The sequence below is a fragment of the Pseudoalteromonas sp. CF6-2 genome (assembly GCF_021729425.1).
In the GTDB taxonomy this organism is placed as follows: Bacteria; Pseudomonadota; Gammaproteobacteria; order Enterobacterales; family Alteromonadaceae; genus Pseudoalteromonas; species Pseudoalteromonas arabiensis.
In genome coordinates this window covers 190,172-247,842 of record NZ_CP091442.1, presented here as the reverse complement: position 1 = coordinate 247,842, position 57,671 = coordinate 190,172, and the positions used below count along the sequence as shown (strand labels likewise).

General features: G+C 41.6%; 55 protein-coding genes and 1 riboswitch (2 of these 56 running past the window's edge). Of the genes, 22 read left to right on the top strand and 33 right to left on the bottom strand.

What is annotated here, in order from left to right:
• From mutL to cutA, 8 genes are all read right to left on the bottom strand, one after another.
• Positions 1–64: the beginning of a DNA mismatch repair endonuclease MutL gene (gene mutL, locus L3Q70_RS01220; protein ID WP_237114723.1), read on the bottom strand. Its footprint begins 1,775 nt before the window's first position; 64 of the gene's 1,839 nt are visible here — the first part of the coding sequence; its start codon is at positions 62–64; its stop codon lies beyond the left edge, outside the window.
• A 23-nt stretch (positions 65–87) separates the two neighbouring features.
• A complete protein-coding gene (locus tag L3Q70_RS01215; RefSeq protein ID WP_228074507.1) occupies positions 88–1,395 on the bottom strand; it encodes an N-acetylmuramoyl-L-alanine amidase in 1,308 nt (435 codons plus the stop codon).
• A gap of 69 nt (positions 1,396–1,464) precedes the next feature.
• Positions 1,465–1,935 (bottom strand): tRNA (adenosine(37)-N6)-threonylcarbamoyltransferase complex ATPase subunit type 1 TsaE, encoded by a 471-nt coding sequence (tsaE, locus tag L3Q70_RS01210; RefSeq protein WP_062567170.1) that lies wholly within the window; start codon positions 1,933–1,935, stop codon positions 1,465–1,467.
• A gap of 137 nt (positions 1,936–2,072) precedes the next feature.
• Complete coding sequence (gene accC / locus L3Q70_RS01205) at positions 2,073–3,413, bottom strand: acetyl-CoA carboxylase biotin carboxylase subunit (protein WP_062568261.1); 1,341 nt, start codon at positions 3,411–3,413, stop codon at positions 2,073–2,075.
• 23 nt (positions 3,414–3,436) lie between these two features.
• Positions 3,437–3,901, bottom strand: coding sequence for an acetyl-CoA carboxylase biotin carboxyl carrier protein (gene accB / locus L3Q70_RS01200; protein WP_237114722.1), 465 nt, complete (start codon positions 3,899–3,901; stop codon positions 3,437–3,439).
• 31 nt (positions 3,902–3,932) lie between these two features.
• Positions 3,933–4,385, bottom strand: a complete 453-nt coding sequence (aroQ, locus tag L3Q70_RS01195; RefSeq protein WP_062568259.1) for a type II 3-dehydroquinate dehydratase — start codon at positions 4,383–4,385, stop codon at positions 3,933–3,935.
• Between the two features lie 350 nt (positions 4,386–4,735).
• Complete coding sequence (locus L3Q70_RS01190; protein ID WP_237114721.1) at positions 4,736–6,565, bottom strand: protein-disulfide reductase DsbD; 1,830 nt, start codon at positions 6,563–6,565, stop codon at positions 4,736–4,738.
• Complete coding sequence (gene cutA, locus L3Q70_RS01185; RefSeq protein WP_237114720.1) at positions 6,565–6,885, bottom strand: divalent-cation tolerance protein CutA; 321 nt, start codon at positions 6,883–6,885, stop codon at positions 6,565–6,567. The genes L3Q70_RS01190 and cutA overlap by 1 nt, the downstream gene beginning before the upstream one ends.
• 159 nt (positions 6,886–7,044) lie before the next feature.
• Between cutA and L3Q70_RS01180 the strand changes: the two genes are divergently transcribed.
• The 5 genes from L3Q70_RS01180 to L3Q70_RS01160 all read left to right on the top strand — a co-directional run bounded on the left by L3Q70_RS01180 (position 7,045) and on the right by L3Q70_RS01160 (position 12,845).
• Positions 7,045–7,521: an FxsA family protein gene (locus tag L3Q70_RS01180; RefSeq protein WP_237114719.1), complete on the top strand. Its 477-nt coding sequence runs from the start codon at positions 7,045–7,047 to the stop codon at positions 7,519–7,521.
• A 141-nt stretch (positions 7,522–7,662) separates the two neighbouring features.
• Entirely contained in the window at positions 7,663–7,950 is a 288-nt protein-coding gene (locus tag L3Q70_RS01175; RefSeq protein WP_237114718.1) for a co-chaperone GroES, read from the top strand.
• Positions 7,951–8,001: 51 nt separating this feature from the next.
• Positions 8,002–9,648 carry a chaperonin GroEL gene (gene groL, locus L3Q70_RS01170; protein WP_062568254.1) on the top strand — a complete coding sequence of 549 codons (1,647 nt, stop codon included), beginning with the start codon at positions 8,002–8,004 and terminating at the stop codon, positions 9,646–9,648.
• A 225-nt stretch (positions 9,649–9,873) separates the two neighbouring features.
• Positions 9,874–10,506 (top strand): biliverdin-producing heme oxygenase, encoded by a 633-nt coding sequence (locus L3Q70_RS01165; protein ID WP_237114717.1) that lies wholly within the window; start codon positions 9,874–9,876, stop codon positions 10,504–10,506.
• The gene (locus tag L3Q70_RS01160) at positions 10,503–12,845 is read left to right on the top strand and encodes an ATP-binding protein (RefSeq protein WP_237114716.1); all 2,343 of its coding nucleotides are present in this window, start codon (positions 10,503–10,505) and stop codon (positions 12,843–12,845) included. The genes L3Q70_RS01165 and L3Q70_RS01160 overlap by 4 nt, the downstream gene beginning before the upstream one ends.
• A 10-nt stretch (positions 12,846–12,855) precedes the next feature.
• Here L3Q70_RS01160 and L3Q70_RS01155 read toward each other — a convergent pair whose 3' ends face one another.
• Positions 12,856–13,614, bottom strand: coding sequence for a LexA family transcriptional regulator (locus L3Q70_RS01155; protein WP_267145283.1), 759 nt, complete (start codon positions 13,612–13,614; stop codon positions 12,856–12,858).
• 171 nt (positions 13,615–13,785) lie between these two features.
• On the opposite strand from L3Q70_RS01155, the gene L3Q70_RS01150 reads away from it, so the two are divergent.
• The gene (locus tag L3Q70_RS01150; protein WP_062568251.1) at positions 13,786–14,235 is read left to right on the top strand and encodes a response regulator; all 450 of its coding nucleotides are present in this window, start codon (positions 13,786–13,788) and stop codon (positions 14,233–14,235) included.
• Positions 14,236–14,253: 18 nt separating this feature from the next.
• Here the strand turns inward: L3Q70_RS01150 and L3Q70_RS01145 are convergent, their stop codons facing one another.
• The 10 genes from L3Q70_RS01145 to L3Q70_RS01100 all read right to left on the bottom strand — a co-directional run bounded on the left by L3Q70_RS01145 (position 14,254) and on the right by L3Q70_RS01100 (position 24,204).
• Entirely contained in the window at positions 14,254–15,762 is a 1,509-nt protein-coding gene (locus tag L3Q70_RS01145) for a bifunctional ADP-dependent NAD(P)H-hydrate dehydratase/NAD(P)H-hydrate epimerase (protein WP_062568250.1), read from the bottom strand.
• A 131-nt stretch (positions 15,763–15,893) separates the two neighbouring features.
• The gene (gene speD / locus L3Q70_RS01140) at positions 15,894–16,706 is read right to left on the bottom strand and encodes an adenosylmethionine decarboxylase (protein ID WP_054552422.1); all 813 of its coding nucleotides are present in this window, start codon (positions 16,704–16,706) and stop codon (positions 15,894–15,896) included.
• A gap of 88 nt (positions 16,707–16,794) precedes the next feature.
• Positions 16,795–17,208 (bottom strand): OsmC family protein, encoded by a 414-nt coding sequence (locus L3Q70_RS01135; RefSeq protein ID WP_062568249.1) that lies wholly within the window; start codon positions 17,206–17,208, stop codon positions 16,795–16,797.
• A gap of 87 nt (positions 17,209–17,295) precedes the next feature.
• Positions 17,296–17,643, bottom strand: coding sequence for a DUF3802 family protein (locus L3Q70_RS01130; RefSeq protein ID WP_062568248.1), 348 nt, complete (start codon positions 17,641–17,643; stop codon positions 17,296–17,298).
• Between the two features lie 129 nt (positions 17,644–17,772).
• Positions 17,773–19,242, bottom strand: coding sequence for a succinylglutamate-semialdehyde dehydrogenase (gene astD / locus L3Q70_RS01125; protein ID WP_193988163.1), 1,470 nt, complete (start codon positions 19,240–19,242; stop codon positions 17,773–17,775).
• An 18-nt stretch (positions 19,243–19,260) separates the two neighbouring features.
• Positions 19,261–20,277, bottom strand: coding sequence for an arginine N-succinyltransferase (gene astA / locus L3Q70_RS01120; protein ID WP_237114714.1), 1,017 nt, complete (start codon positions 20,275–20,277; stop codon positions 19,261–19,263).
• Positions 20,278–20,359: 82 nt separating this feature from the next.
• Positions 20,360–21,565: an aspartate aminotransferase family protein gene (locus tag L3Q70_RS01115; protein WP_062568245.1), complete on the bottom strand. Its 1,206-nt coding sequence runs from the start codon at positions 21,563–21,565 to the stop codon at positions 20,360–20,362.
• 370 nt (positions 21,566–21,935) lie between these two features.
• On the bottom strand, positions 21,936–23,096 hold the full coding sequence (locus tag L3Q70_RS01110; protein ID WP_237115231.1) for an HDOD domain-containing protein: 1,161 nt from the start codon (positions 23,094–23,096) through the stop codon (positions 21,936–21,938).
• A 49-nt stretch (positions 23,097–23,145) separates the two neighbouring features.
• Positions 23,146–23,724 (bottom strand): aminodeoxychorismate/anthranilate synthase component II, encoded by a 579-nt coding sequence (locus L3Q70_RS01105; protein WP_237114713.1) that lies wholly within the window; start codon positions 23,722–23,724, stop codon positions 23,146–23,148.
• A gap of 81 nt (positions 23,725–23,805) precedes the next feature.
• On the bottom strand, positions 23,806–24,204 hold the full coding sequence (locus tag L3Q70_RS01100; protein WP_062568243.1) for a thioesterase family protein: 399 nt from the start codon (positions 24,202–24,204) through the stop codon (positions 23,806–23,808).
• A gap of 36 nt (positions 24,205–24,240) precedes the next feature.
• On the opposite strand from L3Q70_RS01100, the gene L3Q70_RS01095 reads away from it, so the two are divergent.
• Positions 24,241–24,945: a 2OG-Fe(II) oxygenase gene (locus L3Q70_RS01095; protein ID WP_237114712.1), complete on the top strand. Its 705-nt coding sequence runs from the start codon at positions 24,241–24,243 to the stop codon at positions 24,943–24,945.
• A gap of 54 nt (positions 24,946–24,999) precedes the next feature.
• Here L3Q70_RS01095 and L3Q70_RS01090 read toward each other — a convergent pair whose 3' ends face one another.
• The 6 genes from L3Q70_RS01090 to L3Q70_RS01065 form a co-directional block, all read right to left on the bottom strand.
• On the bottom strand, positions 25,000–26,238 hold the full coding sequence (locus L3Q70_RS01090) for a cysteine desulfurase-like protein (protein ID WP_062568241.1): 1,239 nt from the start codon (positions 26,236–26,238) through the stop codon (positions 25,000–25,002).
• A gap of 9 nt (positions 26,239–26,247) precedes the next feature.
• Positions 26,248–26,880, bottom strand: coding sequence for a 2OG-Fe dioxygenase family protein (locus tag L3Q70_RS01085; RefSeq protein WP_054563473.1), 633 nt, complete (start codon positions 26,878–26,880; stop codon positions 26,248–26,250).
• 199 nt (positions 26,881–27,079) lie between these two features.
• On the bottom strand, positions 27,080–29,677 hold the full coding sequence (acnB, locus tag L3Q70_RS01080; RefSeq protein ID WP_062568240.1) for a bifunctional aconitate hydratase 2/2-methylisocitrate dehydratase: 2,598 nt from the start codon (positions 29,675–29,677) through the stop codon (positions 27,080–27,082).
• Between the two features lie 282 nt (positions 29,678–29,959).
• A complete protein-coding gene (locus L3Q70_RS01075) occupies positions 29,960–31,009 on the bottom strand; it encodes an OmpA family protein (RefSeq protein ID WP_062568263.1) in 1,050 nt (349 codons plus the stop codon).
• A 382-nt stretch (positions 31,010–31,391) separates the two neighbouring features.
• The gene (locus tag L3Q70_RS01070) at positions 31,392–32,804 is read right to left on the bottom strand and encodes a protein adenylyltransferase SelO family protein (protein WP_237114711.1); all 1,413 of its coding nucleotides are present in this window, start codon (positions 32,802–32,804) and stop codon (positions 31,392–31,394) included.
• An 8-nt stretch (positions 32,805–32,812) separates the two neighbouring features.
• Positions 32,813–33,508 carry a DNA-3-methyladenine glycosylase I gene (locus L3Q70_RS01065; RefSeq protein ID WP_237115230.1) on the bottom strand — a complete coding sequence of 232 codons (696 nt, stop codon included), beginning with the start codon at positions 33,506–33,508 and terminating at the stop codon, positions 32,813–32,815.
• 182 nt (positions 33,509–33,690) lie between these two features.
• Positions 33,691–33,887, top strand: a riboswitch (Lysine riboswitch).
• 137 nt (positions 33,888–34,024) lie between these two features.
• Between L3Q70_RS01065 and dapA the strand changes: the two genes are divergently transcribed.
• The 5 genes from dapA to L3Q70_RS01040 all read left to right on the top strand — a co-directional run bounded on the left by dapA (position 34,025) and on the right by L3Q70_RS01040 (position 39,207).
• Positions 34,025–34,909, top strand: coding sequence for a 4-hydroxy-tetrahydrodipicolinate synthase (gene dapA / locus L3Q70_RS01060; protein ID WP_237114710.1), 885 nt, complete (start codon positions 34,025–34,027; stop codon positions 34,907–34,909).
• A gap of 14 nt (positions 34,910–34,923) precedes the next feature.
• Positions 34,924–35,664: a 2,3,4,5-tetrahydropyridine-2,6-dicarboxylate N-succinyltransferase gene (locus L3Q70_RS01055; RefSeq protein WP_062568236.1), complete on the top strand. Its 741-nt coding sequence runs from the start codon at positions 34,924–34,926 to the stop codon at positions 35,662–35,664.
• Positions 35,664–36,869: a PLP-dependent decarboxylase gene (locus L3Q70_RS01050; protein ID WP_237114709.1), complete on the top strand. Its 1,206-nt coding sequence runs from the start codon at positions 35,664–35,666 to the stop codon at positions 36,867–36,869. Before L3Q70_RS01055 ends, L3Q70_RS01050 begins: the two co-directional genes overlap by 1 nt.
• A gap of 5 nt (positions 36,870–36,874) precedes the next feature.
• Positions 36,875–37,993, top strand: coding sequence for a succinylglutamate desuccinylase/aspartoacylase family protein (locus L3Q70_RS01045; protein ID WP_237114708.1), 1,119 nt, complete (start codon positions 36,875–36,877; stop codon positions 37,991–37,993).
• 176 nt (positions 37,994–38,169) lie between these two features.
• Positions 38,170–39,207 (top strand): phospholipase A, encoded by a 1,038-nt coding sequence (locus L3Q70_RS01040; protein WP_193988153.1) that lies wholly within the window; start codon positions 38,170–38,172, stop codon positions 39,205–39,207.
• A gap of 51 nt (positions 39,208–39,258) precedes the next feature.
• Here the strand turns inward: L3Q70_RS01040 and L3Q70_RS01035 are convergent, their stop codons facing one another.
• Positions 39,259–40,152, bottom strand: coding sequence for a bifunctional GNAT family N-acetyltransferase/hotdog fold thioesterase (locus L3Q70_RS01035; protein ID WP_237114707.1), 894 nt, complete (start codon positions 40,150–40,152; stop codon positions 39,259–39,261).
• Between the two features lie 225 nt (positions 40,153–40,377).
• Here L3Q70_RS01035 and L3Q70_RS01030 point away from each other — a divergent pair, with 225 nt between their 5' ends.
• Positions 40,378–41,067: a fused MFS/spermidine synthase gene (locus L3Q70_RS01030; protein ID WP_062568230.1), complete on the top strand. Its 690-nt coding sequence runs from the start codon at positions 40,378–40,380 to the stop codon at positions 41,065–41,067.
• On the opposite strand, the gene dtd is transcribed toward L3Q70_RS01030, so the two are convergent.
• From dtd to L3Q70_RS01015, 3 genes are read right to left on the bottom strand one after another with little or no spacing between them, the layout of a single operon-like run.
• Positions 41,068–41,505 carry a D-aminoacyl-tRNA deacylase gene (dtd, locus tag L3Q70_RS01025; protein WP_062568229.1) on the bottom strand — a complete coding sequence of 146 codons (438 nt, stop codon included), beginning with the start codon at positions 41,503–41,505 and terminating at the stop codon, positions 41,068–41,070.
• Positions 41,493–42,446, bottom strand: coding sequence for an alpha/beta fold hydrolase (locus L3Q70_RS01020; RefSeq protein ID WP_237114706.1), 954 nt, complete (start codon positions 42,444–42,446; stop codon positions 41,493–41,495). The genes dtd and L3Q70_RS01020 overlap by 13 nt, the downstream gene beginning before the upstream one ends.
• A gap of 25 nt (positions 42,447–42,471) precedes the next feature.
• Positions 42,472–43,344: a virulence factor BrkB family protein gene (locus tag L3Q70_RS01015; RefSeq protein WP_062568227.1), complete on the bottom strand. Its 873-nt coding sequence runs from the start codon at positions 43,342–43,344 to the stop codon at positions 42,472–42,474.
• An 86-nt stretch (positions 43,345–43,430) separates the two neighbouring features.
• On the opposite strand from L3Q70_RS01015, the gene L3Q70_RS01010 reads away from it, so the two are divergent.
• Both L3Q70_RS01010 and L3Q70_RS01005 read left to right on the top strand, forming a co-directional pair.
• The gene (locus L3Q70_RS01010; RefSeq protein ID WP_062568226.1) at positions 43,431–44,087 is read left to right on the top strand and encodes a DUF2959 domain-containing protein; all 657 of its coding nucleotides are present in this window, start codon (positions 43,431–43,433) and stop codon (positions 44,085–44,087) included.
• 131 nt (positions 44,088–44,218) lie between these two features.
• Positions 44,219–45,310 (top strand): MBL fold metallo-hydrolase, encoded by a 1,092-nt coding sequence (locus L3Q70_RS01005; protein ID WP_062568225.1) that lies wholly within the window; start codon positions 44,219–44,221, stop codon positions 45,308–45,310.
• 38 nt (positions 45,311–45,348) lie between these two features.
• Here the strand turns inward: L3Q70_RS01005 and L3Q70_RS01000 are convergent, their stop codons facing one another.
• Together L3Q70_RS01000 and typA are read right to left on the bottom strand one after the other, a co-directional pair.
• Complete coding sequence (locus L3Q70_RS01000) at positions 45,349–45,648, bottom strand: hypothetical protein (RefSeq protein ID WP_062568224.1); 300 nt, start codon at positions 45,646–45,648, stop codon at positions 45,349–45,351.
• A 144-nt stretch (positions 45,649–45,792) separates the two neighbouring features.
• Positions 45,793–47,616: a translational GTPase TypA gene (typA, locus tag L3Q70_RS00995; protein WP_062568223.1), complete on the bottom strand. Its 1,824-nt coding sequence runs from the start codon at positions 47,614–47,616 to the stop codon at positions 45,793–45,795.
• A 508-nt stretch (positions 47,617–48,124) separates the two neighbouring features.
• On the opposite strand from typA, the gene glnA reads away from it, so the two are divergent.
• The 5 genes from glnA (at position 48,125) to L3Q70_RS00970 (ending at position 53,231) form a co-directional block, all read left to right on the top strand.
• Complete coding sequence (gene glnA, locus L3Q70_RS00990) at positions 48,125–49,531, top strand: glutamate--ammonia ligase (RefSeq protein WP_062568222.1); 1,407 nt, start codon at positions 48,125–48,127, stop codon at positions 49,529–49,531.
• Between the two features lie 134 nt (positions 49,532–49,665).
• Complete coding sequence (locus L3Q70_RS00985; RefSeq protein ID WP_228074387.1) at positions 49,666–50,190, top strand: DUF4124 domain-containing protein; 525 nt, start codon at positions 49,666–49,668, stop codon at positions 50,188–50,190.
• 80 nt (positions 50,191–50,270) lie between these two features.
• Positions 50,271–51,341 carry a nitrogen regulation protein NR(II) gene (gene glnL / locus L3Q70_RS00980; RefSeq protein ID WP_130151490.1) on the top strand — a complete coding sequence of 357 codons (1,071 nt, stop codon included), beginning with the start codon at positions 50,271–50,273 and terminating at the stop codon, positions 51,339–51,341.
• Positions 51,342–51,359: 18 nt separating this feature from the next.
• Positions 51,360–52,745: a nitrogen regulation protein NR(I) gene (gene ntrC / locus L3Q70_RS00975; RefSeq protein WP_062568219.1), complete on the top strand. Its 1,386-nt coding sequence runs from the start codon at positions 51,360–51,362 to the stop codon at positions 52,743–52,745.
• Positions 52,746–52,772: 27 nt separating this feature from the next.
• Entirely contained in the window at positions 52,773–53,231 is a 459-nt protein-coding gene (locus L3Q70_RS00970) for a cyclic nucleotide-binding domain-containing protein (protein ID WP_062568218.1), read from the top strand.
• Here L3Q70_RS00970 and L3Q70_RS00965 read toward each other — a convergent pair.
• On the bottom strand, positions 53,228–53,890 hold the full coding sequence (locus tag L3Q70_RS00965; protein WP_062568217.1) for a hypothetical protein: 663 nt from the start codon (positions 53,888–53,890) through the stop codon (positions 53,228–53,230). The two genes, L3Q70_RS00970 and L3Q70_RS00965, sit on opposite strands and share 4 nt — an antisense overlap.
• A gap of 56 nt (positions 53,891–53,946) precedes the next feature.
• On the bottom strand, positions 53,947–54,234 hold the full coding sequence (locus L3Q70_RS00960) for a hypothetical protein (protein WP_193988145.1): 288 nt from the start codon (positions 54,232–54,234) through the stop codon (positions 53,947–53,949).
• 235 nt (positions 54,235–54,469) lie between these two features.
• Here L3Q70_RS00960 and L3Q70_RS00955 point away from each other — a divergent pair, with 235 nt between their 5' ends.
• Both L3Q70_RS00955 and acnA read left to right on the top strand, forming a co-directional pair.
• The gene (locus tag L3Q70_RS00955; RefSeq protein ID WP_062568215.1) at positions 54,470–54,844 is read left to right on the top strand and encodes an RNA-binding S4 domain-containing protein; all 375 of its coding nucleotides are present in this window, start codon (positions 54,470–54,472) and stop codon (positions 54,842–54,844) included.
• A gap of 434 nt (positions 54,845–55,278) precedes the next feature.
• On the top strand, positions 55,279–57,671 hold the 5' portion of the coding sequence (acnA, locus tag L3Q70_RS00950) for an aconitate hydratase AcnA (RefSeq protein WP_237114705.1). 358 nt of this gene lie beyond the right edge of the window; only the first 2,393 of its 2,751 coding nucleotides appear in the window; it begins with the start codon at positions 55,279–55,281; its stop codon lies off the right edge, out of view.

Below are 57,671 nucleotides of genomic sequence, written 5' to 3'. Positions count from 1 at the left end.
GTTCAACCACTTCACCCGCAGCAATTTGGTTAGCCAATCGCGCGGGTAGTATTTCTATACTCATAGTGTTCCTAACGCAAAAATTGATTAGCTTTGCGGAATATCAAGCTCTTGACCAATAAACAGGGTATTCGATTTTAAGTTGTTGGCCGTTTTTAACTTACTAACGGAGGTATTGTATCTGCTTGCCAAAATACTTAATGATTCACCTGGACGTACTTTGTGTTTAGTCGGAAACTGCGCTTTTAACTTAGCAAATAACGAGTCGTCTGGCGGGTTTTGCATATAGTAATTTTTAATCGAGGTGAAAATTGCTTTTGCTAAGCGCTCTTGATGCTGTGCTGTTTTTAGCATTCGCTCTTCACGCGGGTTCGAAATAAACCCAGTTTCGACCAAAATAGACGGAATATCTGGAGATTTCAATACCGCAAGACTTGCCGCTTGAGGGTGCTTTTTGTGCATTTTAGCAACTTTTTTTAATTCACTAACAACTTCTTGTGCAACACTAAAGCCTGTTTTCATCGAGTGATCCATCGACATATCTAACAGTGCTTGCGCTAAATATTTTTCGCTCGCAGTATCTTTTAATACCCCAGCAGCACCACCTAAAAGCTCGGAATGTTTCTCTTTATCCTCAATCCATTTACCAATTTCTGAATTAGCACGGCGCAGTGAAAGCACCCATACTGACGCACCATTTGGTTGCGGGCTAGTAAAGGCATCGGCATGGATCGACACAAAAAAGTCGGCTTTTTTCTTACGAGCAATGCTGGTTCGGGTGTTTAAATTTACAAAGTAGTCACTGCGGCGCACCATACGCGAGATCATTCCTCGTTCAGCGTCTATCATGCGCTCTAAGCGCTTCGCTATTTGTAGCGTGATATCTTTTTCATAGGTACCTGAGGGGCCAATTGAACCTGGGTCTTCACCACCGTGACCCGCGTCAATAGCAATGACGATATCACGTTCTTGATGAAGCTCTCGTTTTTTCACACTCGTGTTAGTTGAAGCAATCGGTTCTGCATTCGGTGTTTTATCTACAAGGTCAACCACTAAGCGGTGTTTGTATGGTTCGGTAGGCAATAAAGCAAACACAACCGGTTTACTGGCGCGCGCGAGTTCAAAAACAAAACGGACACTTTTACTATCTTTTGGCTTTGAGTAACGCAGTTTTGAAACTATCTGATGCTTTTTAGGAATATTAGGCAAGCTATCTAGCTTATTGGTATTTTTTAAGTCAACCACTAAACGGGCTGGGTTTTTTAGCATAAAATAACTAAAATCAGGCTTCTCGTTCAAATCAAAGACCACACGAGTGCTGTCAGGAGAGGGCCAGACACGTACGCTATTAATTGTATTTTGTGCAAACGCAACTTGGCTTACAACCAAAAACATTAAGATAGTTAATAGTTTAAATGTACAACGACCCATTTTTGCTCATACACCTTTATTTTTATCTGTTTATTATTGCGTGCTCTTCAACTTCTCTACAATCGAATGACCACGCTCTGTTAAACTATTTATTAAAATAGCACGTGCTTCACCTTCATAACGTAATGTAACATCAAGATCTGGCGTGGGTATAAACTCCCCCCCTTTTTCAGGCCACTCTACTACGCAAATAGCGTGTGGGGAAAAATAGTCACGGATCCCCATATACTCAAGCTCTTCAGGGTCACCCAAGCGATATAGATCGAAGTGATAAATATCAGCTTTATCTAACTGGTATGGTTCAACCAGTGTATAAGTTGGACTCTTAACCTTACCTTGATGACCAAAACCTTGCACAATACCACGCGTTAAGGTGGTTTTACCGGCACCTAAGTCTCCATGTAAATAAATCACAGCTCCTTGCTCCATTAATTTTGCAAGTTGCTTGCCCATATTTACCGTTGCGGCTTCATCTGCCAATGCAAAGCCAACACTGTTGGTCATTATTACCTCATGAAATACTTGAAACACATTACTTTATTAATCATACCAGAATATTTTTTTAAGGCGAGAATCAGGCGAACCATGAGTCAGAAACAAAAAAAACCGGCAAGTTGCCGGCTTTTTCAATTTAAAACGATTTACAGACCTAATTTCTTCTCTAGATAGTGAATGTTTGTTCCACCATTTTGGAAGTTTTCATCTGCTAAAATTTTCTTGTGCAGTGGTGTATTCGTCTTAATACCATCAATGACTAATTCATTTAACGCATTACGTGAACGAGCAATTGCTACATCACGGTTTTCGCCATAACAAATAAGCTTACCAATCATTGAATCGTAATGAGGAGGTACTGTGTAATCTGCATAAATATGGCTGTCCCAACGAATACCTAAACCGCCTGCAGGGTGGAATCGCGTGATTTTACCTGGTGATGGAATAAAGGTTTCTGGGTCTTCTGCATTAATACGGCACTCAATTGCATGACCGCGAATAACCACATCTTCTTGTGTGAATGACAATGGCTGGCCAGCTGCAATCTTTAGTTGTTCTTTGATTAAGTCAACACCAGTCACCATTTCTGTTACTGGGTGCTCAACCTGAATACGTGTGTTCATTTCAATGAAATAGAACTCGCCGTTTTCATATAAGAACTCGAACGTACCTGCACCGCGATAACCAATTTCGATACATGCACGAGTACAGCGGTCGCCGATAAATTTACGCATTTCAGCAGTGATACCTGGCGCTGGCGCTTCTTCAACTACTTTTTGGTGACGACGCTGCATTGAACAATCACGCTCACCTAAATGAACCGCATTACCTTGACCATCGGCAAGTACTTGTACTTCGATATGACGTGGGTTTTCAAGGAATTTCTCCATGTAAACCATGCCATTACCAAAGAACTGTTTCGCTTCTTGCTGAGTAAGAGCAATTGAATCGATTAGTTCTTTTTCACTGCGAACAACACGCATACCACGACCGCCGCCGCCGCCTGCTGCTTTAATGATTACAGGGTAACCAATACGCTTAGCAATTTGGATATTACGTTCGCTGTCAGCCGTTAATGGACCATCAGAGCCTGGTACACAAGGCACGCCTGCTTTACGCATTGCTTCAATTGCCGACACTTTGTCGCCCATTAAGCGAATAGTGTCACCTTTAGGACCGATGAAAACAAAGCCGCTTTGTTCAACCTGATCTGCGAAATCCGCATTTTCAGATAAGAAACCGTAACCTGGGTGAATCGCAACCGCATCTGTTACTTCTGCCGCAGCAATGATACGTGGAATATCTAGGTAACTTTCAGACGCGGCTGGTTTACCAATACAAATTGTTTCGTCTGCCAGTAACACGTGCTTAAGATCACGGTCTGCCGTTGAGTGCACAGCAACAGTTTTGATCCCAAGCTCTTTGCAGGCGCGCAATACGCGAAGTGCAATTTCACCTCGGTTTGCAATGACTACTTTATCTAACATAGAGTTGGCCTTTTGTTGCGCTATTATTCAATGATGAATAAAGGTTGATCGAATTCTACCGGCTCGCCATTTTCAACTAAGATAGCTTTTACTGTGCCTGCTTTATCAGATTCGATTTGGTTCATCATCTTCATTGCTTCAACGATACATAACGTATCGCCAACATTTACTTTTGAGCCTACTTCTACATAAGGTGCTGCTTCAGGAGAAGCTGCTGAGTAGAATGAACCAACCATAGGTGATTTAACTTGGTGGCCAGTCGGTGCAGCTGGAGCAGCCGCTTCTGCTGCTGGTGCCTCTGCTACTGGAGCTGGTGCCGCTACAGGTGCTGGTGCAGCGTACTGTTGAGGTGCATAATGCATTGCAGGACCTGCACTCATATTATTACGGTTAATGCGTACTGACTCTTCACCTTCAGTAATTTCTAATTCAGCAATACCCGATTCTTCTACTAGTTCGATAAGTTTTTTAATCTTGCGAATATCCATTAAACGACCCGCCTGTTAGTTTATTTAAAAATTATTGTGTGTTTTGCAATCGGTTAACAGCAGCTTCCAACGCTACTTTATAACCCATTGCACCTAATCCAATTACAACGCCTTGTGCTACATCCGAAAAATACGAATGATGACGAAATGCCTCACGAGCATGTACATTACTTAAATGCACCTCGTAAAAGGGAACGTCTATACTCAATAATGCATCTCGCAATGCGACGCTGGTATGCGTATAGGCTGCAGGATTGATAATAATTGCATCAACCGCTTGCCAAGCTTGGTGAATACGCTCAATGAGCGCGGCTTCACTATTGCTTTGAAAATGCGCCAAATCAACATTGTGACCAACAGCGACCTTGCTAAGTTCAGCCATAATCTCGTCAAGAGACTGTGTGCCGTACTTTTCAGGCTCTCGCTTGCCAAGCATGTTTAAATTAGGCCCATTTATAACTAAAAGCTTTAATTTTGCAGCCATAATACGCGATATATCCTTTAAGTAACTAGTTTAACTATATTCACTCTAAACCCTTCCTTAACTTAAGGGCTCAAATGAAAAATAGCAACTATTTCTCACGTTAACCACCTATTATAGATATTTCGACGTAAATAGCAGCAAAATACTGGTCTAATCACTACCCAAATAAGTGAAGAGCAGGTATAGCAAGGCACACAACTTCGTTAGGAAAGTGCTTTGAGTCTAAACAAAACTAGTTACTCTCAAAAAAAACAATCCAAATATATTAGATTTGCAAATTGAAAGTGGTATAAAAAACGAAAACGCCACTCGAATGAGTGGCGTTTTAAAATTTCGCTGCAAAGTTACGCTTATTTTGCTGTTTTTCGTACTTTTGCTAAATGCTCAGCAAAATCTTTGGCATTTAAAAAACCTGTTACGCGTTGCTCAACTAACTCATTACCTTGTGTGTCGAAGAATAAAATACTTGGTAAACCAAATACGGTGTACTCTTCCATCAGCTCGATGGTTTTAGCGTCACTTTCAGTTAAATCAACTTGAATCAGTTCAAAATGTGCAAACTCGCTTTGTACAGCTGTATCTGGGAAAGTGTAATGTTCAAACTCTTTACACGCGACACACCAGTCGGCATATAAGTCGACCATCACTAAACGCCCTTCGCTACTTGCCTGAACAATCTCTTCTTTCAATTCAGTTAAATTAGCAACTTGTTTAAAGCCATGTGTTTGCGCTGATGCTCCGGCAACAGAAGCTTGGCTAGGCCAAAAATAATTTTTTGTTAAACTCGCACCAGTAACAACTAATAAAGTTGCAGCAAACCATAATGCAGTTTTTAACTTGCCCTGTGATTGCCCACTTTGCCAATGGTGTAAATACAACGCCGTTGCAAGTGCTAACAATCCTGCCATCAGCCAAATAATGTCAATATCGACAATACGCTCTAGCAGAATAAGCGGCACAACGAGCATGATAAAACCAAACAGGGTTTTTACTTGCTCCATCCAACCACCCGCTTTGGGTAATAGCTTACCGCCTGATGTACCTAACAATAACAAGGGTATGCCCATGCCTAAACTCAGCACATACAAGGTTAAACCACCCACTAGGTAGTCACCGCTTTGCGCTACATATAAAAGTGCTGCCGATAGCGGTGCTGTTGTACACGGTGAGGCTATCAAGCCAGATAAAACCCCCATCATAAAGACGCCAACATAATTACCGCCTTTTTGCTGGTTGCTTACCTGTGTGAGCTTATTCATCATGCCACTTGGCAGCTTAATTTCGTACCAACCAAACATCGACATTGCTAAAAGTACAAATAAAATACTAAAGCTAATAAGCACTGTCGGGTGTTGTAAATACCCTTGCACTTGGCCACCCAGTGACGCAACCACTAACCCTAATGCAGCATATGTGACGGCCATGCCTTGCACATAAACAAACGACAACGAAAACGCCTTTTTGGTTGATAGGTTTTGCTGACCCGCGATCAAGCTAGACAAAATAGGGAACATCGGAAATACACAAGGTGTAAACGCAAGGCCAATCCCCACTAAAAAGAAAATAACGAGATTGGTAAGTAGTCCTTGTGATGCCAATTTATCAGTATAAGATTGCTCTTGAGCTGGCTTGGCGCTCTCATCAATAGTCGTTTGGTTTACAGTCGGTGACTCAGCATTTACACCTAATGCAGCTAAGGCGTTACTTGTTGACGCATTGTCTGAAACTTGTTCACCAGCAATCACAGATAGGGGAATAGTACGCACTTCTGGTGGATAACAAAGCCCCGCTTCAGCGCAGCCCTGAAAACGTACTTTTACAACCGCTCCCTCAGTAACATTATTGACTTTATTGATAATACTGAGAGAATTAAAAAATACCTCAGTCTTTCCAAAGAACTCATCTTCGATGATGACTCCCTCACCCAGATCAGGCGTTTCAATGTCAGCGCCTTTTGCGATAATTTCAATTTTCTTTTTATACAAATAGTAATCTGGCGCAATATCCCAACCAATAAATAACGTTTTGCCTTGCTGATCAAAGTCAAAAACAAATGCTTGATCAACGGGTAAAAAGGTTTGCTCAGCGGGTTGCTGTAACAAGTTTCCGAGTAAGTTGCTATTACTTGCACTGGCTGGCATTAGCCATAGCGCACAGAGTAATAAAAAGAACGATCGCATTAACTGAGTACCTCATCCATCCAATTAAAATAGGCTAAATTGCCTGTAGCAACATCAACGACCTGAATTTCAGGTATCTCATAACTATGCAACTTCTTGATAGTTTGGATCACCTCATTCATTTTTTCTGACTTAGTTTTAATAAGTAACTTGCTTTCTGTTTCACTCGTTACCTCACCTTCCCACATGTAAATGGACTCAACAGTTGGCAAAATGCTCACACACGCAGCGAGTTTCTCTTTCACTAAATGTTGTGCTAACTGACGAGCCTCTGCTTCATTTGCGCAGGTCGTAAAAATAAGTCGAAAATGCGTTGTCATAAGGAACCTTTATTTGATTACTCGAGTCGCACCATAGTAGCCGATAGCGGATACAATGTGTAGCGGCGACAGTGATCCATGGTTCCACCTTGAAAAAAGACCTGTTCACCCTTATTTATATTTCATTGACTCGTAAGAGTGGCATTTTTAGAGAGTGTTATGTTTAGATTTTTGTTTTTATTATTTATTTTAGTGCCCATCGTGGAGATTGCTTTACTCATCCAAGTGAGTGAAGTGTTCGGCGGCTTTGCCACCATAGCACTTGTGATTGTGACCGCCCTAGTTGGCGCGAAATTAGTGAAGCAACAAGGTATAGGCGCCATTCAAAACGTTCAATTACAGATGGCACAAGGACAAATGCCAGCAAAAGAGTTATTTACTGGATTATGTGTGATTATTGCCGGTGTTTTACTCGTTACACCTGGCATCATGACTGATGTTTTTGGCTTTTTATTGCTAACACCTGCTATTCGTAACAAGCTTGCTGCAAGCCTTGCGAGTCAAGCAACGGTGCGTATGAGTTCACAAGCAAATCACAGCTCTGCTCACTTTCAATATCACAGCAAAACCCCACAACATGAAGAGCCAACTCACCAACCAACAACGATTGATGGTGAGTATGAAAGAAAAGATTAAAATTTTTTAATTTTTATACTTGGATTTTTTTAAGCCACCCCCATTATTGAAGGCAATGAAATGCATCGGGTGGCTCAACCTCCCCTGCAAAACACACGATTTTTTCTGTACTGTTCAGAAACTGTTAGGAGAACTAAATAAATGAACATTCGCCCTTTACATGATCGCGTCATCGTTAAGCGTCTAGAAGAAGAAACTAAGTCTGCTGGCGGTATTGTATTAACTGGCTCTGCAGCTGAAAAATCAACGCGCGGAGAAGTAATCGCTGTTGGTAATGGCCGTATTTTAGACAACGGTGAAGTAAGAGCTCTAGAAGTAAAAGCTGGTGACACAGTGCTATTCGGCTCATACGTTGAAAAAACTGAAAAGATCGAAGGTCAAGAGTACCTGATCATGCGTGAAGACAACATTCTATGCATTGTAGGTTAATCCTACTTTTCGTTTAGCAACCCGTTTATAGAATTTAAGAGGAATTTAATCATGGCAGCAAAAGAAGTACTTTTTGCAGGTGACGCACGTGGCAAAATGCTAACTGGCGTAAATATTTTAGCAAACGCAGTGAAAGTAACTTTAGGTCCTAAAGGCCGTAACGTTGTATTAGATAAATCATTCGGCGCGCCAGTCATCACCAAAGATGGTGTATCTGTCGCTAAAGAGATCGAGCTTGAAGACAAGTTCGAAAACATGGGCGCACAAATGGTTAAAGAAGTAGCGTCTAAAGCGAATGACGCAGCAGGTGACGGTACAACAACTGCAACAGTATTAGCGCAAGCTATCGTAAACGAAGGCTTAAAAGCGGTTGCAGCGGGTATGAACCCTATGGACCTTAAGCGCGGTATCGACAAAGCGGTCATTGCAGCAGTTGAAGAGCTTAAAGCGCTTTCTGTTCCATGTGCTGATACAAAAGCGATTGCACAAGTAGGTACTATTTCAGCTAACTCTGATAAAGAAATCGGTGACATCATTGCACAAGCAATGGAAAAAGTGGGCCGTGATTCAGGCGTTATCACTGTTGAAGAAGGTCAGTCGTTAGAAAACGAATTAGACGTAGTGGAAGGTATGCAGTTTGACCGTGGTTACCTATCTCCTTACTTCATCAACAACGCTGAAAAAGGTGCAGTAGAGCTAGACAACCCTTACATTCTACTTGTAGACAAAAAAGTATCTAACATTCGTGAGCTACTACCTACATTAGAAGCGGTTGCTAAAGCAAGTAAGCCATTACTTATCATTGCTGAAGACCTAGAAGGTGAAGCACTTGCAACACTTGTTGTAAATAACATGCGCGGTATCGTTAAAGTGTCTGCGGTTAAAGCACCAGGTTTTGGCGACCGTCGTAAAGCAATGCTACAAGACATCGCAGTATTAACCGGCGGTACTGTCATTTCTGAAGAAATCGGTTTAGAGCTTGAAAAAGCAACTATCGAAGACCTAGGTACAGCGAAGCGCGTTGTGATCACTAAAGATGACACAACGATCATCGACGGTGCAGGTGAAGAAGACGGCATCAATGGTCGTGTTGCACAAATCAAAGCACAAATCGAAGAAGCGACGTCTGACTACGATAAAGAGAAACTACAAGAGCGTATGGCTAAACTAGCTGGCGGTGTTGCAGTAATCAAAGTTGGCGCAGCGACTGAAATCGAAATGAAAGAGAAGAAAGACCGTGTTGAAGATGCACTACACGCAACTCGCGCAGCGGTTGAAGAAGGTGTAGTACCGGGTGGTGGTGTTGCATTAGTACGTGCAGCAAGCAAACTTGCTGAACTACTTGGTGACAATGAAGACCAAAGCCACGGTATTAAAGTTGCACTACGTGCGATGGAAGCACCACTTCGTCAAATCGTGACTAACGCAGGTGACGAAGCATCAGTTGTCGTTAACTCTGTAAAAGGTGGTGAAGGTAACTACGGTTACAATGCAGCATCTGGTGAGTACAACGACATGATTGAAATGGGTATCTTAGACCCAACTAAAGTAACGCGTTCTGCACTACAGTACGCAGCTTCAATCGCGGGTCTTATGATCACAACTGAAGCAATGGTTGCTGAGATCCCGAAAGATGAGCCAGCTGCTCCAGATATGGGCGGCATGGGCGGCATGGGTGGTATGGGCGGCATGATGTGATAAACATCCCTTCCTAAGCACTTTGCTTAAAAACCCAGCTTCGGCTGGGTTTTTGCTTTTTATTTTAAAACAATCACTTGCTAGCATGATAAGCGATTTAAAATAAGCGCAGCTTAGTTATCACTCACCTACTAAAGTCTTAAATTTCTATTTTACATACTTGTACCTAAGTATATACTGGTCAAAGTACGTCACACATGCACTAAAAAAGCCTTCAGGATAATAATGGATTCAGCTGTATTACACGCCACCGAAATAATTAGAGATAGCAGTCAACTTAACATTCATACTTTTATAAAAAAGAGTACCGACCCGCTTCACTCTCATGTAGAAAAACAACTCGGTGCGGTATTGTTCGATAAAAATATGACGCAGCAATCGTATTTAAACATTTTAATCGCGATGCGTAATAGCTATTCAATAATGGAGCACTCTGTATCAGCTTATGGTGCCACTCAGCAACTGCTTATTGGCCGCAGTAAGCTTGGTTGGTTAGATCAAGATATTGCTTATTTACTGGCATCCCAAAAAGCCTCATCTGCTAATTTAAACAAGCACGTTGATCTAAATAATATCCATAACGTATCACAAGCATTCGGAATGATGTATGTAATGGAGGGTGCCACTATGGGTGGGGGTCACATATTTAAAGCGCTTAAAAAGCACAGTTGGATAAATGAGCTTGAAGGGATCCGCTTTTTTTATAGTTATGGCGATCTCAGAGGTGAAAAGTGGGCTCAATATATACAAGCACTAAAACAGTATCATAACCATAATCCACATTCAGCTGATGATATTTTATTGGGAGCGAACACCGCATTTAGCGTAATCTCTCAATCACTTGGAGATATAAATTGAGCACTAAGTTTGAAGTCTCATTAGATAATTGCCATAAAGAACCCATTCATATTCCAGGCTCTATTCAACCGCATGGCTACTTGCTTGTTGTTGACCCTCAAACACTCAAAGTATGCTATTTCAGCGAAAATATTTTACTACTTTTAAACACACAAAAAGAGCGCTTATTAGGCTCGCATATCAGAGATATTTTTGAACCGAGTACATCCAACATCATCGAGAGAAATAAAGCTGAGCGAGACTTCCATACTATTAACCCCCTTACCATTGAAATAAAAGGCAAATCGGACGACACTTCGATTAAAGGGGCTATTTCTCGTAACGATGAATACCTACTAATTGAACTTGAGTTTAATAAAAAGAAAGAGCACTCAAGTTTCGACCCTATGAACTACTTGATGAAGCAGTCACTTCATTTGATTGCGGATTCAAAAGAGCTAAGCTCATCATACGACACGGCGGTAAAAGAGGTTCGCAACTTAACCGGCTTTGATCGCGTGATGCTCTATCAGTTTGATCATGAATATAATGGTCAGGTCGTGGCAGAAGCCAAAAAAGATGAGTTAAACTCATTTTTGCACCAACACTTTCCCGAGTCCGATATTCCAAAACAGGCGCGTGCTTTATACTTACGTAACCCTATTCGGTTACTTGCCGATGTAGATGCTGAGGTATCACCTATTTACCCACAAGATAAGCCGGTAGATTTAAGCACGTGTATAATAAGAAGTGTATCCCCTATCCATTGCCAATACTTGCGCAACATGGGGGTTAAAGCATCAATGTCCATCAGTATTATTATTGCTGGTAAATTATGGGGACTGATTGCTTGCCACCATTATTCAAGTCATGTTGTTCCATTTGAAGCACGCCAAGTTGCGCAATATATGGGCTTGATGCTGTCTTATATTATCTCACTGAAAACACAATCAGTTGAAGCAATTCAAGAGGCCAATGCCACTTCAATCAGTGCAGAAATAGCTGAGCACATGTCTGAAGAGGTCTTTTTTATTGATGGTTTACGCAAACAAGCCCCTGCTCTGCTTAGCATGCTAAACGCAGATGGCGTTGCATGGCGACTAGAAAAAGACATTGAAAGTTTTGGTGATGTGCCCGCAAACGATGATATTAATGATTTGTTTGAATGGATAAAAGAACACCATCTAGAAGATGAGTTACTTTATCATAATCATCATTTATCTAATGAGCATGCTGACTTTAATAAGTTTGCTAATGTGGCAAGTGGCGTGCTTGCTATGCCCATCTCTACGAATGAAAACCTATTTATTATGTGGTTTCGTAAAGAGGTCATTGAAACAAAGAACTGGGGAGGGAAACCCGAAAAAATAATTGAGTTTCTTGATGACGGTAGTCATCGCCTGATGCCTCGTAGCTCGTTCCGCTTATGGCAAGAAAATGTTCGCAATAAGTGCACTCCTTGGAAAGCCAACGAAATCTCTTGCGCGTTAAAGTTTCGCAATCATTTGATTAATCATGTAATCGAAAAGTCAGAGCGACTTAAAAAGCTAAACAACGTGTTAGAAACTAAAGTGAATGAGCGAACCGTCGCTTTAAAAGCGGAAATACTCACCCGACAACAAGCCGAGCTTGACCTTGAAATCGCGCTTAGAACCGCTGAAGAGTCTAACAAAGAGTTGGAACGTTTTGCTTTTGTTGCGTCTCATGATTTACAAGAGCCGTTACGTAAAATCCAAATGTTCGGTGATCGCCTGCAAAACTCTAAAGAACAGATTGGAGAAAGAAACGCTTCGTATATCTCACGTATGATGGACTCTGCTGAAAGAATGCAAAAACTCATCAAAGGGGTACTGAGCTTTTCTAGGATCAATCGAAAAGGTGAAGATTTTCGTCGCTTCTCAGCACAAGAGATTTTAGATGATATTCTTGATGACCTTGAGCTAATTATAGCTGACAAGTCAGCGGTGTTTCACATCGAAGAGGTTGGTGAGATTTATGGCGACAAACGACAAATCCAGCGTTTGTTTCAAAACTTAATTCTCAATGCACTTAAGTTTAGCCACCCAAATCAGCCACCCATTATAGAAATTAAGTTAGTTGAGCGAACAGATGAGCATATTGTTATCGCTGTTGTTGATAACGGAATTGGCTTCAATAGCGAGTTTAAAGACAGAATATTTAACCTTTTTGAACGGGTTCACTCTAAACATGCCTACGAAGGAACAGGCCTAGGCTTAGCAATTTGTAAGAAAATAGTTGAACGTCATTATGGTTCAATTACAGCACAAGCGAGTATCAATGAAGGCGCGCAATTTTACGTTACTTTGCCGCTAAAAGAAGTAGAGTTAACTCAACTTTAGTATTTTACCGCTACGTTTGTGGCGGTAAAACTCTACTAATATGCTCTTTTAGTTGTCTAATTTCATTTTCAATGGACTGAAAACGTTGATTCTGAATATAGGACTCCTGATCAGTTATAGAGCTTATCTTTGCCTTAACATGCCAGATCTCTAAAATATCATCTCCCTGAATAGAGTATGTTTTGTATTCAGGGTTATCACTCTTAAATAAGTAACTGATAGGGTTTGTGTCATGACGGAACAGGCGCTTAGCAATAATGCCATCCTTAGTGACAACAACGCAAACAGAACCGTTTTCTAACTGTGTAATGTCTTTAACTAGCTCAGTGATAACCGTTTCTCTCGGCCGAATAGTGGGTAACATGCTGTCGCCTTCTACTTCAAAGAGTCGATAGTTACCATTTTCAAATCCTGGAATTTTATAGACATCTAAGGTTTTGATGTAACCTTCATCATTGCATTGATCTATATAACCAGCATGAGCCTCTTCCTTTACAAGTGGAATGAATGAAGTCCCTAAGACTTTTTGATAGCTCTGAAAATGTGAATCATCATACCCCTCTATTCCCAAAATAAGCCAATTGCAGTCAACATTAAACACTTGGCTGATTTTAGTAATCGTACTGAGAGATAAGGTCGACTTGCCAGATTCTAATTGCGATAAAGCACCTTGAGTTATGCCTATTTTATCCGCAAACTCTTGTTGAGAAAGGTTCAATTTTTCGCGTAGAGCTGTCACTCTATTTGTACTAGTGTTATTTAATATCATCGTGTTATTAATAAACTTATGTTTGTATTATAGGTATAAGCAAGTTAATATAACACTTGCTTAGCTAAAGTATATACTACTCGAGTAACTAATTATTTAATTTGTTGTTTTTTATGAAAAAGTAGCTACATAACACAGATAAGCCACATTCTATAAATTCAGGGGTTGCCAATGTTTAACGACAAATTATTTACTAAAAAATTACGCTCTGTGAGCTATATTTTAGTTGCTGATGATGATCTTGATGATCAAGAGCTCATCCGTGATGCCCTTGTTGAAAACAATGTCGACGAAAATAAAATTCAATTTGTCGATGACGGCATGCAATTACTTGAGTCACTTGATAAAAATAAAATTTTACCAAGTCTTATTTTATTAGATTTAAACATGCCAAGAAAGGGCGGAAAAGAAGCATTAGTTGAGCTAAAAAAATCGGAGCGTTATCGTCATATTCCGATTATTATTTTTACAACCTCTGACTCAGAAATTGATATTAAGCAATGTTACAGCTTAGGTACGAATGCTTTTATGACCAAGCCATCCAGTTATTTTGATTTAGTTGAATCAATGAAAATGTTAACTCAATATTGGCTTGTTCAAGCTAGGATTGTGTTAGACTGAGCCGAAAGTTTTTTCGGCTTAGCAGTTAAAATCATCGTTACTCGCCAATTCCTTAATCAACTGCCTTACAACGCTAAATAAGTCACTGGGTAACATCCCACGCTCTCCTTCAGCCTTTGCTAAAATATCACCCGCTTTTGCGTGCAAGGTAACACCTAAAGTGGCCGCTTGCGTTGTATTAATCCCCTGTGCAAGCAGCCCAGCAATAATGCCGGTCAGAACATCACCACTGCCACCAACAGCAAGTGCAGGGTTACCATCTGTACACACCCATACTTGGTTTTTGTTAGCCATTAAGGTTCCTGCTCCTTTTAGAACACAGGTTGTTGTGTAGCTATGTGCAAGCTCACTTACCGCAGCAAAGCGATTTGCTTCAACATCACTTGCTTTACAGTTAAGCAAACGGGCGGCTTCACCAGGATGTGGGGTGATCACCGAATTGACAATTGGAAATGAAGAGGCGTGCTGAGCCAACAATGTAAGTGCATCTGCATCAATTACCAAAGGCTTGTTATGCGTAAAACAATACTGCATAACCGTTTCAAAGACCTCTTCTGACCAAGTATCCAAACCAAGTCCTGGGCCTATTGCAATACAACTTGCCCACTCAAGTGCAGCAGTTAAGTTTGCTGCACTCACCATCAGCTCTGGCCTGCCAATACTCACACTAAGCACAGATTCTGAATGCGTGAACACTTTGACCATACCCGCACCAGTACGCAGAGCTGCTTCTGCTGTTAAACGAATTGCTCCTGCAGTGCCCGTATTGCCACCGACACATAGTAATTTGCCATGACTTGTTTTATGACTGTTGTTATCTCTGGCAGGCAATGCATCAACTGTTTGATAGCTAATAAGCGCTGCCGTTGGCTCTGTAAGCTTTAAAAAGGCCTCACCAATACCTAAGTCGGTAAATTCACATACACCAGCTTGTGCTCTTCCTTGCCCCGTAACAAGACCTTGCTTAATCCCAACAAAGGTAACAGTAACAAGTGCCTTAATCGCAACACCTAATATTGAGCCAGTATCAGCATGAATACCTGAGGGCAGGTCTATCGCAATTATTGGGGCACGGCTACTATTCGCTAATTGAATAAGTTGGCTAAACGGCGTGCGAACTTCGTTTTGAATACCCGTACCAAGTAAACCATCAACGATGACATCGGCTTGATCGAATGCGCTTAAACTCTTCGTAATTGTACCACCAGCATCAAACCACGCTTGTTGAGCAGTGAGTGCATCGCCTTTTAATGGCTTGTCAGGCAAAGCGGCGATCACTGTCACCTGCTTACCCGCTTGTTTTGCTAATCGGGCAACCACATAGCCATCACCGGCGTTATTACCCACACCGACTAATACCACGTACCTGCTAGCATTAGGAAAATAAGCACACGTATGGTCAAAAACGGCCTTTCCTGCGCGTTCCATCAATTCATAAAGTGTTACTGCGCTTGTTGTAGCAGCAAGCCCTTCATTTTTGCGGACTTGCTCTGCAAGAAATACAGAATGAGAGAGATTAACTGTCATAGTTGTCCTTAACAGAGGCTTTTTATCAGCATATAAGTCCTTAAAAGCGCAGTCAATTCAGTGCTCTATTTGAAGCATAAAAAAACGGCGTATAAGCTAGCTTATACGCCGTTTTTAATTCTTCCTGTCACTTACTCTGTATCAGGTAAATTACGACCGTAGAAGATTTCTTGCATCTCACGGGTTAATTTAGAATAGATAACTTCTTCTTCTTCTTCAGAAAGATCGGCTGTAGAAACCCCGAATAGATAAGTATTCAAGTCAGTTTCTTTTAACATCATCTTGGTGTGGAACAAGTTCTCTTGATACACGTTTACGTCCATCATTTGGTACGCTTCTTTTGTATCTTCAGTCATGTAGTTCTGAATTGAGTTAATCGCGTGATCGATATAGTGCTTAACGCCATCTACGTCACGGGTAAAACCACGTACACGGTAGTCAATTGTTACAACATCAGACTCTAGGCTGTGGATTAAGAAGTTTAACGCTTTTAATGGCGAAATAATGCCACAGGTTGATACTTCGATATCGGCACGGAACGTACAAATACCGTCATCAGGGTGAGCTTCTGGGTATGTATGAACACAGATGTGGCTCTTATCTAAGTGTGCTACAACCGTTTCAGGAAGAGGCCCTGGCGCTTCATCAACGTCATACGTTGTTTGTTGCTCAATTGGCTCTTCAGAAATCAAAATTGTTACACTGGCACCTTGCGGATCATAATCTTGGCGAGAAACATTCAAAATATTTGCACCAATAATATCCACAACTTCACCTAAAATATCGGTAAGGCGATCAGCACTGTACTGTTCGTCGATATATTCAATGTATTCTTTACGTTGTTGTTCCGTCTTTGCGTAACAAATATCGTAAATACTAAAGCTTAAGCTCTTAGTTAAGTTATTAAAGCCATGAAGCTTAATTTTATCGAAGGGTTTATTCATGCTAAACCAACCTTAAAACGAGTGAAACCTGCACCAGCAGAAATAAAAGTTCGCGGATTTTATACGAATTTTCTGCTCGGAAAAAGCGTTATTTTACCTGTTCTTGCACAACTTCATGGCTGTGAGTGATTTCTACTGTTTTATCAAGCATTAAGGCTACCGAACAATACTTTTCAGCAGACAGTTGAACAGCACGGGCAAGGTGTTTTTCAGAGACATTATCGCCAGTAACCACAAAGTGTAGATTAATCTTAGTAAACACGCGAGGGGCTGACTCAGCACGCTCAGCAGTTAACTTTACGTGTACATCACTAAACGACTGTTTGGCTTTTTTAAGGATGCTTACTACATCAACAGATGAGCAACAACCCGCTGACATTAGCACCATTTCCATTGGACTTGGTGCAGCACTGTCACTACCCGCATCAAAAACTACATTGTGGCCTGAATTTGAAAGGCCGATAAACGTATCACCTTCTACCCATTTTACATTCGCTTGCATATGTTTTATCTCTTACAATTATTTTTGTTTGATTGTAAGCAAGTCACACTGATATGCAATCGAAAAACGATATTAGGCTTTGAAAGGTTATGCGCTCTCTATTACGGCATTGTCGAACAAGTTTTTCACAAGGCCGGCAAACTCATCGATAAACGCATGCTGCTCAACAGTGACGGGTTGATTAGTTACACTACTGAGTACTTCTTGTAAGTCATACACAATACCGTCAACTTCACGAACTATTTGACTTCGCTGTTCGGTGTTTAGCTCTGTATGTTGTTCACAAAGAAGCATCACATTCTCAGCAATAACATCTTCAATTAACTCTAAAACGGTAGGAGCTCCTGGTTTTATTTGACCAGGCTTCTCAAATAGCGCTAAATTTTGAGTGAGATACATGACGAGATCATCGTATCCTTGCCTATCTAAAACCATACCACTGTACACCTAATAAAATTTATAACTCTATTGATTTAAGCAGAAAGCGCTTTTAATTGCTACCTTTGCTATAAAGCTAATACAAAAAAAGCAGCCTAGGCTGCTTTTTTCAATTATAAGTACCGATTAATCAATTTTTAGACCTGGGCTTAAGGTAGCCGGCATCGCTACTTTTTCTAGCTCAACCGAAGCAACTGGATAAGCACAGTAATCGGCCGCATAGTAGGCACTCGCTCTATGATTACCCGACGCGCCAATACCACCAAATGGTGCAGCACTTGATGCGCCCGTGATTGGTCGGTTCCAGTTCACAATACCAGCACGAATACGACGTAAGAAGTGGTCGTAATCTGCTGCGCTGTCGCTTAATAAGCCCGCAGATAAGCCAAAGCTTGTGTCATTCGCTTTATCAATAGCAGCATCAAAATCAGTGAAACGGAATACTTTAAGTAGTGGTCCAAAGTGTTCTTCATCTGGGAAGTTAGCTACATTTGTACACTCTAAGATACCCGGTGTTACAAAGCCGGTATTTTCTTTGTGCGTTAGCTCAACTAGCACCTCAGCGCCAAGCTCAACAAGTTGTTGTTGCGCAGCAGCCATACCGGCAGCAGCCGCTGCTGAAATCATCGAGCCCATGAAAGGTTGGTCTTCAGCGTCGTAGTCACCCACTTTAATCGCTTTAGTCGCCTTAATAAGACCTGCAAGGATTGCATCACCCTGCTCACCTGTTGGTAAAAACAGCTTACGCGCACACGTACAACGCTGACCTGTAGAGATAAACGCTGATTGAATAATATCGTGAATAGCTGCTTTTGTATCTGCAACATCAGTAACGATTAGCGGGTTGTTACCGCCCATCTCTAACGCTAAGATTTTACCAGGTTGACCTGCAAACTGTTCATGTAAAATGTGACCTGTGCGTGAAGAGCCCGTAAAGAATAAGCCATCGATACCTTTATGAGACGCAAGTGCTTTACCGGTTTCAACTTCACCTTGCACAAGGTTAATTACGCCCGCAGGAAGACCCGCCTTTTGCCATAACTTTAAGGTTAACTCAGCAACTGCTGGTGTTAGCTCAGAGGGTTTAAATACCACGGTATTACCCGCTAAAAGCGCTGGCACAATATGCCCATTTGGTAAATGACCTGGGAAATTATAAGGGCCGAATACTGCCACAACACCATGAGGCTTGTGGCGGATCATCGCACGGCCCTGTGGCATTGGGTTTTCGACATCACCTGTACGCTCTAAAAATGCTTTTTCAGAGATAGCGATTTTACCCACCATAGCACCTGCTTCAGTGCGTGTTTCCCAAAGTGGTTTACCGGTTTCTTGTGCGATAGCAACCGCTAATTCTTCGCTGTGCTCTTTTAATGTTTCTGCGAATGTTTTTACAATTGCTAAACGCGCTGCAAATGATTTGTCAGCCCAGCTGTAGAATGCTTCACGCGCAGCACTAACTGCGCTGTCTACTTGTTCGGCAGTTGCTGTGTTTGCTTGCCAAATAACGTCGTTGTTTGCAGGGTTTACAGATTGAAATGCATGACCAAGGCCTGCTTGCCATTGACCATTAATAAATTGCGCTGCATGCGTCATGACTGTCTCTCCTAAATTCTAAAGTGCGGCAACTGATACACTGTCACCCACATTAAGGTGTAGTGCTTTTGCAAGTTCTGCTGATAATGTGATTGTATCTGCATCACATAGCAAATTAACTTGCGCTACAGTCGCTCTAAAATCGACAAGTTTATCGTTTGCTATCAGTGCGGTAGTTTCACCTTGGCATTCACCAATTTCCACGCTAAATGTTTTAGCATTACGAATGGTAGCGATATTATCTACTTTTGCTTCCACTGTCGGACCGGCATCAAAAATATCCACATAACCATTAAAGGTAAACCCTTCACTTTTAAGCAGTTCAATGGCTGGACGTGTGTTGTCGTGCACTTGTCCAATAACTGCTTGTGCGTCTTTGCTAAGTAAGTTGACGTAAATTGGATATTTAGGCATTAACTCAGCAATAAAGACTTTCTGACCAATACCTGTTAGGTAATCGGCAGTCGGAAAATCCATTGAAAAAAAGTGCTCTTCTAACCATTGCCAGAATGGGCTTTCACCATTTTCGTCTGAAACACCGCGCATCTCTGCAATAACAGTTTCTGCAAAACGTTGCTTATGTTGATTAATAAACATAAAACGCGCTTTTGAAAGCAGCTTACCGTTATTATTTTTACGGTAACCATCTTTTAAAAACAAAGTACAAAGCTCTGTCGCACCCGTGTAGTCATTACATAACGTAAGAATATCAACCGCTTTGTAAACATTAAGTGTGCGCGATGAATGAATTGCCTTGCTTAAATGATAGTGATAAAACGCATCATCCAAGCCAACCGCTGCTTCGATACCTGAGGTACCAACCACTTCACCGGTTTCGCTATCTTCAAGAACAAACAAGTAACCTTCATCACCTGGTTGCGATGCAGCTTTAGCAAACGAGCTTACAGAGTGATCAATTTTCTTTTGTAACAACTCTTCATTATTAGGCAAAGACGTAAAGCCATGGCCTGATTCATCAGCAATTTTTACTAATGCTGAAAAGTCGTTTTGCTGGATTGGGCGAAGGATCATCATGAGTCCGCTTGCTCCCTTATAAATAACGGTAAATAAGAAATGTGGGCAAGCAAATACTTGCCCTGAAATGACAGTTGGATAATTAGCCGTTTACGACTTTAGCCACTGCTTTTTCGAAACGAGCCATACCTTCGCGGATATCAGCTTCTGGAATAACAAGTGACGGTGTGAAACGAACAACATCTGCACCAGCAACTAAAGACATAACGCCTTCTTCTGTGCCTGCAACTAGGAATTCTTTTGCACGACCTTTAAATTGCTCAGTAACAACAGCACCAATTAAAAGGCCTTCGCCACGAATTTCAGTGAATACATTGTACTTGTCGTTAATATTCGTTAGTAGCTCACGGAATAATGCTGACTTTTCTTTAACGCCATTAAGTACTTCTGGTGTGTTTACTGTATCAAACGCTGCTTCTGCTACTGCACACGCAAGTGGGTTACCGCCATAAGTAGAACCATGTGTACCTACTTTTAAGTGCTTAGCGATATCAGTTGTCGTGATCATCGCACCGATTGGGAAACCACCACCTAACGCTTTTGCAGTCGTTAAGATATCTGGTGTTACATTAAGACCTTGGTACGCGTATAGCTCACCCGTACGGCCAACACCTGTTTGTACTTCATCAAAGATAAGTAGTGCATTATGCTTAGTACATAACTCACGAACACCTTCAACAAACTCCGCTGTTGGTGAAATAATACCGCCTTCACCTTGCAGAGGCTCCATCATTACAGCGCACGTTTTGTCTGAGATAAGCGCTTCAAATGCTGCTAAATCGTTGTAATCACAGTGAACAATATCACCCGGCTTTGGACCAAAACCATCAGAGTATGCGGCTTGACCGCCTACCGTTACTGTGAAGAAGGTACGGCCGTGGAAGCCTTTGTTGAATGAGATAATTTGTGACTTTTGCTCACCATAGTTATCAAGGGCAAAACGACGTGCTAATTTAAGCGCCGCTTCATTTGCTTCTGCACCCGAGTTAGCAAAATACACTTTTTCTGCAAACGTAGCGTCAGTCAGTTTTTTAGCAAGACGCAGTGCAGGCTCATTGGTCATTACATTTGATAGATGCCAAATTTTCTCGCCTTGCTCTTTTAATGCATTTACTAGAGCTGGGTGACAGTGGCCAAGACAGTTAACAGCAATACCACCTGCAAAGTCGATAAACTCACGACCTTCTTGGTCCCACACGCGAGAGCCTTCGCCTCGAACAGGAATAACACTTGATGGTGCGTAGTTTGGAACCATTACTTGATCAAATAATTCGCGATTGACTGTCATTTTATATCCTCATAATTGTAAGCACACACAGAGTAAGCTGGCACTAGCAAGTAAAAAACAAGCCCTTTTAATGAGCCGATTGAGCTTAGCGCAAAATCACCAAAATTACTCTTTGGTTCAATTTTCATTCATCCATTATTTCAGAAAATTATCCATCTGTCTCTTAGAAAACTTTCATGCAGCCCTTGAAAATAAAGGGCTTGAGATATTTTTTCATAGATAGTGAATAAGTATTTGAAAGTGATTTTATCAGTAAATTACAAGAATAAGGCGCGATACTAGGAGGGCAAGCTTATATAGATTAGCAAAACATTGTTGATGAATTGAGCTCAACTATGAATGAATAGTCGCAAAAAAAATGTTAATTTTTTTAATTGATTTTGATATTGAAATTCTCAAAATTGCATTTAGCCAGATGTTTGAGCTCTGTTTGAGTAAAACCAAAATACGTAAACCAAGACTGGATTTCGTCTTTTTCAACTAATTGATGTTCGTTCAAGCTCAAAAATTGTGCATAACATCGTGCTTTTAAAATAACACGAGTTAAAGATAAGCTTTCATCGCTAATCGGATGTGACGAGATAAGTTGCTCCATGACCGCTTTGAAAGGCAGGTAACGAAAAGCCATTTGCTCAATTACCTTAGCAGTAATCGTCATTGATAACTTACTCAACAAAGAGCTTAAAAATAATGGGTCAGGTTTAAGTTCAAGCAAAGCGGTATGAAGATCCTTATTCTGCTCTTCACGTGCCATAGTTACTTTACGTTGCCACACACGTTCGAATGTACGCAAGTACAACCTTACCAAGGCAATCTTGCCTACATCCATTAACATGCCAAGGGTAAATGCGTGTTCTTCATTTACATCATTCAACTTTGCAATCTCTTGCGCTGCAATCGCACACGCCATCGAGTTGTCGCGTAAACGACGCTTTAACAATGGAAATGGTTCAGTGCTATGAGGCATCCAATGACGTACAGCAAACGTAGGAACAACAAACTTTAAATTATCCAGCCCAATATAACGTAGTGCTAATAACGGGTTATCGACCTTAACTGATGTATTTTTACTGCGTTGCTTACGATAAAAAGGCAAATTAACAAGCGCGACCAACTCTCGTCCTAACCATGATAAGTCTTGTACCAAAGGCTCAATTCGCCCTACAGAAGCCGACTTTACAGCGAGGATATCAATAATTGCTGGAACAGCATCCTGTATGCCAATTGTTTCATGGATAACAGAATCAATATCCTCAAGCTGCTTGTTCATTGCCGTTTCGATAACTTGATGTAATTGTTTACTCGCTTGTGCGCGGTATTTATGATGAGCCGTACTGGATTTTTGGCGCTTCTTATGGGCGGCAACTTCCACCTCTAGTAAAGTGCGTTGCTCGATTTTTTCACCATAGTCAATTTCAAGTGTATGAATATAACCAATTTGACGTTGTGCAAAACTATGGCCAAGCAATAAATCATGCGCGCGCTCGTCGAGCATCATTGCAATCCTTTGTTGGCGATCTTGTTCAGTTATTTGCACAGGCGTTTTTTCGTTCATAATTGTTAATTCAATAAACTTAAGATTAGAAGCGAGTTAAAAAGTTAGCAAGTAGTTCAAGCCCATGCTCTGTCAAAATTGCCTCGGGGTGAAACTGAACCCCTTCAAGCGCTAAGTTACGATGCATTAAGCCCATAATCTCGTCTAAATCATGGTTTACTTCAGTCCATGCGGTAACCGTCAAATCATTTGGTAATGTTTGCTTATCAACAACCAAAGAGTGGTAACGACACACACGAAGCGGGTTTTCAAGCCCAGTAAAAACACCTTGGTTGGTATGCTGAATAACGGATGTTTTACCATGCATCACCTGCTTGGCCCGAATAATCTTTGCTCCTAGAGCTTGTGCAATAGATTGATGACCAAGACAAATTCCCAAAATTGGCAACTGGCCTCTTAATTGTTCAACAACCTCAAGTGAAATACCAGCTTCGTTGGGAGAGCAAGGTCCTGGTGAAAGCACAATGTGCTCAGGCTTGAGCTGCTTGATTTCAGCAATACTGATTTCATCATTTCGTTTTACCAATACATCTTGATCTAAGCGCTGAAAATACTGCACTAAGTTATAGGTAAACGAATCATAATTATCAATCATTAACAGCATTGCGTGTAACCCAGAAATACGGACTCAAAATAATGAGCGCGTATATTACCTCAAGCACTAAAGAATGTCGGCATAAATGCCCTATTCTGAAGCGAATAAATGTGCTGCAAGTGCCGTTTTTTCATCTTCATCAAGCTTTTGTGAGCATTTATTATTAAAATCATAGCGCACCAACACTGTTTTACCGACTGCGCAACATGTGCCTTGCTGCCAAGCTTCTTGCCTCACTACAAATGAACTTGAACCGATATGCTCCACACTTGTTTTTATTTCAACCTCATGGCCGTAAAAAAGCTCACCAACAAAACTGACTTCAACCTTAGCAATAATCAATTTCCAGTCGTGAGGGTTTAAATCAGGTGTAAAAAATTTAAAAATAGGGACACGCGCTGCTTCAAACCATACGGGGAGTACGGTATTGTTGATGTGCCCTAGAACATCCGTTTCGCTAAAACGAGGCGAGATTTTTTCTGTAAACATAGTAACCCTATAAAAAATATAAATAAAAGGTAGCTCATGACGGACTTTATTCGTGTATACGAAAACGCCCTTAGTAAAGAATTTTGCGACAACTTTATCACGCTATTTGAACAAAGCGCGCATTTAAAGCAGGGCATGACCTCTGGCGGTATCGATTTAGCAAAGAAAGATAGTCATGACTTATATCTGAGTAATCACCCAGAATATGCTGAACAATTAAAACACATTCAGCAAGTCACTGCTGGTTACGTCTTTAAATACATTGAAGAGCACATTTTCATGATGATTGGTGCCTTTGGGTTGAAAGTGTATCATCCGAAAACAGGAAAACCAGTTGATTTAACACACGATAACTATGAAGAAGTCGGTAAACCTCAACTGCCACTATTAGTCCAGCAAATTTTTAGAATGGGTCCTATTCAGGCACAAAAGTACGACATTAATAAAGGTGGCTACCCGTATTGGCATAGTGAGGTATACCCACAAATTGGCCATAACGAAGCCTTGCATCGTGTGCTGTTATTTATGTTTTACTTAAATGATGTCGAAGAAGGTGGAGAAACAGAGTTTTACTATCAACAACGTAAAATATCGCCAAAACAAGGCTCTATGGTAATAGCACCAGGTTACTTTACGCATACTCACCGTGGCAACAAGCCTACTTCAAACGATAAGTATATTCTAACGTCGTGGATTTTATTTAACCGCGCAGAACAAATTTATGGACAACCGCAATCGTAAACTTGTTATATTAGCTATCAGAAACGACATTCTGATAGCTAACTAGTTACATGTTTACATTTTTAATAACTGATCAAATAAATCGAAAACCTGATCGAGTTCTTCAATAGTGTTGTAATGCATACAACCAATACGTACTACACCGCCGGTATCTAATACACCTAGCTGCTTACATAAACCTTGTGCATAGAAATTACCATCCCACACACAGATATGCTGTTTGCCTAAAAATTCAGACACGATACGCGGCTCGATACCTTCAAACGTTAAAGCAAAGGTCGGTGTACGCTCTTCTAAACGCGCCAAATCATTAATACCAAATAACTTAATACGTGGGTAATCTGCTAAGCGAGTTAAGAAATGCTTACTGAGTGACATTTCGTGTTGTTTAGTGATAGCAAAAGCGGCCGCGAGTTTTTCTCGGCGTGCATGACTGTCATCAAGCTCACTAATTGCAGCAATGTAGTCAACCGCAGCAATAAGGCCAGCCAGGGCTTCGAAGCTTTGTGTACCGGTTTCCCAGCGACCTGGCGCAATATCTTTTGCAGGTTCAACTTTGTATGGTGTGAAACCTTCAAGGTGCTCACGTTTGCCATATACAATACCAAGGTGAGGACCAAAGAACTTGTATGCAGAGCAGGCTAAGAAGTCGCAATCAAGTGCTTGTACGTCTACCAGCTCATGAGGTGCATAGTGAACGGCATCAACATAAACGAGCGCACCAACAGCATGTGCAAGCTCAACGATGCGTTTAATGTCATTAATTGAACCTGTGGTGTTTGATGCATACGTCACTGCTACAAGCTTTGTTTTGCTTGATAAAAGGCTTTCAAAGTGGGCCATGTCTAAGCTGCAATCAGCTTCGTTGATAAGCGCCGTTTTTACTGTCGCACCTTTATCTTCAGCAGCTTGCTGCCACGATGAAACGTTTGAGAAGTGATCAGCATTGGTGACAATAATTTCATCATTTTCAGTCCAATCACGCGAAATTGCACGGCTAAAGCTAAACGTTAAGCTTGTCATGTTTGCACCAAACACGATTTGCTCTTTAGATGGCGCATTTAGTAAATCGGCTGCAGCTTGACGAGCGTTTGCCATTAACTCAACTGTTTTATCACTTGAGAAAAATGCACCGCCTAAGTTTGAGTTGTAGTAACCCAAATAAGCAGTCATGGCACTTAAAACTGACTGTGGCACTTGAGAGCCACCTGGGCCATCAAGGAAAATCGGCGACTGACCCGCAACTTGTTGCATAAGTGCAGGAAATTGGCGACGTAATTGCGTTAAGTTCATGTTTTATCCTTACGCAGTTAGTACGAAGCAATCAAGGTAACCTTCTTTGCTTGCGTCTAATTTATTCATTGGCGTTGCGTTGTGCCATACTTCACGGTCATTAATAAGCGCGAACATGCCGTCTTTAATTTCCATTTTGAAACATGGCTCTGCTTGCTGGTGTTCATACACAAGTAGCTCACCACCTTCTAGGTTTTCGTGTGATACACCACATACACACACGTGATCAAAACCATCTTGGTGAACACCTTCAGGGGCAGCAGGTGTGTCGCTGTCGATCGCAAGCATTCTAAATTGATGGATTTCAATATCGCGGTCATCGCTAATACCGGTCATATCGCGGAACTGATTAACGATTTGCTTCATGCCATCAGTAGCTAATAAGCTATCTTCTAGATTTTCATAGGTACGCTCAACATTACCTTGAAAGGTATTGATAGAGTCGTCTTGTACGAATGCTTTTGTTGGTTGTAGTTTTAGTTCGCCATCAACAACTTTAATTACTGAATAACGACGCTTACGAAATTCACCATCTGCGTATGGATTAGCAGGAAGGTTAGCAAAAGAAGGCTTAACTGCGTCAATATGTGCTTGGCTTACAAAGCGAAGTTGTAAGAGGTTCTGGTTGTTTAATGTAGTCATAAAGATCTCGCCTTAAATGTTGAGAATATTGGCGAGGATTTTAATGCAATTGAAGGGGAAATATTGCGTTATTATGTAAACTCTATGCAGTTATTGATCAATTTTAAGATCGATAAAGTCAAAATAATGAAAATTTAATCTAAAATATAAAAAGCCCGCAAAAATGCGGGCTTTAAAGTAAAAATACACTATTTACTTATTAAACAGCTTGCTGAATGATTACTTCATCTGCCTTTTTCGTATACTGAGGCATACGGTGGAAGTTTAAGTAACGGTATGTATCAGCTGCCGTTGCATTGATCTTAGCTGCGTACTCTTGGTACTCAGCAGGTGTAGGAAGTTTACCTAAGATTGCCGCTACTGCTGCAAGCTCTGCTGATGCTAAGAATACGTTTGCGCCCGTACCTAGACGGTTAGGGAAGTTACGCGTAGAGGTAGACACAACCGTTGCTTTATCAGCAACACGTGCTTGGTTACCCATACAGAGTGAACATCCTGGCGTTTCGATACGTGCACCTACACGGCCAAAGATACCGTAGTAACCTTCGTCAGTAAGCTGGTCTTTATCCATCTTCGTTGGTGGTGCAACCCAAAGTTGAGTTGGGATTCGACCACTGAAACCATCGAGTAGTTTACCTGCAGCACGGAAGTGACCGATGTTAGTCATACAAGAACCGATAAATACTTCATCGATTTTCTCGCCAGTAACGTCTGAAAGAAGGCGTGCATCATCAGGATCATTTGGAGCACAAAGAATAGGCTCTTTAATGTCTGCAAGGTCGATTTCAAGTACATGTTTGTACTCTGCATCTGCATCCGCTTCCATAAGTTCAGGGTTAGCTAACCACTCTTGCATTGCTGTGATACGACGCTCAATAGTACGAACATCACCGTAACCTTCAGAGATCATCCACTTAAGCATTACGATGTTTGACTCTAGGTATTCAGCAATAGACTCTTTAGAAAGCTTAACTGTACAACCTGCCGCTGAACGCTCAGCTGATGCATCAGAAAGTTCGAAAGCTTGCTCAACAGTTAGGTGCTCAACACCTTCAATTTCTAGTACACGACCAGAGAATTCGTTGATTTTACCTTTCTTCTCAACGGTTAGAAGACCTTCTTTGATACCGTAGTAAGGGATAGCATGAACGAGGTCACGTAATGTGATACCTGGCTGCATTTCGCCTTTGAAACGTACTAAGATTGACTCAGGCATATCAAGAGGCATTACACCTGTTGCCGCTGCGAATGCGACTGCACCAGAACCCGCTGGGAATGAAATACCAAGAGGGAAACGAGTATGCGAGTCACCACCCGTACCTACTGTATCTGGTAATAACATACGGTTTAACCATGAGTGGATTACACCGTCACCTGGACGTAGTGATACACCGCCACGGTTCATGATGAAATCAGGAAGTGTGTGGTGAGTGTTTACGTCGATTGGTTTAGGATAAGCTGATGTATGACAAAAAGACTGCATTGTTAAATCTGCAGAGAAACCTAAACAAGCAAGGTCTTTAAGTTCGTCACGGGTCATAGGACCTGTTGTATCTTGCGAACCAACAGTGGTCATTTTCGGCTCACAGTATTGACCTGGACGTACGCCAGGCATGTTACATGCTTTACCAACCATCTTCTGAGCTAATGTGAAGCCTTTACCAGAATCCGTTACAAGAGCAGGTTTGCGGAAGATATCTTCAGCTTCCATACCTAGTGATGCACGCGCTTTATCCGTTAAACCACGACCGATGATTAGTGGAATACGACCACCAGCACGCACTTCATCAAGAATTACGTCTGATTTTAAAGAGAAAGTAGAGATTACTTCATCAGTACCGTGACGCTTAACAACACCTTCGTATGGGAAGATATCGATTTGGTCACCCATGTTTAGCTCATCAACAGGTAGCTCAATTGGTAACGCACCAGAGTCTTCCATTGTGTTGAAGAAGATAGGGGCGATTTTACCGCCTAAACATACACCACCAACGCGTTTGTTAGGTACGTGAGGAATATCATCACCCATGAACCAAAGTACAGAGTTAGTTGCAGATTTACGAGAGGAACCCGTACCAACTACATCACCAACATATGCAAGAGGTAAACCTTTCGTTTTAAGCTCTTCTAGCTGTGAGATTGGCCCCACTTCACCTGGTTTGTCAGGATTGATGCCATCACGTTCATTCTTCAGCATTGCCAAAGCATGTAGTGGAATATCTGGACGTGACCATGCATCAGGTGCTGGAGAAAGGTCATCCGTATTTGTTTCGCCAGTTACTTTGAATACCGTGACTGAGATTTTTTCAGCAACTGCAGGCTTGTTTACAAACCACTCTGCATTTGCCCAAGACTCGATTACTTGCTTAGCAAACTCGTTACCTGCTTTCGCTTTTTCTTCTACATCGTAGAAAGCATCGAACATTAATAATGTGTTAGATAAACCTTTAACAACAATTGGTGCTAACGCTGCGTCATCTAAAAGATCAATCATAGGTGCAATGTTGTAACCACCTAACATAGTACCAAGTAGCTCAGCAGCTTTTTCTTTTGATACCAGTGGAGAGCTCGCTTCACCTTTTGCAACTGCAGCTAAGAAACCTGCTTTGATATAAGCAGCATCATCAACACCTGGTGGTACGCGGTTAACAAGAAGATCAACAATAAACTCTTCTTCGCCTGCTGGTGGATTTTTAATTAGTTCAATAAGATCAGCCGTTTGCTGAGCATCTAATGGCGCTGGTACGATACCTAACGCGGCACGTTCTTCTACGTGTTTACGATATTCTTGTAGCACAATATTGCCCTCTTGGTGACGTGAAAGTACTCGGTAGTATTAAACTAAATACCAAATAAATAACCCAGTACTTATAGTATTCTGATGATTGATTATAAAGCTTTTAAGTATAGATGAAAATCCATGCTGCGGTTAGGCACTTTATATTCACTATAAATAGCATGAATAGTAGTTAAAAAAAAAGCTATTCAGATGAATATTTATTAAGTAAGAATCATTCTTATTTTGGGCATAAAAAAACCCAGCCACTTGGCTGGGTTTATCAAAACTTACAACTCACTATTAACGCATAACTTTTACACGTTGAGTTGATGTTAATTGTGCTTCAACACGACGGTTTTCAGCGTGAGCTTCTAAAGTGTTTGCTTCATTCTTCAAACGCTCTTCACCATAACCTACAGTTGAAATACGATCTTCAGAGATGCCGTCTTTGATTAATTCATCAGCAACATCATCCGCACGCTTCTTAGATAGAGTCATATTGTACTCAGCATCACCTACTGCTGAAGCATGGCCTTCTAAAACAACCGTTGCGTCTGTGTTTTCTTTCATGAAGGTAGCAACTTCAGCAATGTCATCAAAGTAGCGTTGTGGAACGGCTGCTGAGTCATGAGCAAAGCTAACTAGTAGGCTAATTGTTACTGGCTTCTCTTCATATAAAGTACAACCCGTTGCATCTACAGCATCTGTCATAGGCGTGTTTGCACATTGGTCATCAGCATCAAGTACACCATCATTATCAGAATCTGAATCTGTTGGCTCTTGAACAACAACTGGAGCTGGCTCAACAGGCGCCGCTGGCTCGCTTGATTGACCGAATAAGTAGCTTACACCAAACTTAGCGTTTAAGTCTGACTCACTGAACTCTAAACCTCGGTAGTAAGATGTTTCAAAGTTAACTGATAGACCTTCAGTTACAAAGTGCTGGTAACCTAAACCAATATTTGCAAATGTACTTTTCTCGTACACATCAATTTCTTTCAGACCTAATACACCGTAGAATGGACCACCAGAAAAATGGTGCAGCATGTCAATGCCGTATCTATCCATGTCCATGTCGTACTTATCACCCGTGATTAGGTGTTCAGTATCAATATTTCCATCAGCGTACTCTAAACGAGCACTCCAGTAATCTGAGAATCGGTAACCAATCTCAGCACCGAAGCCCGTTGCATAACCAGTTCTCACATTAGGTGAGTAATCTGTTGCAATCCAAGATGCATCGTAGTAGTCACCGAATACACCGATATAAAAACCTTCTTTTTCTGCAGCAAATGTTGATGCACTAGTTGCAGCTAATGCGATCGCCATTGTAAGTGATTTTAATTTCATTGTTTCCTTCCCATTTTCACAATTAAAATTTTCAGCTAAGTCATCCCAGCCCATTTTATAAGCAGAATACTCTTCGTTTTGTTAACCTATACTTAATAGGTAGCAGGTTATACTACTAACTCAAATCATAGTTTGATTCAGGTCATTAGAAACTATAGGTGATAATATAAAACTTACCTAATACTATAGTTAAATCGTCATTCAAATTAACAATGCGTTATTATTGTTAATAAATAATTACTATAAATTAACTAGAAAAAATAAACCTAATAACAGGGCGCGTTAACTTAAATATAAAGAGCGTTCTGTCATATTTTTTAGCGTAGGTGTTAAATATTACACTTAGGCACAGTCGCTAACAATCAGCCTTTTCTGGAATTTTTTAAGTTCCACAAAAAGTTTGATAATTCGCATCACCTTCCTTAGGAGGCGCGTACCAATGTGTATTTTCAGCTTTATAAATATAAGGATTTGATATCACTTTCAAAAATGCTTCCAATGAAGCGCTTTTTCCAGAGCCCTCATATTCACCTATAATCATTTCGATATTATGGTTGCGTGGAATGACTGCAGGATTAACAGCACGCATCGTTTTATAACTTTGAGTAGATGTTCTTAAAAACCATTTTTTATACCATTCTTTTATATTGGCAGGTATGGTTACCTGAGACTGTAATGACTCAGTCAAAAGATTAAATGTGTTGGTATAATCCAATTTATGTTGCTTCATTAACGTCAACAATTCAGAAACAAGTATATGCTCATCTTCTTCCATGCTTTCTAAGCCCAGCTTTTGTTGCCACATCAAATTAAAGGCATCATTGAACCGAGTTGAAAAACTATTTATAACCGCCGAAAGGTCTATAAGCGCTTGTTTTTCATCTTTAAATAAGAGCAATAGACTTTCAGCTAGGCGTGCACAATTCCAATTAGCAATCGTCGGCTGATTACCAAATGCATAGCGCCCTTGGTGATCAATTGAGCTGAACACAGTATCAAAATCAAAGTTGTTCATCATAGCGCAAGGACCATAATCAATGGTTTCACCACTTATCAAGGTATTATCAGTATTCATAACTCCGTGTATAAAACCGACACGCATCCAACTTACTATCAACTCAATTTGTTTGTCTTGTACAGCTGTTAAAAAGTCAATATAGCGCTTTTCACCCGTGCTATTAATTTCAGGAAAATGACAACTGATAGCGTAATCGACAAGCTTTTCTAACCCTTCTATATCACCCTGTGTTGCTAAGTATTGAAATGAACCTACACGTATATGGCTTTTAGCTAAGCGAGTGACGACTGCACCAGGTCGAGGAGGATTGCGATATACCGTTTCACCAGTAGTCACCACAGCTAAACAGCGTGTAGTCGCGATACCTAGCGCATGAAGCGCCTCACTCATAATGTACTCACGTACTGCAGGGCCAATGGCACAGCGACCATCACCACCGCGCGAGAATACAGTTGCTCCCGCCCCTTTTAATTGCATATCCCACAATGTGCCTCCTTGATCCTCAATCGCACCAAGCAAATGCGCTCTGCCATCACCAAGACGCGGTGAAAAATGACCAAACTGATGACCTGAGTAACCAAGTGCAACCGGAGCAACGGCGCTATCTATCGTTGAACCAGATAGCAATTTAGCTAAAAGTTCGCTGTCATGTTTAATTAAAAAGTTATCAGCCAGCCTGTCATTGAATAGCAGTAATTGCGGCTCAGCAACAGCGCTCGGCATATCTTCAATAGCGAGCAGTTCACTAATATCTGTGTATCGAGTTTGCAGTTTCATAGCTGTCCTTAACGTGTGGCTACACCTACGCGGTTATCACCAACCCCATAGGCCACAAGCTGACTAAGTGCTTGCAGGCTATAGCCACTTTGCTGTTGTAGTTCATTGAAAAAATCTTGCGCTGCTTGTAACGATTTTTTAGTTTGTAAGCCCCCGTCTATCAACTCGTGAGCACGCAAGTAGGTTTCTACATCGCGAGAAAGTAAAAAGGTATCTTTACCAAGCGCTCGCAAAGCGTAAGGGCCAGTATTCCCTCCTAAACGCGCACCATGTTTTTTAAGATAGGCCCACAAGCCAATAATATTGTCAGTTGGCCAATCCGCAATAAACTGGCTGAAGCTGCCATGTTTCTCAGCAACTTCGTGGATCATGTATGCGTTTTCTGGGATCGTTTGTACTTTTTTAAAATTACGAACTATGCGCTCGTCACTGGCTTTTTGCTCAAGCATATCCGGTGGCATCATCAACAATTTTTCTACGCTGAAATCCCAAAACACGTCGCGAAAACCTGCCCACTTGTTATTGATAACAGACCAATAAAAGCCACTTTGAAAAACTTTACGTGTGAACTCTTCTAACCATAAATCGTCATGCATTTTGGCAATATCAGTATCATCGAGCGGGTTTGATAACAGTGTCTGCAGCATGTCTTCGCTGCCCTTTCGAGATACGGCTCGTTGATAAATATCGTTAAATTTTTCCATCATTTTTCCAATTTATTTGGTTAACGCTAAGTGTACGTAAAAACACGCTTATACGTAACCATGTTGCAAAATCGGTCACTAAAAACAAACCCTTCGCCTTGACACCTAGATGGCTAAAATGCTTTAATCGCCGAATATACCCTATTTAACTATGTTGGCTTTAACCTTTAAAGCGAGCATAAAGGGCTGGAAGAGGTGCGTTATTCAGGTAGCGTATGGGAAGAGCACAGACTCTGTTGATCATACGTGAGGGGAATTAACGCCGAGAAGTAACACCGTTTGTGAGGTGCTTATTTCGGGCGACTGGGCTGAATCCCAGCGACTGTCACCAACAATAGCAAAGTGCTATTGATTAGTTTGGTGGAGAGCTTCTGGTCTTAGTATAATAAGGCCGTCGCGTCTTTATTATTTTAAGCCCATTCGCTCTTCGAATTATACCTTGTTCGAATGACGACATGCGGCTCCATTCAAATGTTCCCGCATAAACTCTTCGAATACCTTATAAGTTCGTGAGAGATGATCAACAATTTTGATTTAAACGACTATCCATTATGGACAGCGCTTGTCACGCCATTTTCTGAATCTGGCGAGGTCGATTACACGGCCCTTGAACAACTGGTGGCTGAGCAGCAAGATGCAAATAACGGCATTTTATTACTTGGCAGTACCGGTGAAGGACTGGCGCTTTCACTTAAAGAGCAGCAAGCCATTGTTGAGCATGTTTGCCAATTAGCACCGAGTGTCCCCCTCATGGTTGCTGTAGGCGGCATGAACCTTAAGCAACAAATTGCTTGGGTTGAATACTGCAATCAACTCCCTATTCATGGCTATCTACTGGGCTCACCTCTGTATGCAAAACCTGGGGTTGTTGGCCAAACACATTGGTTTGAAAGCCTACTTAACGCAAGTCATCACCCTTGTATGTTGTATAACGTACCTGGAAGAAGCGCAGTTGAGATTGCACCGCAGGTGATCAAAAACCTTGCTGAGCACAAAAACCTGTGGGCTTTAAAAGAAGCCAGTGGCGACATTAGTAAATTTGAAAGTTTTAGAACGGCATCGCCAACACTGGCCATTTTCAGTGGCGATGATGCACTTATGCCGTATTTTGCTCAAGCTGGTGCAAAAGGTTTAGTGTCGGTTGCCGCGAATGCTTGGCCGAGTCAAACCCATGAGTTTGTTAAACGCAGTTTAAGTGGTCAATACCCAAATCTATTCACCGATTGGTCGCAAGCAATCCAAAGTTTATTCGCTGTGGCAAACCCAATCCCCGTAAAAGTACTGATGCACCTGCAAGGTAAAATAAATACCCCGCATTTACGTCCGCCGCTTACGCATTTAGAGCTTGAGCAAACAGACGGCATCACCCACGCAAACAACACAATTTTATCTTGGAACTAAAAACAGGTTTTATCATGAGCTGGTTAGAATTATTAAACAACTTAGAATCAGGCGCAGTTCGCGCAGCAACACAAGACGAGAACGGCAACTGGCACGCCAATGTTGACGTTAAGCAAGGCATTTTAGACGCTTTCAAAAATGGCACGAATACCGAGTTCCCAGGTGGTTTTGTTGATAAGCACAACTTAGCACCACAAGGCTTTGCAGCCGATGCAGGCGTGCGTATGGTACCAGGTGGTAGCAGTGTTCGTCGTGGCGCACACGTTGCCAAAGGCACGATTATCATGCCACCAGCGTATGTAAATATTGGTGCTTTTATCGATGAAGGCACGATGGTCGACAGCCACGCACTAGTGGGCTCATGCGCACAAGTAGGTAAAAATGTCCACCTAAGTGCAGCAGTACAGTTAGGTGGCGTACTTGAGCCAATTGGTGCCAGCCCAGTGGTGATTGAAGATGATGCATTCATCGGCGCAGGCTGCGTTATTGTTGAAGGTGTGGTTGTGAAAAAAGGTGCTGTGCTTGCGCCGGGTGTGCGCTTATCTGCAACTATTCCCGTCTACGATTGTGTGAATGAGCGCCAGCTAGATAAAGGTGAAGCGATCCCAGAAAACGCGATTGTGATCCCAGGCTCTCGCCCTGCTTCAAATGCGTGGGCTCGCGAGCAAGGTCTAAGCATGTCTTGTGCACTGATAGTGAAATACCGTGACGAACAAAGCGATGCATCATTATTGTTAGAAGAGGTTTTACGTTAATGAGCTTTTTGAGCACGCCCATCAAGCAAGCGGTTGCACACGTTTCAACGCATCTTGATACGCCATTTTTTATCTATGATTTAGATAAATTAACTGCACATTTAAATCAACTGACTGCGCAAACCGATGTGAAACTTTGGTATGCCGTTAAGGCCAACCCACTGTCTCGCATTATTCAATGTTTAGACAGCGCAGGGTTTAATTTTGATGTTGCAAGTAAAGGTGAACTTGAGCAAGTACTTGCCCAGGGCATCGATAGCGAGCGCGTGCTCAACACAGGGCCTGCAAAAAGCCCTAAACAAATTTCACATTTTATTGCTCGCGGCGTACGTACCTTTGTGGCCGAGAGCATTAACCAAGTGCGCTGGTTAAACGAACAAGCAATGAAAGCAAATTGTCAGTTGCAAGTTCTATTGCGTGTACAACTGCGTTGGCCAGACAGCGAAAAGAACCCGCTTGGCGGCGACAGCCTCACTCCTTTTGGTTTGGGCTGTGATGAGTGGCAAGCTCTCACGGTCAGTGATTACCCAGCTCTTAGCTTTGACGGTCTGCATATTTTCCAATGGGGCAATATGCTGAGCACTGACAAACTCGCCGAGTTATGGCGCACGATGATTTCGCCATTACAACAGCTGGCTAACTCACTAAATATTAATCTTAATATTCTCGATTTAGGCGGGGGCTTAGGCATCCCTTATACCCAAGATGCTAACCGACTTGATTGGTCTGCACTTATCGAGACCCTCGCGAGCATTAAAGCTGATGCTGGTGTCAAAGAGCTTTGGATGGAACTTGGCCGCTATGCGGTGGGCGAATGTGGTCATTACGCAACCCCAGTCGTTGAGCGCAAAGAGAATTACAATCAACAGCAGGTGATTTTATCAGGCGGTATTAACCATTTACTTCGCCCTGCAGTGACAAGCCAAAATTTTCCTGCGGCGTTATTGCGTAAATCGACAGCTGAACCTAAGGCAATGACTTTATACGGCCCACTTTGCACCGCCCTTGATTGCTTGGGTGAACACCAATTAGCAAGCGATTTAAATGAACAAGACTGGTTGGTATTCAGCCAATGTGGTGCATACGGCTTTACCGAAAGTATGCCGTACTTTTTATGCCACGAATTAGCGGCTGAATACATCCTTGAACAAGGCAATATTGAGTGCATCCGTAGCGCTGAAAATGCCAGCTATTATTTAAGGTAATTGCCATGAGTAAAGAATTAATCAGCCAAGAGAATATTGTGGTTGGCGAGATTGCCAACGGCCTACCACTGACAATCCCTGTGTATCGCTTAAAAGGCGATGGCTCAGGACCAAACGTGTATGTACAAGCCAATATGCACGGCGCTGAAGTACAAGGTAATGCAGTAATTTATCAATTGCTTGAGCAGCTAAAATCACTCAAACTGCGTGGCGATATTACCCTAGTGCCTTATGCCAACCCTATTGGTTGCAACCAAAAATCAGGTGAGTTTACCTTAGGTCGCTTCGATCCAATTACGGGCACCAACTGGAACCGTATGTATCACTTTAACAAAGCGTTACCATCACAAATTGCTGAACAGCACAAAGACAGTGATGATGCGACCCTTAAAGCAGCGTTTAAACGGGCACTCGTTACTGACATTGACAGCCAATTAACGGGCCCAGATTACAGCCTAACAACCGGTAAACGTATTGCCCTTAACTTGCAAAAGCTCGCCCATCAGGCTGATATTGTTTTAGACCTTCACACTGGGCCTATCTCAAGTCAGCACTTATACTGCCCTGAATACGCTAAAGGCAGCGCCCGCTATTTCAACATTGAGCATGTGTTATTGATCCCGAATGATTTTGATGGCGCGATGGATGAAGCGAGTTTCTGTCCTTGGTGGTCGCTTTCTGAAGAACTTGCCAAACAAGGCCGTGAATTTGCAGTTCCAGTCGAAGCATTCACCGTTGAGTTAGGTAGCCAAGAAAAAATCGATTTAAGTGCAGCACTTGAAGACGCAAATAGTATTTTAAGTTACCTCAACCACAAAGAGGTATTGGTTGATGCAGCATATCAACCAAAAGTGATGACACGCTATGCCAGTATGCTTGAAGATTATATTGCTTACTACGCCCCCATGGGCGGCATGGTCGAATACCTTGCCCCGCTGGGTGGCCATATTAAAGCGGGTGAACCTATCGCCCATATCCTACGAATGGAGCGCTACCTATCAGAACAACCATTGCAAACACTCAGTTTTGATAAAGATGCAATTGCCATTTTACACTTCGCGTCAGCAAGCGTGAATCAAGGCACCGAATTATATAAGTTTTTTACCAACGTATTTGAGCTCTAAGCTCACCCCTTCTCATTGCGTGAGAGTCACGGCTTAGGCCGTAACAGCAGAGCCCCAAGTTTCGCTTGGGGCTCTATTTACCTAAAAATTTAACAATTCAGTACAAGTTCACGGTTACTTATGTAAAAATCGTTATACTTATCTCAACTTCACCTCTATTCAATAAGGAAATCTCAATGGGATGGCGCATGTGGCTAGCTGTCGCTAGTTTACTTTCTGTACCTGTTATGGCGCAGACTGAAGAAACAAAAACCAATGAACAAGATGACGCGCTCGAATTAGTAAAACAATGTATTTTAAATGAAGCGATTGGCGGTGACGGTAAACAAACACTCGAAGAACTTCGCAAAAAATGCTCTGACTTAGATGAAAGTAAAAAGCTTACTGCACTTGATAAACGAAAAGCACGCGAGGAAGTAAGTAAAAAGAACCGCAATGTAATCACGCCGCATAAACGTAACTATATCTTGCCACTGTCCTACGTATCGCATCCAAATACTCGCCCTTTTGACGGTTTGAAGGATCTGGCAGAAGAAACAAATGGTGAGCCTCTCGATAACCTAGAAGTAAAATATCAGCTATCAATTAAGGTACCTGTCTTTGAGGGCTTCTCAGATAAAGACCAAGGTGTGTATTTTGCGTTTACGATGCAGTCGTTTTGGCAGTTTTACAACAAAGATATTTCGTCACCATTTCGTGAAACTAACTATGAGCCAGAAGTTTTCTGGATAAACTACCTTGATGAAGAAAATGTCTTGTGGGGAGATGAAATGGCAATTGCGATTGGTGCATCACATCAATCAAATGGCCGCAGCCAACCAAACTCACGTTCATGGAACCGTATTTATGCCAACTTTTTATGGGAAAAAGAGGGGTTCGTGTTTGGTTTCAAGCCTTGGTACCGCATCCCAGAAGATAAAAAAGACGATGAACTAGAAGCCAGTGGTGATGACAACCCTGATATCTATAAATACATGGGTTACTTTGAGTTTTCTGGCGCTTACCGTTATAACGAACATGAATTCAGCTTTATGACACGTAATAATCTAAATTCAGATAATCGTGGGGCAATTCAACTCGATTGGTCTTTCCCTCTTTGGGGCAGGTTACGTGGTTATGCACAGTACTTTAATGGTTATGGTGAGAGTTTGATTGATTACAACGCCGATATTGAACGCTTTGGCGTGGGTATTCTGTTAACTGACTTACTTTAACTGCAATAAATAATGAAGAGCGAGCTTTAGTTAGCTCGCTCTGAATATTCGTTATTTTTTAACGATGAAGTGACCTTCAAATTCTGCAACTAACACATCACCATCATAAATATTTACAGGAACATGATAGCTTGCCTTACCATTTGCCTCTAAATCGGTGAGTTTACCTTTACAGCCTTTTAGTTCAACGCATCCACGTGGATCATTATTCAGTGGTTTAAGGTATTTAATGTTGGCATCAGCTAACACGATATTCCCTTCAAGGCCTGCTTCTTTCAGTGCAAGGTAAGTTGCTCCCCACCCTGTTAATGTGGCTAAACTATAAATAGAGCCAGCAAACATGGTGTTATGAAGGTTTAAGTTCGCATCTAAATCAGCACGGGTAGTAAACTGCCAATCAGTATAACTTTCAACTTTAATACCCATCGCATCACTAATTGGAATTGATTCACGCCATGTATTTTGTAGCACCTGTGTCCAATTGGGGTGACGGAACCAGCCTGGTTCAGAGGGCTTTTGTTTAACCATTTTCCAGTGCTGTACGTCATCATAAGCTAAATGTGCTTTTTCCTTTAATTCATAGCCATGACGCTTATAGAAATCAAGAGCTCGCTCACGAGCAAACAACACGAGTTCATCTGCATCTTGAGTCCATGCGATTTTTTCTAATTCATGTAATAAACGGCTACCAATATGCTGATTGCGGTTACCTTCGGCTACCGCCATGTAACGTACTTGCGCTTGCTGATGATTATTAAAGTGAAGACGTGCCACACCTAATACTTCACCATCATTATTTTTGATAAAGCGGTGCTCTGCGTCTTGCTCTAGATCATCCTGTTCAGAACCGCGCGGCTCGCCCCATGGCGCTCTTAAAACCTGCCAACGCAATGAATAATACGCTTGCCAATCTTCGCTGCTTTGTGGGGTGGTCACTTTAAACATAAATACTCCTGTGATAATTCAGCCATCTCATGTTGTTTTTTCGTGGCCTAACGAATGCAAATTACGATACGCTATCTTCCATCAAGTTGGAATAATACTTTGGTGACCTAGCCAAAATTATTATTCTTCGCTGTAAAAACTACTGCACAATTGGCACTTTAGCTAGGCTGGTCTATGCTGAAGTAATTGTCATACTTTATACACAAAAACTTAAAGGCCCGAAATATGGAACATTTTTTTGAACCCAGTGGCGCGATAAAACAGTGTTTCATTGAAGATTGCCACAGGCTCGGGCAGCTTATTTATTGGCATAAGCAAGGCAGGGAGTCTATTCAAGTAAGACAAATGAATCAGTTTCGCTGGCTGCTAATTAATGAAACATTACAATCTGTAGTCGAAAAGCGTCGCCCTGCACGATTACTTTTCCCTCATTTACAGTACCTTGCAAGGCTTTGGCAAGAGTTGGAGGAACCCAACAAAATACTCGAGCTGGGGTTAGGTGGAGGTGCTATCCGAAATTATTTACAGCATACCTACCCGCAAAGCCACTTAACTTCTGTTGATAAAAACCCCGATATTATTCACTGCTACAAACGTTATTTTGGTGGTCATCATGATAATAATTTACGCTGCTTCGATGCTCAGCAGGTGTTAGAGCAAGGCCATGAGTATGATTGGATTATTTTAGATTTATTTAGTGAAGTAGATGCACCATTATTTTTATTTAAACATCAATTTTATGCCAAGTTACGTGCAGCAATGGCAAAAGATGGCTTACTATTCATAAATTTTCTGTCAAACCATCCATCACAGCTAAAACAACTTGAGCACTTACTCATCACTGAATTTGGTAAACGCCCAAGTATTGAAAAAATTCCTAACTACGTCAATCATATCGTCATGATCACAAAGTAATCATACTGATAGGTTAAACGTTACAGGGCCATCGTTGCACAGGCTCACTTGCATGTCAGCTGCAAATTGCCCAGTCGCTACACGTAAACCGGCCTCTTTTGCTTGAGCGATAAAATACTCATATAACTCATTTGCCTGCGCTGGTGTGCCCGCACTTGAAAAGCTTGGACGCATGCCCTTTTTAGTGTCAGCCGCTAGCGTAAACTGCGAAACCACTAAAAGCTCTCCCTTGATATCATTCAAACTTAAGTTCATCTTTCCTTGTTCATCGGTAAAAATGCGGTAATTACTAACTTTATGTAAAAGCTTCTGAGCGCTTTGCTCAGTATCTTGTTTTTCCACACCTAATAGCAGCAAAATACCTTGTGAAATTTCACCCACTACTTCGCCTGCCACTTCTACTTTCGCTTGTGTAACTCTTTGAATTAAGCCTTGCATTGCTCCCTCGATAACTTGATATACATTAAATCTGCGGCACGTCGCATTGCCGCCAAATATACCTGATTATCACTGCTGTGCCCAATGCCATCTAATATCAACAATTGCGCATTGAGCCGCTCTGCTAATTGCTGCACCGCACTGTAACGACACACCAAATCAGCTCGACCATGAATAAACCAAGTAGGGATATGCGCCAATATATTACTGTGTTTCGTAATATAGTGATCCTCAATAAAGCAACGATGACGAAAGTAGTGAACCATTAAGCGTGCTTGATTAAGTGCTGAGTGGGGTTCAGATATACACCAGCTTGTACATGGCTCAGCGTGACATAAAACCTGCTCCCAATGACACCATCTTTTTGCATACTTATTAGCATTTATTTGGTCTTCACTACTAAGCTGGCATTGATAAAAATCTAATAGCTGCGACCAATCGTGCAGTTCTCCTGCAAATTCTCTATAGCTTTCTGGGTAAAATTGGGCGCCAGCCCCTTGTTGTGAATACAACCATGCAAAATCACTTTCACAGGCTAAGAAACTAGCACGTAGAAGCAGCCCTGCAACGGATTCAGGATGACTAATCGCATAGAGCAAAGCTAATGTTGCTCCCCAAGACTCACCACTAACAAGCCACTTTTTAACGCCAAGCTGGATGCGTAAAAATTCAAGATCAGAGATCAAATCTTGGGTCGTGTTCGCTTGCGTTCCGTGGGGTGTAGAGTGACCGCATCCACGCTGACTAAACATAATTACACGATAACGCTGAAGATCGAAAAACCGACAATTTTCAGGGCATAGTCCAGAACCAGGCCCCCCATGACAGACAACGACAGCGATGCCACTGGGCTCTCCGAACTCCTGAACATGAATTTGATGACCATCCCCTACACTCAGATGATAGTCGCGGTTAGCTACGTATTGTGGATGAAACTGCACCTTGCTCTCCTTAGGTGCAGTTGGTTTAAATATCTATATCAGGGGTGTCTTCAATTTTTTCCGGGCTGATACAAACGGTAAACTCTGCACCGAGTAAAACAACAATCCACGACAAATATACCCATACAAACAAAATAGGAATGGTCGCCAGGGCCCCATAAATAACCTCATAGGATGGGAAATGACTGATATACAGTGCAAAACCTTTTTTCGTCAGCTCGAACAACATGGCTGCAAATAAAGCCCCTGGTATTGCCGCCTTAAATGGAACTCGTGTGTTAGGTACTAAAGTATAGAGCATAATAAAGCCCACCATGGAAATAACGTAAGGTAAAAGCTTTAATAAGAATCCACTAAAACCGGGGATCCCTTGATCTGCAAAAGACACTAACGACACAATATAAGAGGTCACGCCAATACTTGCCCCCAATAACACAGGTCCTAAGCTTAAAACCATCCAATACACGGCAAAAGAAATCATCATCGGCCGTTTTTTCTTGATTCGCCAAATACGATTGAGGGTAGCATCGACATTTCTAATCAATAACAACGACACAGCCGCTAAAAAGCCGACCCCGACTGCCGTCATCTTATTTGCGTTACCAGCAAAAGAACTGATATGCTCTTTAATAACATCAGTCGATGTGGGAACTAAGTTAGTAAATAGAAAGTTTTCGATTGTCACTAAGGTACTCTCAAACCCAGGAAATGCAGAAAATATCGCCACGCCCACGGCAACAAGTGGTACAATCGATAGCAAGGTCACATACGCCAAATAGCCAGCATTAACCGTAATTTGATCATCGATACATCGCGTCAAATACTGCATCCACCAACTAGGTTGCTGCTTTAGGAAAATACTTATTTGCAGCTTAAAACGACTGAGCTTCTCATCCATAGAATCAACTTTCTGCTAAAATGTTTTGATAATCATAGCAATCCGCCACATAATTTGAAATGACAGGCATCCAAAAAGGGAACTCAATGAAAAAACTGACACTTTTAAGCGCACCACTATTTGCAGTTACCATGGCATTATCAGGCTGTCAGTCAGCTTATTATTCAGCCATGGAGTCTGTAGGTGTCCATAAGCGCGATATTTTAGTTGACCGTGTTGAAGAAACTAAAGAGTCTCAACAAGAGTCACAAGAAGAATTTCAATCAGCATTAGAGAGGCTGACCACATTAATCAACTTTGATGGTGGCGAACTACAAGATGCCTACAACCAACTCAATGATGATTATGAATCAAGCCTTGCAGCTGCGAATCAAGTAACCACCAACATCAACAAAGTTGAAGATGTAGCCGAAGCGCTATTCGATGAATGGAGCGATGAGCTTGAGCAATATAAAAGCGCTTCTCTAAAGCGTGAAAGCAGCAAAAAGCTTAATGCAACCAAGCGCCAATTTGACCAACTGTTACGCTCAATGCGCAGTGCTGAGAGTAAAATGGAGCCTGTATTAACATCGCTTCACGATAACGTGCTGTATCTAAAACACAACCTTAATGCACAAGCTGTAACAGCTATCAAAGGCGAGTTTACGAATCTAAAACGCGACATCAAAATTTTAATGGATGATATGAATAAGTCGATTGAAGACTCAAATAAATTCATTGAGCAAATGAATAAAGCAAGCTAATCATCTTGCGCAAATTTCACTAAGCCTACTTAAACGTAGGCTTTTTTATGTAACCTCTTGTTACTTTTTAATGATTTATCTTAAATCTTATTTTGCTAAACTCGTGGCAAAGAATAAAAAGTAAGCATGTTATGCATTTAAAAACACTTCCTACACTTATCGCCGCTGCACTTTTAGCAGCTTGTAGCCACTCTAACACTGTTAATGTTATTGCTGGCGAAGGTACGATTACCCCGTTAAAAACCGAAGGAGAGCAGGCTGGTCGTTACCATAACCTTTACCCCGGTGAAAAAGAGTACCCAACAACCTGCACCGACAATTGCTATGAAACGTCTGAGCTGCTTGTATGCAACGACAGCAACTCACAATGCCACTATCAAGGCGAACAAATAGTACCTAAAGTCGATTCAGGCTTTACAGTTCGCTGGTTAGGTCATGCAGGCTTTTATATTCAATCACCCAGTGGTGAGCAGTTGCTGTTTGACCCCGTTAAGGATCAGTTTGATTCACCTGTAGACTTGGCCTTCAAACTCGCAGGCGGTATCTATCGCAAACCTGGGGCTTGGCCAACGCAAACAGAGCTTGATGGCCTAGATGCGGTGATGTACTCACACATCCATTATGATCATTTTAACAAAGCGGATATAGAAGAAATTGGCAATGGTCCACGCTATTTAGTGCCTTTAGGATTTGCAGATAATTTTCCTACCGGTGGTTTTACTATCTCAGAGATGGCGTGGTACGCAAGTACCAAGATTAATGATTTAACGATTCATGCCGTGCCAGCTCACCACTTTAGCAGCCGTATCTTAGTGCCTTTCATTTATGAAGATCACAATAAAGATTTATGGAATGGTTGGTTACTCGAACAAAACGGAAAAACCTTATTTTTTGCTGGCGATACCGGTTACTCGAAACATTTTCGGGATATTAAACAAAAATACGGCGAAATTGATGTGTGTTTGATGCCGATAGCGTCCTATTACCACCAAGAAAGCGGCAAATGGTACCGCTATGTACACACAACACCTGAAGATGCGTTAAATGCAGCTGAGGAGCTAAGCTGTAAAGTGATGATCCCATGGGGGTATGGTAACGCAAGCTGGCAAATGGGCGACCATTCTAGTCACTCTGCATTGCTACGATTACTGCATATGCAAAAAGACATGAGCAGCCAAGTACCCGTATATATACTGAATGAAGGTGAGCAAGTGTCACTGTAGTAAAACCTTGCCCCTATCAATCTAACACACCAAAACGGTTAGACTTTCGTCTCTTTTATTAAACTATGAAGTAAGTCTAATCGTTTATGTAATTGTTTATCTGCATAGTATTGGGCAATACTTACATTAAAAATCATTAGTAAAATAAAGTAGAAAACAGGCTGGTCAATCGTTTCAGGAAAGAAGTATTGCACAACTAAAAGCGTGAAAATAAAACTTGCATACTTACTGATAATAGACCACCACTTAGGTCTGAGCGCATCTATTTTCTCATTGATGGATTCATTACGCTGCATCTGAGAAAAAGCAATTTGCGCGTCCACTTGATCCTTGTCCATTAAATCGATTCCTTTGTTTTTGTAGGCAGTCTTATTTTACAAGTTAAGAGTTGTCACTAGAAGCTCTTTATTTTAAAAGCCTAAAAAAACCGCCGTATTTTTCAATACGACGGTTTTTATATTTTTTAAAACTAAAAGACGTTATTAATCTTTAGCTTGACGGCTCGCACGTTTACGGTCACTTTCAGTTAAGTGACGTTTACGAATACGAATGCTCTCAGGTGTTACTTCCACTAACTCGTCATCATCGATGAACTCAATCGCTTGCTCAAGCGTGTAGTTTAGTGGTGGCGTTAATGTTTGCGCTTCATCAGTACCTGATGCACGAACGTTTGTAAGTTGCTTACCTTTAAGTGCATTTACTGTTAGGTCGTTGTCACGGCTATGAATACCAATAACCATACCTTCGTAAACTTCAACACCGTGACCGATGAATAGCTTACCACGGTCTTGTAAGTTAAATAATGCATTAGTAAGTGCTTTACCCGTTGCGTTCGCAATCATTACACCATTCTTACGCGCACCAATAGTACCGCCTTTATGTGGACCGTAGTGATCGAATGTATGGTAAAGAAGACCAGAACCAGAGGTTAATGTCATAAATTCAGTTTGGAAACCAATTAAGCCACGACTTGGGATCATAAAGTCCATACGTACACGGCCTTTACCATCTGGAGACATGTCTGTTAGTTCACCCTTACGAAGACCAATTTGCTCCATGATAGAACCTTGGTGCTCTTCTTGACAGTCGATTGTAAGTGTTTCGTATGGCTCTTCTTTTTGACCATCAACTTCACGAAGGATTACTTGTGGACGAGATACAGCAAGCTCGTAACCTTCACGACGCATGTTCTCGATTAAGATACCTAAGTGTAACTCACCACGACCAGAAACACGGAAGCTATCTGGGTTATCAGTTTCTTCAACACGTAGTGCTACGTTGTGTACAAGCTCAGCTTGTAAACGCTCAAGGATATTACGTGAAGTGACGAATTTACCTTCTTTACCAGCAAATGGTGATGTGTTTACAGAGAACGTCATTGTTACTGTCGGCTCATCAACGCTTAGTGGTGGTAATGCTTCAACGGTATTTACATCACAGATAGTATCTGAGATTTTTAACTCACCAAGACCTGTAATTGCAATGATGTCGCCTGCGCCCGCAGATTCTGCTTCGTGACGCTCAAGACCTAAGTAACTCATTACTTGGCCAACTTTACCGTTACGCTTAGTACCGTCTGCACTCACAATCGTTACTTGTTGGTTAGGACGAACAGTACCACGCTTGATACGACCTACACCGATAACACCGATGTATGAGTTGTAGTCAAGCTGAGAAATTTGCATTTGAAGAGCACCTTCAGGATCGGCATCCGGTGGAGATACTTCGTCAACGATCATCTGGAACATAGGTTCCATGTTGTCAGATGGCGTGTCTAAATCCATTGTTGCCCAGCCGTTGATAGCTGATGCATAGATTACTTTAAAGTCTAACTGTTCATCAGTTGCACCTAGGTTATCGAATAAATCGAAAACTTGGTCCATAACCCAGTCAGGACGTGCACCTGGTTTGTCGATTTTGTTGATAACAACAATCGGCGTTAAACCTTGTGCGAATGCTTTTTGCGTTACGAAACGCGTTTGTGGCATTGGACCTTCTTGAGCATCAACAAGTAGTAATACTGAGTCAGCCATCGAAAGTACGCGTTCTACTTCACCACCGAAGTCGGCGTGTCCTGGGGTATCTACGATATTGATATGGTAGTCATTCCAAGAGATAGCTGTATTTTTAGCTAAAATGGTAATACCACGCTCTTTCTCAATGTCGTTTGAGTCCATTACGCGCTCTTCGTTACCGCCGCGCGTTTCTAATGTGCCTGATTGCTCAAGCAGTTTATCAACCAAAGTTGTTTTACCGTGGTCAACGTGGGCGATAATCGCTATATTTCTTAACTTTTCGATGCTCATATTTTTTCTCAGAGAAATTGAATCTCATTGATCCTGCAAGATCTACGCACTCATCTGAGTTTTCACCAGATGTCCCAGCATAGGATTTAAAAGGGCGCATATTATCCCTTAATAATGGCATGGATGAAAGTTTATCCAATGTAAATTTATAAACTTTCTTCAAGCTTTTTCTAAGTATCTGTTTTATAAATGACAAATTTATGAACTTTGTTCATTTCAAACAGTAAGAATTGGCGAAATTCTGAGTTATGAGCCATATTTTCAGAGTAAATCAAGCTCAGAGTTCATTTATTAGGTATGCTCAATTTCTGTGCATTTGGCATTGTGAAAAAGCAATGCACCACAATGAAACTTTTACGCACCAAAGTTGTGCAAATAGTTTTAACAAAACCCTATTCTATTTTTTTTTATAAGCCTAAACAACATGTTAAAAATATGGCATGAAATCAGCTTATATAAAACAAAAGCAATAATGCAGCAAAAATAAAACCCAACAATTGGAGGACACATGTCACAATCGGTTTTAGATTTTATCAAAGAAAATGACGTTAAGTTCATTGATTTACGCTTTACTGACACCAAAGGTAAAGAACAGCATGTTTCTATTCCTCATCACCAAATTGATGAAGAGTTCTTTGAAGACGGCAAAATGTTTGACGGTTCTTCAATTGCTGGCTGGAAAGGCATCAATGAGTCAGACATGGTACTAATGCCTGTACCTGAATCTGCTAAAATGGACCCATTTTCTGAAGAAGCTACTTTAATCGTACGTTGTGACGTTGTTGAGCCTTCAACACTTCAAGGTTACGAGCGTGATCCACGTTCTGTTGCAAAACGCGCTGAAGAATACATGCGTTCAACAGGTATCGCTGATACTGTTTTATTCGGCCCAGAGCCAGAGTTCTTCCTATTTGATGATGTAAAATACAAATCAGACATGTCTGGTTCTATGTACAAAATTGATGATATCGAAGCTGCATGGAACTCAGATAAAGACTACGAAGGTGGCAACAAAGGCCATCGTCCAGGCGTTAAAGGTGGTTACTTCCCATGTTCACCTATTGATTCATCACACGACTGGCGTTCAGCTACATGTTTAGTTCTTGAAGAACTAGGCCAAGTTGTAGAAGCTCATCACCATGAAGTTGCAACTGCGGGTCAAAACGAAATCGCAACACGCTTCAATACCATGGTATTAAAAGCAGACGAAATCCAAGAGATGAAATATGTTATCCATAACATGGCTCACCTTTATGGTAAGACAGCAACCTTCATGCCTAAGCCTCTTGTAGGTGATAACGGTTCTGGTATGCACTGTCACCAATCTTTAGGTAAAGATGGCGTAAACATCTTTGCTGGTGACAAGTACGCGGGTCTTTCTGAAGAAGCACTTTACTACATCGGTGGTATCATCAAGCACGCTAAAGCAATCAACGCATTCGCTAACGCGTCAACTAACTCGTACAAACGTCTAGTACCAGGCTTCGAAGCACCAGTAATGCTTGCATACTCTGCACGTAACCGCTCTGCTTCAATCCGTATCCCTGTGGTACCGTCTGCAAAAGCACGTCGTATCGAGGTACGTTTCCCAGATCCAACAGCTAACCCATACCTAGCATTCTCAGCAATGCTTATGGCTGGCCTTGACGGTATCAAAAACAAGATCCACCCTGGCGATGCTATGGATAAAGATTTATACGACTTACCAGCTGAAGAAGCTGCTGAGATCCCACAAGTTGCCTCTTCACTAAGCGAAGCACTTGCTTCTTTAGACGCTGACCGTGAGTTCTTGACCCAAGGTGGTGTATTCACTGACGATCTAATCGATGCATACATCTCACTGAAGAACAAAGAAGTTGAAAAGCTTAACATGACAACTCATCCAGTTGAGTTTGAAATGTACTACAGCGTGTAATTACGCTGTAGCAGAATTATCTATATCAGATAATAAATGTGTGTTCTCAAGCCCGCTTTGCGGGCTTTTTTAATGGTAATTCGACGTATTCTCCTCTACAGTTTTAAATAGATTAAGAAATGCAGGGTTGCAGAGTGAAAAGCATAACTTTATTGTTAGCAGTACTAATTTTTGTTAGTACTTTTAGCCATGGTACCGCTCAGAAGAAAGTGTATTCGTGGAAGGATAGAAATGGTGTTTTAGTCTTTTCTGATACACCACGTCCAGGCGCAACTGAAGTAAAGCTAAATACGCAAAATCTCACTATGCCAGCGACCGATACGAGCATTCTAGATAGCAGCCCGAACGTTACACCGGTTAATTTTAAAGTGACAATAGCCTCACCTGAAAATGAAGCCACCGTTAGAGAGAATACTGGTTCCGTTTATGTAACAACTCGTATTAGCCCACGCTTTGCAACAGGCTTTAAGGTACAACTCCTTGTTGATGGCACTCCTTTAGGTGTTGCCAGTAGCAGTACAACCTTTGCACTAAGAGAAGTCAATCGAGGCGAACACACACTGCAAGCTAAGCTTTTTAATGAGAATAATAAACTCGTTTCGGTTAGCCCAGTAAGCACCTTTTTTATGCATCGAGCATCTGTATTAAACAGCAATTAACTTTTTAAAATAGATACCTCACAATGCAGAATGGCTGTGCTAAGCTATGCTCAATCGCAACGCACTAAAATGGTGCAAACATGCTCAGTAATACTCCCTTCGACTCAGAAATACTCGACAGTATCTGGAAAAATTTAAGTACTGCCGTTATCTTGCTCGACCGAAACTTCAAACTGGTTTATGCAAATGACAGTGCAAGTGAGCTTTTAGGTTTAGGTCCTAAACGTATTATCAACCAACCATTCGATAATCTATTTAACTATCACTCAATTGATTTAAAACGCATCGCCCAGTACTCACTGTTCGATGGTGTTGATTGCCATCAGCATAGAGCTGACGTGGTGTTCATCGATTCTCGCCATGCTAAATTAACAATCAGTACGCGACGGCTCAGCAGCAAAAATGAAAACTACATTTTATTTGAATGCCGCCAAATGGACGATGAAATTCGTCACGATCAAGCCTCTAATCAAATGCATCAATATCAAGCTGCGCGTAATTTAATACGTGGTTTGGCGCACGAAATTAAAAATCCGTTAGGTGGAATTCGCGGAGCGGCGCAATTATTGCAGTATGAGGTTGATCAGCAAGAACGAGATCAATGTGCAGAGCTTATTATTGAGCAAGCAGACAGATTGCGAGAGCTAGTCGACCGCTTGCTTGGCCCGAATCAGTTGCCCCACAAATCCTATGGCAATATTCACCAAGCACTTGAGTCAGTAATCAAGCTAAGCATGCTGGATAATAGTGCGAATATCACCTTAGTAAAAGACTATGATCCGAGCATACCTAATGTGTATATAGATCAAAGTAAAATTCAACAGGTGGTGTTGAACATTATTCGTAATGCCCAACAGGCTCTCGTTGATGGTGGTGAAATCAGAATAAAAACCCGTATTAACCACCAGCATAGACGTCCTGGTAAAGCGCCGAAAAAAACCTTGCTGATCCAAATTTCGGATAATGGTCCAGGTATAGATAAGAATCTAAAAGAAACTTTGTTCTATCCCATGATCACCAATAAAGAAAATGGTTCAGGGCTTGGTTTATCCATAGCGCAAACCTTGGTTGACCAGCATGACGGACACATAGACTGTGACAGTTGGCCTGGCCATACAGAATTTAATATCTATTTGCCTTTTACGGATTAATGGTTTTTTGGAGTAATCATGAAAACAGTCTGGTTAGTTGATGATGATGCCTCAATACGCTTTGTATTAGAAAAAGCGCTGGCAAGAGCAGGATTTGACACCCAAAGCTATGCAAATGCACAAGATGTACTTAATGCATTAAAATTTAGCCAGCCCACAGTGCTCGTCTCTGACGTGCGTATGCCAGGTATGGACGGCATGGCATTGCTAGAAACAATTGCTGAGCAAAATCCTGGCTTACCTGTGATCATCATGACTGCCCACTCAGATCTCGACTCTGCAGTTAATGCGTTTCAAAAAGGGGCATTTGAGTATCTTGCCAAACCGTTTGATTTAGATGAAGCCGTAGCATTGGTAGAAAGCGCATGTCGTGCTAACTCAACAAAAAAAACCAAACGTAAATTAGCGCCGCAAACCAATGCGCATATCATCGGTGAAGCACCTGCTATGCAAGAGGTGTTTCGTGCGATTGGTAAATTATCAGCTTCAAGTATGAGTGTGTTAATCAATGGCGAATCAGGTACAGGTAAAGAACTTGTTGCCAGCGCCCTTCACAACCACAGTCCACGCAAAGAAAACCAGTTTATCGCTCTCAATATGGCTGCCATTCCTAAAGAATTAGTCGAATCTGAATTATTTGGCCATGAAAAAGGCGCATTCACAGGTGCTGACAGCATTCGTAAAGGCCGCTTTGAACAGGCAAATGGCGGCACATTATTTTTAGACGAAATTGGTGATATGCCGCTTGATGTGCAAACTCGCTTATTACGCGTGTTAGCCGATGGTGAGTTTTACCGTGTTGGTGGTCATCAAAGCATAAAGGTCGATGTGCGAATCATCGCCGCAACTCACCAAAATCTCGAAGACTTGGTTAAACAAGGGAAGTTTCGTGACGATCTGTTCCACCGTTTAAACGTGGTGCGTTTGCGCCTACCCGCCCTACGAGAACGCACCGAAGATATTGAGCGCCTCGCACAACATTTTTTACATAAAAGTGCTAAAGAGCTGCAAGTCGAAAGCAAAATTTTAAGCCCTAAAGCCACTGAGCAATTACGCCTATTCAATTGGCCTGGCAATGTTCGTCAACTAGAGAACACCTGCCGTTGGTTAACTGTAATGGCACCGGGTGAGCTTATCAGCGAGCAAGATTTACCTCCCGAAATTATTGCCGCAGCTCCCACAGAGCAAGAAGGCGACTGGCTAGATGCATTTCAGCAATGGCTTAATCTTGAACTTAAACAAGGCAAAGAGAATATTTGGCCTGCGATTCAAGCACAATTAGAAACTCGCTTAATTAAAACTGCACTTGCAAACTGTGCAGGCCACAAACAAGAAGCAGCCATCAAAATTGGTTGGGGGCGTAATACGTTGACCCGCAAGCTAAAAGAGCGCAATATTAGCTAAATTTCACACTATGAACACAGTGAATCAATGAAGTTAATCGAGCATATTCCGCTTATTAAACAAATGGAAATCATTAACAGACTGTCGTTTTTTAGAGAGTTTTCTCTCAGTGAACGACAGGTGTTATTAGAATCGTTTAGTCACTTATATTTAGTACAACAAGGCCGTGCGGTTTTTAAACAATTTGATAATGACAAACGCCTTTATATTGTACTAAGTGGCTCTCTTACCGTGTTTAAGCAAAGCCATTTAGTTGAGCTAGGCAGCATAGAGCCTGGTGAATTTATTGGTGAAGGCGCGTTTATCAATAACCGTGAACGAAGTACTAGTGCGCGAGCTAAGATCGATACTATCGTACTTGCAATCACACCAGAAGCGCTTACTCGACTACCAAATGTAATCCGTGAGAAAATAAAAGATCGTATCATCGAAGGTATGAGTGAACGCATCATTAAGCTCAGTAATTATCTAGAGTCACGCGGCTAATCCATATACACAATTTGTAACGAGCAATTCAACCAGCTTGGTTCATTAACCCGTGCTGTGTAACGGTAGGTGTCTGATGGTTTCATACCAAATGGGGTACTCACTTCTGGCGTTAAATGGCTGTAACTTTGCGAATAGTTTTTATAGTAAATAACTAGGTAGCCATATAAGTAATCCCAATCAAGGGAGACTTTTCTACCGCTTGTAAGGGTAAAGTGTGCCTGCTTATTATTAAATGTAACAGCAAGATCATTATACTTGTCTTCAACACATCCGGTGGTGAGTACACGAGTCGGCATAGTAAAACTAGTTGTGGTATTTTTAGCTCTTAAATAAAAGCCAATATTGCCATGATTGTAAAAGTGATTTGCGGCGGTGGTGTATTTGATCTCAGGCTGATAACCCAGTCGCTGCATGATACCAGCTAAGATCTCAGTCTGTTCAGTCAAAATTTTATCTTCGGATAACATCAAAGTCGCGTCGCCAAACTCTCGCGGCACACTCAGTTGCGTGTATTTATAAGGTAAACGCTGAGCACTTAAGGCTAAATCGAGCTGAGCTTGCTGCTGTGCGTCTAAGTTTTCTGTATAAACATAAACAGTTGGCTGTTGGCAACCAACTAACAATAGCAACACACACCAAATATACATCCTGTTCATACTATTCCCCCAAAAGATTACAAGTGTAGTCTATTAAAGGAAAGCTGATTAATCAACTAATTTAAATGGTAACTTAGCCATTTATCAACACTGCGTCGAGTGTAAAGAATATCTTTAAATAAGCGGTGAACCTGATACTCAAGTAACTTTTCTTTACTCTCCTCTCCATAGGCAAGCTGGCTGTGGTTATCATTAAAACGTGAAATTAATGCAAAGCCTTGTTCTGATTTATCAGGCTGTGCTTTGATTGCTTTTGTTAGCAAAGCTCGCACATCATCTGCGGCTAATAGTGACGAATCCTGTAACCCCATTAACTCTTTCCTTAGTGCTGATCTTACGCCCATTACTACTTCTCCAGAACGAATTTAAAATGAAACGAGATTGCTTATAGCAATTAGTACACCAATTTAAAACGCGCGCAGTGTAACCAGAAAATACTGCAATTTTTTTACTGCTTTTGAAAAATATCATTCTTTTTTGCGAGCCAATTTTAACCCTTTGAAGAAGTTAAAAATTTAATCTTGGTTCAATCCAGTGCTAGGCTTTATAATGGCTACGATTAAATTATGAGAGACCAACATGAACGAAGATTTCATAGAAATTGAACTAGAAGAAGAGCCTATAGAGTTATGTAATTTGCTAAAAGTGCTCGACTTAGTCGAAACCGGAGGCCAGGCAAAAGCACTAATAGGTGAAGGTTATGTTGGAGTAAACTATGAAATTTGTACAATAAAACGGAAAAAATTATACAGTGGTGATGTGCTCGCTTTTGATGGTGAGTTGTTTCAATTAACATTAAGCGAAGATGCAACACCGAATCCTCGCCCACCAGAAACACCGAAAAAAGCACAATCAGAAACGAGCGAAACAGCACCGAAAAAAACAAAACGCAAGCGTACTAAAAAACCAAAAGTGGACGAAAAAACAGGCCGTCGCCCTATTTCATTTGGTTAGTTCAAGGTTGCTTAGTTGCTATAAATCACCTTTAATTGAGTTGGATTATAACAGTAATAAAAGGTGGTTTTGACACCTCCAACTTAGCTAAAACTACTTGCTTAAGCAGTAAGCCTCGCTAGCATCTTATTACTGGCAATACCATTTTGTGTCATTATCATTGGCTTGGTACTGCTTTTTGTTAGCCATAAAAGTCAACATGAAGAATGGCTCAGCTAAACATTCTTTTTTTTAATAGTCACCTTAATTAACTGACTATTTATCTCCCCTTGCCCTTGAAATAAATCGTGTCGGCATCAACACTATTTAAGTAGCATACTTTTTCGTCAGCAAAATAAATTTACTAGCTGGTATTAAGTTTGCAACAGGCTAGTGTATATCTCGAAAAGGAAACACAAAACAAGCTCGGCTTGTTAAAACCACAGGGGCAAATAATGAATAACAGTTTTGATACCCAAAAACAGCTTACAATCAATGGTGAACAATACCATATTCACTCTTTACAAGGCTTAGGCGATAAAGCAAAGCGCTTGCCATTCTCATTAAAAATCTTACTCGAAAATCTGCTACGCAATGAAGATGGCGTTAATATCAAAAAGCAAGATATTGAAGCTTTATTAAACTGGGATCCACAAGCAAAACCCTCCGCCGAAGTAGCGTTTACGCCTGCCCGTGTCGTTATGCAAGACTTCACAGGTGTACCCGCCATTGTTGATTTAGCCGCGATGCGTGATGCCATGGAGAAACTCGGCGGCGATCCAGCAAAAATTAATCCTCTTTCACCCGCTGAACTTGTGATTGACCATTCAGTGCAAGTTGATGGTTATGGCGAAGATGGCTCATTCGACTTAAATGCGAAACTTGAATACGAACGCAATAAAGAACGTTACGAATTCTTACGCTGGGGACAAACTGCTTTTGATAACTTGAAAGTTGTGCCACCAGCAACGGGTATCGTTCACCAAGTCAATTTAGAATACCTAGCCCGTGTGGTGTTCAATGATGAAAAAAATGGTAAATCACTGGCTTACCCAGATACCCTTGTCGGCACAGATTCACACACAACCATGATTAATGGTCTTGGGGTACTTGGTTGGGGCGTAGGTGGTATTGAAGCCGAAGCCGCCATGCTAGGCCAACCAATCAGCTTACTTATTCCACAAGTAGTTGGCTTTAAGCTTAATGGTCGCCTGCCTGAAGGCACGACTGCGACTGACCTTGTGCTAACCGTAACAGAAATGCTGCGTAAACACGGCGTAGTGGGTAAATTTGTTGAGTTTTATGGTGATGGACTTGCTGATTTGCCACTTGCTGACCGTGCTACTATCGCCAACATGGCACCTGAATATGGGGCAACCTGCGGTATTTTCCCAATTGATGATGAAACCATTAACTACTTACGTTTAACTAACCGCGATGACAAACAACTTAAACTCATCGAGGACTATGCAAAACATCAAGGTTTATGGCGAAACCCTGGTGATGAAGCCCGCTACACAGATACCCTTGAGTTATCCCTTGATGATGTAGTACCAAGTCTTGCGGGTCCTAAACGTCCACAGGATAGAATTGCCCTTGATAAAGCGGGCGACATCATTGGTGAACACTTAAAGGGCTTCCAAGATGAACGTATGCAGCATCGCGATAAAAGTGATATTCAAGAAGCGCGCATTGAAGATGAGGGCCCTACAACCAACCCAGATGAGCCAGTCAACGAAGCACAATTTATGGGGGCGGCTAAGGTTAACTTTAAAGGCGAGGAGTTTGAGCTTAATGACGGTGCGTGTGTCATTGCTGCAATTACAAGCTGTACAAATACCTCAAACCCAAGTGTTATTTTAGCAGCGGGCTTAGTCGCTAAAAAAGCGAAACAATTAGGCTTAAAAGTGAAACCTTGGGTTAAAACCTCATTGGCACCTGGCTCTCAAGTAGTGACTGACTACCTGAAAAAAGCAGACTTAATGGATGATTTAGATGCCTTAGGCTTTAACCTTGTTGGTTATGGCTGTACAACCTGTATTGGCAACTCAGGCCCACTGGCTGATGAAATCAGCGAAGCCATTCAAAAGCACAAACTGGTAGTCAGCTCTATTTTATCAGGTAACCGAAACTTTGAAGGTCGTATTCACCAAGATGTGAAAATGAACTTTTTAGCTTCGCCACCACTTGTTGTCGCCTACGCTATCGCAGGCCGTACAGATATTGATGTGTACAACGAGCCGCTAGCACAAGACCCTAATGGTAATGATATTTACCTGAAAAATATCTGGCCGAGTGTCAGTGAAGTCAATGAATTAGTAAAAGAGACCGTAACCAAAGAAATGTTCGCCTCAAGCTATGGCAATGTGTATCAAGGCGATGATCGTTGGCAGAAAATTCAAATTCCTGATGGTAAACTGTACGATTGGGATGATGCCTCAACCTACATCAAAAAAGCGCCCTTCTTTGATGGTATGGAGATTGAGCCTCCAGGAATTCCAAGCATCAGTGGCGCACGCTGTTTAGCAAAATTAGGTGACTCAGTCACCACTGACCACATCTCGCCAGCAGGTGCGATTAAAGCCGATGCCCCTGCAGGCCTTTACTTACAAGAGCATGGTGTGCAAAAAGCACAATTTAACTCATATGGTTCGCGCCGTGGTAACCACGAAGTGATGATGCGCGGTACTTTCGCTAATGTACGTTTACGTAATTTATTAGCCCCAGGTACCGAAGGCGGTGTTACGCGTATGCAACCGAGTGATGAGCTTGCCAGCATTTATGATGCTGCTATGAAGTATCAACAAGATGGCACGCCACTGATTATTTTAGCAGGCGCGGAATATGG

Coding starts and splice junctions, on each gene's coding strand:
- L3Q70_RS01215 (WP_228074507.1), bottom strand. CDS start 1,395: ATGTTTTTGGTTGTAAGCCAAGTTGCGTTTGCACAAAATACAATTAAT.
- tsaE (WP_062567170.1), bottom strand. CDS start 1,935: ATGACCAACAGTGTTGGCTTTGCATTGGCAGATGAAGCCGCAACGGTA.
- accC (WP_062568261.1), bottom strand. CDS start 3,413: ATGTTAGATAAAGTAGTCATTGCAAACCGAGGTGAAATTGCACTTCGC.
- accB (WP_237114722.1), bottom strand. CDS start 3,901: ATGGATATTCGCAAGATTAAAAAACTTATCGAACTAGTAGAAGAATCG.
- aroQ (WP_062568259.1), bottom strand. CDS start 4,385: ATGGCTGCAAAATTAAAGCTTTTAGTTATAAATGGGCCTAATTTAAAC.
- L3Q70_RS01190 (WP_237114721.1), bottom strand. CDS start 6,565: ATGCGATCGTTCTTTTTATTACTCTGTGCGCTATGGCTAATGCCAGCC.
- cutA (WP_237114720.1), bottom strand. CDS start 6,885: ATGACAACGCATTTTCGACTTATTTTTACGACCTGCGCAAATGAAGCA.
- L3Q70_RS01180 (WP_237114719.1), top strand. CDS start 7,045: ATGTTTAGATTTTTGTTTTTATTATTTATTTTAGTGCCCATCGTGGAG.
- L3Q70_RS01175 (WP_237114718.1), top strand. CDS start 7,663: ATGAACATTCGCCCTTTACATGATCGCGTCATCGTTAAGCGTCTAGAA.
- groL (WP_062568254.1), top strand. CDS start 8,002: ATGGCAGCAAAAGAAGTACTTTTTGCAGGTGACGCACGTGGCAAAATG.
- L3Q70_RS01165 (WP_237114717.1), top strand. CDS start 9,874: ATGGATTCAGCTGTATTACACGCCACCGAAATAATTAGAGATAGCAGT.
- L3Q70_RS01155 (WP_267145283.1), bottom strand. CDS start 13,614: ATGATATTAAATAACACTAGTACAAATAGAGTGACAGCTCTACGCGAA.
- L3Q70_RS01150 (WP_062568251.1), top strand. CDS start 13,786: ATGTTTAACGACAAATTATTTACTAAAAAATTACGCTCTGTGAGCTAT.
- L3Q70_RS01145 (WP_062568250.1), bottom strand. CDS start 15,762: ATGACAGTTAATCTCTCTCATTCTGTATTTCTTGCAGAGCAAGTCCGC.
- speD (WP_054552422.1), bottom strand. CDS start 16,706: ATGAATAAACCCTTCGATAAAATTAAGCTTCATGGCTTTAATAACTTA.
- L3Q70_RS01135 (WP_062568249.1), bottom strand. CDS start 17,208: ATGCAAGCGAATGTAAAATGGGTAGAAGGTGATACGTTTATCGGCCTT.
- L3Q70_RS01130 (WP_062568248.1), bottom strand. CDS start 17,643: ATGGTTTTAGATAGGCAAGGATACGATGATCTCGTCATGTATCTCACT.
- astD (WP_193988163.1), bottom strand. CDS start 19,242: ATGACGCATGCAGCGCAATTTATTAATGGTCAATGGCAAGCAGGCCTT.
- astA (WP_237114714.1), bottom strand. CDS start 20,277: ATGATGATCCTTCGCCCAATCCAGCAAAACGACTTTTCAGCATTAGTA.
- L3Q70_RS01115 (WP_062568245.1), bottom strand. CDS start 21,565: ATGACAGTCAATCGCGAATTATTTGATCAAGTAATGGTTCCAAACTAC.
- L3Q70_RS01105 (WP_237114713.1), bottom strand. CDS start 23,724: ATGCTGTTAATGATTGATAATTATGATTCGTTTACCTATAACTTAGTG.
- L3Q70_RS01100 (WP_062568243.1), bottom strand. CDS start 24,204: ATGTTTACAGAAAAAATCTCGCCTCGTTTTAGCGAAACGGATGTTCTA.
- L3Q70_RS01095 (WP_237114712.1), top strand. CDS start 24,241: ATGACGGACTTTATTCGTGTATACGAAAACGCCCTTAGTAAAGAATTT.
- L3Q70_RS01090 (WP_062568241.1), bottom strand. CDS start 26,238: ATGAACTTAACGCAATTACGTCGCCAATTTCCTGCACTTATGCAACAA.
- L3Q70_RS01085 (WP_054563473.1), bottom strand. CDS start 26,880: ATGACTACATTAAACAACCAGAACCTCTTACAACTTCGCTTTGTAAGC.
- L3Q70_RS01075 (WP_062568263.1), bottom strand. CDS start 31,009: ATGAAATTAAAATCACTTACAATGGCGATCGCATTAGCTGCAACTAGT.
- L3Q70_RS01070 (WP_237114711.1), bottom strand. CDS start 32,804: ATGAAACTGCAAACTCGATACACAGATATTAGTGAACTGCTCGCTATT.
- L3Q70_RS01065 (WP_237115230.1), bottom strand. CDS start 33,508: ATGGAAAAATTTAACGATATTTATCAACGAGCCGTATCTCGAAAGGGC.
- dapA (WP_237114710.1), top strand. CDS start 34,025: ATGATCAACAATTTTGATTTAAACGACTATCCATTATGGACAGCGCTT.
- L3Q70_RS01055 (WP_062568236.1), top strand. CDS start 34,924: ATGAGCTGGTTAGAATTATTAAACAACTTAGAATCAGGCGCAGTTCGC.
- L3Q70_RS01050 (WP_237114709.1), top strand. CDS start 35,664: ATGAGCTTTTTGAGCACGCCCATCAAGCAAGCGGTTGCACACGTTTCA.
- L3Q70_RS01045 (WP_237114708.1), top strand. CDS start 36,875: ATGAGTAAAGAATTAATCAGCCAAGAGAATATTGTGGTTGGCGAGATT.
- L3Q70_RS01040 (WP_193988153.1), top strand. CDS start 38,170: ATGGGATGGCGCATGTGGCTAGCTGTCGCTAGTTTACTTTCTGTACCT.
- L3Q70_RS01035 (WP_237114707.1), bottom strand. CDS start 40,152: ATGTTTAAAGTGACCACCCCACAAAGCAGCGAAGATTGGCAAGCGTAT.
- L3Q70_RS01030 (WP_062568230.1), top strand. CDS start 40,378: ATGGAACATTTTTTTGAACCCAGTGGCGCGATAAAACAGTGTTTCATT.
- dtd (WP_062568229.1), bottom strand. CDS start 41,505: ATGCAAGGCTTAATTCAAAGAGTTACACAAGCGAAAGTAGAAGTGGCA.
- L3Q70_RS01015 (WP_062568227.1), bottom strand. CDS start 43,344: ATGGATGAGAAGCTCAGTCGTTTTAAGCTGCAAATAAGTATTTTCCTA.
- L3Q70_RS01010 (WP_062568226.1), top strand. CDS start 43,431: ATGAAAAAACTGACACTTTTAAGCGCACCACTATTTGCAGTTACCATG.
- L3Q70_RS01005 (WP_062568225.1), top strand. CDS start 44,219: ATGCATTTAAAAACACTTCCTACACTTATCGCCGCTGCACTTTTAGCA.
- L3Q70_RS01000 (WP_062568224.1), bottom strand. CDS start 45,648: ATGGACAAGGATCAAGTGGACGCGCAAATTGCTTTTTCTCAGATGCAG.
- typA (WP_062568223.1), bottom strand. CDS start 47,616: ATGAGCATCGAAAAGTTAAGAAATATAGCGATTATCGCCCACGTTGAC.
- glnA (WP_062568222.1), top strand. CDS start 48,125: ATGTCACAATCGGTTTTAGATTTTATCAAAGAAAATGACGTTAAGTTC.
- glnL (WP_130151490.1), top strand. CDS start 50,271: ATGCTCAGTAATACTCCCTTCGACTCAGAAATACTCGACAGTATCTGG.
- ntrC (WP_062568219.1), top strand. CDS start 51,360: ATGAAAACAGTCTGGTTAGTTGATGATGATGCCTCAATACGCTTTGTA.
- L3Q70_RS00970 (WP_062568218.1), top strand. CDS start 52,773: ATGAAGTTAATCGAGCATATTCCGCTTATTAAACAAATGGAAATCATT.
- L3Q70_RS00965 (WP_062568217.1), bottom strand. CDS start 53,890: ATGAACAGGATGTATATTTGGTGTGTGTTGCTATTGTTAGTTGGTTGC.
- L3Q70_RS00960 (WP_193988145.1), bottom strand. CDS start 54,234: ATGGGCGTAAGATCAGCACTAAGGAAAGAGTTAATGGGGTTACAGGAT.
- L3Q70_RS00955 (WP_062568215.1), top strand. CDS start 54,470: ATGAACGAAGATTTCATAGAAATTGAACTAGAAGAAGAGCCTATAGAG.